Genomic DNA, 50,868 nt, shown 5'->3' with positions numbered 1-50,868 from the left:
AAGGAATACAGCCTTGTTGATAACACTGCCATTATGACGGACTTTAACTACAATACAGTCCATATAGACGMTGGGATAGAGTGCMTCCAGCGGACGGTTTTGCCATTCAGCGACTTGCTCCTTAACAGCATCAGTCACCTTGGAAATAAGCGTTGGAGATACATCAGCATCGTACATTTCTTTGAAAGTAGCCACGATTTCACGGGTAGTCATGCCTTTGGCATAAAGGGATAGAATTTGGCTATCCATTTGCGTGATACGAGTCTGATTCTTTTTAATTAGTTGTGGCTCAAATGTGCCATCACGATCTCGTGGTGTGGTGATCTCAATCTCACCATCATCGCTCAGCACGGTCTTACTGGAATAACCGTTACGAGCATTTGAACCGTTCTTACGAGCATTCTTTTCATGTCCGAGATGTTCGGTAAGTTCGGCATTGAGAGCCGTTTCAACAGTGAGTTTAGTCAACAATCGGGTGAATTGATTGAGATCGTCTTCTGTTTTGATTCCTTTAGCAAATTCTGCTGCAAGGTCTTTTAGTTTTTGTTCGTTCATCATGTTGCCTGACTCCGTTGTGAATATGAACATAGCAAATTCAGGCAATTACACAATTTAATTTACAGTCTCATGACGATCTTTTAACTTAATTAGATTAGAATCTAAATTTAAAAAATTAGAAAAGGCTACTCCTAAATGGATGTAGCCTTTAATGTTTTTAGAACTATACTGTTCATTTTTAACGCCTTTATTGGCTGCTCAATTTTTTCATGCTGACTTAAGCCATATTCCACTTCTAATTGCTGCTATAGACTCAGCTTTAACTCATCTAATATGGAAGAATGAGACACTAGCATTTTTCATGTTCGTGTGAACACAAGCTAAATAAGAAAGTATCTAGCAACTCCGTATAAGCAACATTTCTTTAGTGACCAAACTTCAGAATACTTATACTTTATCAATCATGGTCTAGTTTGAGCGACCAAGCCCAAACACAGGAATACGACCAAATATTCCCTTAACCTTCTTCTAACATATTGCCGAACATATTTTCATATGTGCCGACTCAAGCTTTCGCAGTGAGCAATCTGATAAATCTGATTGTTTTAGGATTCGCTTTAAGCTAGCTATCTCACTTAATACAGTTCTTTTTAATGAAGATCTGTATCACAACTTCCACAGGTAAAACCTGCTTTATATGCGCTACTTGCCATCGCTCCCACACTGTATAAATTGACAGACCTTTAACCAATTCAAGTCCTCTATAAAGTGCTTCCCAAGTTATTTCAAAGTGTCTTAATGTGCAGACCGTTTATCCTCTCGCTTGCATACATACTTCCTGTTTCCCCCGACCGTAGTTCCTTGGTTCTATCGGGATATGATGTATACACAACTTTATAAAGGGTAAAACTCTTACACTCCAATCAGCATCTATCGATTAATGCCGTTACACGTTTAAGCTATCCAGCGACCCATTCAGCTTGCGCCAAATGGTGCCAACTTCTCCACCGTTAGGCTCGAAGTCCTAGTACCTCACGGTACTCTCAGCAGCCATCGTGATTGGAAATGAGCATACTTTTCGCAAGTTGTTCACTTGCCTCGATCAAGCATACACACTCAGCTATTAACGGAGACTATCGCACATCCTATGCTGCTCCTGACTGTATCACCTTGAACAGGGTTTCAATTCAAAACCAAAGTTTTAAATCTAATCTGGCTATTCCTAACCAAATGACCATTTCGGAATAAATTCCTTATAGGCTCCCGTGTCCTTGTCGCCCAACAACTTTATATGCAATGCATATAGGAACTCTTAAATCCAAGTTGAATGAACGGATAGAAGAAGAGCATTGCAGCTCTCCAGCCCCCGTTGCAACGTACCGAGCGAGGTTTCCCCAGCAGTCCGCTACATCGGCAGTACAAGAATGGTTAGTTCAGGTACTCACGGCAATATGTATCAAAGTTTTGAATGGTGGTCTTAAACCCATCCAGAACTTCAATGAAGAAAATTAAGGATGGATGGTCAGTCCACTATTCGATTGATAATTCCATATTAGTACATCTAATTTTAAATATCAATATTATTGATAATAAATTTAAAATGATATAAATTTAGCTTATGAAGGTTGTGTCGTCATTAGGAACTACTTAATTGCCACCTTACAAAGTGAGGTGACCAATCACAAAGCTATGGCTCTGCCATAGTGATTTTGAGCAAAGCTCAAAAGTAAAAAATGACTTAATTTAGACAATTTCTATTGTTGACTGACATAAATTCAGAGACGGGATTCCATAGGGAAAAAGTGGATTGTTGCTTTACAGCAAAACTGTATTGTTGGATAACAAAAGATGATTGATTACAGCCCTCATACCAAATACACGGCACAGAAAATTCAGGACAAAGTAACTCGTGGAGCATACTTTTACTCATCATTTAGTATTGATAATGGTATTGGCTCAACAACCAATATTAAGAAACTCATTGAAAAACTCACGATCAGATATGATCTAAATTTAACTAGTCGTCAGAGAAATTACCGCCTTAAAACAGGAAAACCTATTGCAGACTTAATTGTTCAAGATGTGATGTATGAAAATAGATGGCTTTTTATTTTATTAATCACCACGCCTAACAGCCATAAACACAGTAAACAGCCAATTCGTTCTACTGAACAGCAAAAGCAAATCGGCAAAGATAAAATCTTTGAAATAGAAGAGTTGTCTTTTTCTAGAAAGCATATCATTGCTGAAACCGACTTAATCCACGACTACTTTAAAGACAATGAGGTTTTGAAGTTTGTAATGTCTAAACCTTATCTAGAATTAGATTTTTCAGGATATTCAGCAGAGCTTGTTCGGATGACTCACAAAAAATATAAATCCAACTCCGATAAATTTTATAAAACGCCAAGTAAACCCTTTAGTTGGACTTGGAGATGGAAAAAAGAAGTTATAGCGAAAAAGAAGACAGACTTAGTTAATATTATAAATCGCTATGTTTCACAACCTAACAAGGCTAAACCAATTGAAGATCTTGTTAAATGGCAGTCCTATTTTCAAACCTATGCTGTTTTTAGAGGAATGCGGCAACAGGTTGGACGACTATATACATTAGGGAAATTGTTTTTATATAGTCGTGGCAAACAAAGATGGGATGATCAAAATCTACCAATTTTGAAATTATATTTTGCCCCACGTTATGAAACATATGCGGATGGTTATGAGGAATATTGTTTGAGAAGGGAGATCTACGTTAATTTTGATGTAGAACTCCCTAGGGATTTAGCTTTAAGAAGTAACTGGAGTGAAATAGATATTTATTTATCTAAACAAATTTAACATTTACCTTCTTGTTATGCAGATATAAATCCAACAGCTCTAAAGGGGGGGGTATACTTGCAATCCAATGGAGGAAATTCTTTATCATGAAACTGGACATAATCTGAATTAATTATGACCTTTTTCAAAATAGAGTCTCTCAATGAAAATTTGATCACCTCTTTAAAAATAAAATGTGAGAATTTAGGAATAGGTTTCAATACTGTGGCCATTTTGACTTTCTCAAAATTATGTACTGAACCAGGGAATATCAAAATATTTTTGACAGTATAGTCTGAATACTGGGGGAGTGTTTTTAAAGCCTTTTCATAGAAAAATTGTTTAACTAGATCTCCCCAACCAGGTGTATTTTGAGAATTAGTTGCTTTGTAATATTTTGCATCTAATATAGAAATAGATTTCTCTATTTCATCAATGACAACGATATCTGTCCTCATTCCATCTTTGATAGCATGTTTCATATCTTTAATAGCGGAAATATATCGAGGTTTAGGTAACATGCCATTGAGAGATATTGTATTGTTAAATATTTTTAGTAGCATATGCTCCCAAGCACAATGAAATTTAGTCACTCCAATAATGTTAGTACCTTGTTTTTCGGTATGAAAATTTGATAAAAAATTAATAAGTAATTTGATAACTCTGATTGAACGATCTTTATATTGGTTCTTTAATTCAGACTTAAGTAATTTGATTTGACTGTTAATACTTAATTTTGATTTGTCTGCATGTTTAATGTCATAAGGCAATTTCTTAAATCTATTATCAAAAAAAACATTATCTAAAAAAATTTTTTGTAGAACTCCAGCATGAATTTTTGTAATCTCATAATCAAAATTTATTCTATTTTTTGAGTAAAAATCTATATAAATAGGACAATTATTTTGGTCAGGAAATATTAAACTTTTGTTTAATGTTGCTCTCCAATCGATTTTACCTCTATTTTTTTTTAAAGTATTAATCTCCGAAATAATTAATCCTTTATTAAGATAATCATCAATTATATTTTTTCTTACATTTAATTGATCTAAACCTAGTAAGTCTGATTCTTGAAGCTCATCATCAGGATGAAAAACTTTATTTTTCGTTGAGTTAAAGTATTTATTTAATGAGGAAATCAATAAGTTTGAATAATGATATGGATTAGAATCAATTATTGACCTATCTGAGGAGAGGGGAAAAAATACATACTTTTTACTTTCCAATAATATTAAACCGCAGAAAGACACAAATTCATTATTAGTTGAACTTATCAACTGATTTTCAATTATGAACTTTTGAATTTGAGTAGGGAGTGATTTGACTTCACATCTATCAAAAAGAATTTCTAAATTAGTTAAAGTCATTTTTATATCATTTACCACAAGACTTTAAAAATTCATCATTGAATACAACTTTATCATTTGCTACTTTATAATTGAGTTGTCCAAAAGTCTTAATTTCCTCTATAAAAAAATCTGTTTTTTCATGATGTCGTAGTACATCATCCCATAGATACATAAGAATTTTGTTTTTTAAAGTCTCATTAGCCTTTGGAATAGTATCTATTTCTTCTGTGCTAACAAACCAAGGTCCCAAATGACGATCTTCAGGAATATCCAAATTTGAAAGAATGTTATTAACTTTTAATGCAAAATCTTTCCATGCTATACAGATAGCATCAGTAGCTCTTTGTAGCTCAAAAGAACCTTGAGCATGTGATGGATTGCCATCTTCATCAAATGATTCAAAATCTATAGGTTTATAAATATATTTCCATCTACGTTTGAATGCTGAGTCCATAGGCTCGACAGCTTGGTCACTAGTATTCATAGTTGCGTAAATAGATAAATTTGATGGGATTCTTATCTGATTGTCTATTAAAGGGTTGGTTAAATTTTCTGTTAAAATTTTTATCAAATCTTGATCATTGATTTTTATTGAATATTTACTCACGCCATTTTTTCTATCTAGAAGTTGGAAAATTTCTCCAAATACAGCTGCACTTTTCGCGCGATTAATTTCTTCAATTACAAGATAGTAGTGGTGTGCGGGATCATTTAAAGCTTTGATTAATATTTCAGTAAATGGACCTATTTGAAATTTATATTCAACTCCCGTAAGTCCCATTGTTGGTTTTAAACATCCCACAAAATCTGAAAAATAAGTTTCTGCATGAAAAACTGTTCTGATAGAGTTTTTTTCATCAACTAAATTATTAATTTCATTACTTTTACCTGTGCCTGGAGCACCAAAAAATATAATATTTTCACCTGGGGTAGTATGGGCTGTACCTGATTCACTTAAAACTTTAAGTGTAGAACTTACGCTACTTGAAGAACCTGCACCCATATTGATAGAGGATTTTATTGCATTTAAATCTGCAATAAGGGATTTATCTAAGGTAACTGCATAAATTACTTCTGATAGCTTATCCGAAGTTGAAACAATAAACTGTGTTGCAGTTAGCAAAGTACTTTTAAATAAATCAGTATTACCTCTTTCAAAAGTTTTTCCTGATGCTTTATCTAGTTTTGTGGAAACATTTCCTAAATTCCACCAAGCTCTGTCATAAATAAATTGCTTAAAATTTAAAAAATTAGAATTAGCATTTGTAGGATTTTTAGCTTGTAGAATTGATAGAGCTTCTGTTTCAAACTTAGTTTGTTCAGGTGATTTTACCGTAGGCTCAGATTTCATGGGATATTGTTTTAAAAATTCACTATCCTTAAATTCTGGTATTTTTTTAAGTTCAGCAAGCACTTCACTATATGCGTTAAAAGCTTCTGCCAAAGGATAAAAAGCCAATGCAACCCAAAGCCATTTAGATGGAAAAATTGCAAATTGATCCTGTTTATTTGTATATTCAACAGAATAGTCTGAAATCTTTGTATCAGCCTTTAATTCTTGATCTAAAAGAGGTTTTAATTTATTTATTAAATCCTGACTTAAAAATATATCAGTCTTATTCGGCAGGTTTTTATACGTTTCTCTACAATCTGTTGTAAGTTGATTTAAGTCTTCAAGAATAAAATTAGACATATTTTTTGTAAGTCCTGGTATTAAAACTTTAACAGTGCTAAGATTTCATCCGGGATTAAAGGCGGATAAGTTTTAAATGAAATATGAATCACTTGATATAGCATCTTATATCAGAAATAAACGAATTAACATGGGTTTGTCGCTTACTGAATTCGCTCTATTACTTGATATGAAAGAAAATGGTGAGCGAACTGTTCGTGGATGGGAATCTGGGGAACATAAGCCAACTAAAGCTAAATGGGAAAAGATTCTAGTCCTGCCTGACCACACACCTTTTAAACAAAAAGAAGAGGGTTCGTATAAATTTACTTTTATTGACCTTTTTGCTGGTATTGGTGGTATTCGCTTACCTTTTCAAAAACTAAATGGTAAATGTGTATTTAGCTCAGAATGGGATAAGTTTGCTCAAAAAACTTATGCAGCTAATTATGGTGAGCTTCCTTCAGGTGATATCACTCAAATTTCCGCTAAGGACATTCCTAATCATGATATCTTGATGGGAGGTTTTCCTTGTCAGACATTTTCTCAAGCTGGTAAGAAACAAGGATTCCAAGATACCCGTGGGACAATGTTTTTTGAAATACAGCGTATTCTAGTTGAAAAAAGACCCAAAGCTTTTCTTCTTGAAAATGTTAAACAGCTGCAGGGTCATGATAAAGGACGTACTCTCCAAACAATCTTAGAGATTTTAAGAGGGGAGTTTTCTGAACAAACAGAATTGGATATCAGTTTATCTGAAGAAAACAAAAAGGCTTTATCAGAAAAACTAAACTACTGGGTTGATTTTAAAGTTTTAAGAGCAGCAGATTTTGGTGTACCACAAAATCGGGAAAGAGTTTTCTTGGTAGGCTTTGACCGTGATTATTTTGGGCCAAACTGTGATTTTGATAAATTATTTTCATGGCCTGTTCCACCTAAAACTCCTACCAGACTAGGTGATATTCTTGAAGATCTAAGTAATTTAGCGCCCGAACAAGACTGTTATACTATCTCTGATAGACTCTGGGAAGGTCATCAACGCCGAAAACTAGAACACGGGGTTAAGGGGAATGGGTTCGGTTATACCCTTTATAATCATGATAGTGTTTATGCTAATACCTTAAGTGCCCGTTATTATAAAGATGGTTCTGAAATTCTGATTTCCCAAGAAGAATTAGGCAAGAACCCAAGAAAGTTAACGCCAAGAGAATGTGCCCGATTACAAGGATTCCCAGAAGATTTTATTATTAATGCTGTTTCACAAGTCCAAATTTACAAGCAATTTGGAAACTCGGTTTGTGTAAAAGTAATCGAAGCTCTAGCTAAGCAGATTGTAGAATGTCTGGATCAAGCTGAAAAAACTCTCCTCTAAAAAACAACTCGATCTACTTTAGATCTTTAAAGTATTCATATGGGCATCTTCTTATAGGATTTGCCCATTTTTAATTCCCATGCCAGATCCACCTTATAACGTGGTTTGTGATAAGTGGGGACTGAAATCATTTAAGTTTATGATCTTCCATGCAACTACATTTCTGTTTATCTGGTTATCTATTTGTCTTACAACAGCCTTTGTTGCATAAATATTCAAAAGCTGAGTTTCCCATAATCCATTCAAATTTAAGTAAGGGTGGAGTACGAATATCACTGATATTTGGGGGCTGCTCAGCCACAGAGTTTAATCAGGCTTTGAGCAAAGCCAGTGACCATACGTAAAGAAGGATGGAATAAAGATTTGATCATTAAACAGCATTAAATCGCTATATAGGAATAAGTATGATTTCGTCCGTGCCTGCGTTGTGGTTGTGCATACCATTGGGTCTCAGGATCAAACCAGATTGAAATATTTCCTCGCTTCATTTACCCACTTTTTAGAGCGGCTTGCGAAAAGGTCTTTTTGATTAAATCGCGTTAATTTCGGTAAGAAAGACACACCAGAATACTGAAAATGGTGATAAATTATACTTATTGGTTTAATGATTAATAGGTTTAAGCTCAATATTGTGTTGTATAGATCGGTTGTTTGCTAAAAACACCGAGAAAAACAATCGAAATCGGTGCGTGAGCCTTAATGCTATTCTTCAGGATACTTGATCAGGCAGTAAGGGTGAGTTAAGGCTTGAGTGCTAGGAGATTGATATGAAAGATTTTCTAAAACGTATTTTTGGTCAAGGTAAAAACTTACCACCAAAATTACCGAAACATATGGAAATGAAAAATTTAACAGTGGGTAGTATTCCACCACCAATTCCGTCTAATAAGGGGAGTGGGCTACCAATAAGCAGCCTGCCACCACCTTTTCCAAAAGGTGCTTTTGTTGCAGGAGGTATGGGGTTTGGTGTTTTGCCCCCGCCATTCCCAACTACTGCTGTAGTGGATACTTGGAGCAAAAAACCTGCTTTGGCAAAAAATAGCGATTTTGATGACAATTACCCTTTGGGCTACCAAACTATCGACCCCAACGAAGACCCAACAAACCCATTGCGCCATGCTTTCGATACATGGAGTGATATTTAATTAAAATCATTTAAGTTTAAAGCCTGCAATTTATGTGGGCTTTTTTATGCCTGTTAATAAGGCTGAATAAACTATACATAATTAAAATATTATAAATAACTTAGATTGACTTTGTTGCACAAACACTCAAAAGCTGAGTTTTCCCCAATCCATTCAAATTTAAGTAACAACTTGGATGTGAGGTCTATCTAATTCCGTAAATATATTCAGAGCTGCCACATGCGCATGAATTTGATTAACCTGACTTCGAAAATGTCTTGCCGTCAGCTTATTTCCTCATAATTTGATGCAATGCATCTTGGTTTTCGCCAAACTGCGACGGTGATAACCCGACCATTTTTTCTATAGGATTCTGCCTAAATATTTAACTGTTTGAAGTAACTCATTTCTTTCTATTGAACTGATTTTAGAATCTTTCTAGGGCTTGGCATTCTTTCTGGGTGGAATTACTGCATGTGCTTGACGATCTGAAACCACTTGCTTGCAGCACTTCGTGTCTACGCCCCATCGGTATAGACAGAATCTATTCGCTCATTTGGTGGGATTTGATTCACTAAATCACCTAATACTTGTGAATCACTGACATTATTTGTCGTAAGCTGAGCTGCACGTATTTGCAGTGTTTCAGCATCTATACCAATATGCAGTTTACGCCATTGCCGACGGTATTCAGGCTGATGTTTCTTAGGCTTCCGTTCTCATTCACTTAAAAATTTTAAACCCGTAGAGTCGACGAGTAGATGTAACCCATCACGGCTTTTCTGATAGCTTATCGCAATATCAATATGCTTTTGTCGTCTACACAGGGTGGAGTATGAATATCACTGATATTTGGGGGCTGCTCAGCCACAGAGTTTAATCAGGCTTTGAGCAAAGCCAGTGACCATACGTAAAGAAGGATGGAATAAAGATTTGATCATTAAACAGCATTAAATCGCTATATAGGAATAAGTATGATTTCGTCCGTGCCTGCGTTGTGGTTGTGCATACCATTGGGTCTCAGGATCAAACCAGATTGAAATATTTCCTCGCTTGATTAAAGCTTGGTTATAAGAGGACCAATTGGTTGTACGGTAGATTTTAGGTACAGGCTTCTTCATCTGGAAATTATATTGCTGAAGAGGTCTTCAAGAATAGCTTTGTGCAACAAAGCCCTTTCATAATAGGATTGGATAAATATTTTTGTAACAACAAATAAGTCGACACCAATCGACACCATCTTTATTTAAATATTTGATATTCAATAAATGTGCCCTACGTTGACATCGTAGAGGTCTCCAGTTCGAGTCTGGATATACCTACCAAGATTCAAAAAAGCCCATTCAAAGAATGGGCTTTTTTATGACTTAATTTTAATGTAATAAATTTAATTGTTTCATAAAGTCCAGCCTGCACTCAAAAATACAAAAAAATAGCAGGACTAAACTCTTAAAGCATATAAGGATTATGTCTGGTATTTTTTAGGTCATTTTAAAATCAAGATAAAATATATTTTATAAAAAATCTTTATTTAAACCTGACATATTTTAACTGAACTATTTAAAGTATCTAGTGTTCTGTATTCCGATCTAAAAAAATTTAAAGCATACTCCAAGGATGTTCATCTGGCTTCATTTTAACTCAGGATGCATAAGTGAAATATTCATTTATACAACAGGCTTTCACTGGCCCCGTGGATATCGTTGGGGATATTCATGGCGAGATTGCAGCACTGGAACAACTGATTCATGTATTGGGTTATGACCGGCACGGTCGTCATCCTGAACAGCGTAAACTGATTTTTGTTGGTGATCTGTGTGATCGGGGGCAGGATAGTGTCGCGGTGATCAAGCGGGTCAAACAGCTAGTAGATGAAGGCTATGCACAATGTGTCATTGGCAATCATGAATTGAACCTGTTGACCGATACTTTTCGGGAAGGCAATGGCTGGTTTTTTGGTTCACCGCATCAGGATGATCTGAAACCTTTTGATTCCATACAGGCTTCAGCCACAGACCGTAAGTGGATTCTGGATTTTTTAAATCGCTTGCCGGTGGCGCTCGAGTCTGAGCAGCTGCGTGTGGTACATGCCTGCTGGCATCAGCAATCCATTGATCGATTACGTGATTCTCATTTCAATTCGCTCAGAGAAGCCTATGCTAAATTCGTTGAGCATACAGCGCTGGATTTGCAAGCCTTAGGTATTAATGAATTAATACAGAATGAACAGCAACAATACCAACACCAGTTCAAAGACCCAGCTGCAACTTTACCTTTATTGCAACACCTCGCAGAAAAAGAGCTTCGTGAGCAGATGCATAATCCAATTCGGGTCATCACTTCAGGTGCAGAACAGATCGCGGTGCAACCCATTTACGCCGGTGGCCGATGGCGCATGATCGATCGTTTGCCATGGTGGGACAGCTATACCGATCAAATTCCAGTGATTACTGGGCATTATTGGCGAAACTTTAAAACTACTGAAGAAAAGGCCGGACTATTTAAATCGATCGATGCATTGCAATGGTATGGACAGCAACAAAATGTATTTTGTGTAGACTATTCAGTGGGCAAACGCTATCTCGATCGTCAGCAGGGCGTCGCGTTCAGACATCGACTTGGCGCTTTAAGATTTCCAGACAATATTCTGATCTTTGAAGATGGCACCCATTACCTGGTTCAAGGGACTTAATCAGATAGAGTCTTCAGAAGTTTTGCTCGGCAATTTGTTGGTATAAAATAGCAGCCATTCAGGCTGCTATTTTTAGAAGATTGCAAGTTTATTCTGCTTCGATAATTTCATAATCATGGGTAATTTCAACGCCGCCATCCGAAAGCATTTTGCTGGCAGAGCAATACTTTTCTGCAGAAAGTTCTACGGCTTTTGCCACCTGTTTCTCTTTAATGGCTTTGCCTGTCACGACAAAATGTAAGTGAATTTTCGTGAAAACTGCCGGAATTGTATCCGCACGTTCAGCCTTTAACTCACAACGTACATCGCTAATATCCTGACGGGCTTTCTTCAAAATGGTCACAATATCAAAAGATGCACAGCCACCCAGACCGGTTAAAAGGAGTTCCATTGGACGGGGACCACGGTTTTCACCGCCATATTCCGCTGAACCATCCATAATGATGGTATGACCACTTTGAGTTTTTGCTTCAAAAGCAACATTCTCTAACCAATGAACGCTTGTTTGCATTGCAACTACCTAAAAAAAGCTATAAATTTGTCAAGTAACTGTACACTAACATAAATTGGGTTGATACGGAATTTCAATCCCACTGTGTGACAAGTTCACATTAGGTCTTGTGCGATCTATACATTATCCATATTCGGAACCGTAAGCATGACTTCAAACTTTTCACAATTGAGCACAGATGCGCTTTCTCCGGGGCAATTACCAGAATCCGTGAAAGCACTGTTAAAACGTGCATATATTAATCGTTATCCAAAACGTACTACGATCATTGATGCAGGATCAGAATCTAAATCTTTGTATTTGATTTTGAAGGGGTCTGTATCCATCATTCTTCGTGAAGATGATGATCGTGAGATTGTCGTGGCATATTTAAATCCAGGTGACTTTTTTGGGGAAATGGGTTTATTTGAGGTAAATCCACAACGTACTGCAGAAGTTCGTACACGTGATGTGTGTGAAATTGCTGAAATCACCTATGAAAATTTTCATGAAATCAGCAAGCAATATCCTGATCTGAGCTATGCAGTATTTGCTCAGCTGGTACGCCGTCTGAAAAATACCACACGTAAAGTGACTGATCTGGCATTCATTGATGTTTCAGGCCGTATTGCACGTTGCCTGATCGACTTGTCTTCTCAGCCTGAGGCGATGATTTTACCAAATGGCCGTCAGATTCGTATTACCCGTCAGGAAATTGGCCGTATTGTCGGTTGTTCCCGCGAAATGGTCGGCCGTGTACTGAAGACACTTGAAGAACAGGGCATGATTGAAACCGATGGTAAAGCCATTCTGATTTTCGATGTTTCTCTGGAGGAGCCAGAAACGGTCAGTGCCGGTGAGCTCGAAGACGAATAAGTCAAAAATAAAAAAAGCAAATCTTCTGATTTGCTTTTTTTATCTCTACTTTAAAAGCACAAATCCATTCGAACATAACAATTTGGCACAAGCTTTTTAGAAAAGATAATTTAAGTTCCCTTATCATTCCCATAGGCTATAGCGCATGTGATCGCAATAAACGACCGATAAATTTTAAGGATATTTTTTTATGCAGTTCAGACCATTGGCAGATACAGGCATTCTTTTGCCGGAAATTTGTTTGGGCACCATGACATTTGGTGAGCAAAACACACAGGAAGAGGCTTTTCAGCAACTGGATTATGCTTTGGATCAGGGAATGTATTTCTGGGATACTGCGGAAATGTATCCGGTTCCGCCGAAACCTGAAACCCAGGGTGCAACCGAGCGTATGATTGGTAACTGGATTGCCTCTCGCGGTGGCCGTGACCAACTTTTTCTGGCCTCAAAAATTGCCGGTCCTTCACAAGGCGGCAGTCATATCCGGGATGGCAGAACCCGTTTCGTTGCAGATGAAATTGCATCAGCGATTGACCAGTCCTTGGCACGTCTGCAAACCGATTATATCGATTTATATCAGCTGCACTGGCCGCAACGTCCAACCAATTTCTTTGGCAAGCTGGGCTATGGTAATGTAGAAGCGGCAGAAGATCGTGCAGTAACAGGTCTGGAAGAAACCTTAACCGCTTTACATCAAGAGATTCAAAAAGGCCGCATTCGTTATATCGGCCTGTCCAATGAAACCCCATGGGGCACCATGAAATTTTTACATCTGGCTGAAAAACTTGGTTTATCTAAGTTTGTCAGTGTGCAAAATCCCTATAGCTTATTGAATCGTACTTATGAAATGGGCATGTCAGAAATTGCCAAATACGAAGGTGTAGGCCTGTTGGCTTATTCACCTTTGGCATTCGGTTATCTGACCGGTAAATTCCGTCATGGTGCGCGTCCTGCCAATGCTCGGGTTACTTTATATTCGCGCTTTAGCCGCTATAGCAATCCGGAAAGTGAATGGGCGACCGAACAATATGCACAACTGGCCGAGCAGCATGGTCTGACTTTGACGCAATTGGCTTTGGCCTTTATCAAACAGCAGTTCTTTGTAACCAGTACTATTATTGGGGCCACCAATCTGGATCAGTTAAAAGAAAATATTCAGGCCTTTGAAATCGATTTATCTGAAGACGTACTGAAAGGTATTGAAGCGATTCACTGTCAGCAGCCAAATCCGGCTCCATAATTTTTATCGTTATTTAGACGCACCCTTGATTGAGGGTGTTTTTTTATTGTTGATTACACGCTTATTTTAATGAAAAAGAGTATGGGAAAGGATCGTCAAATCCGCATAATTAAAACATCATCCATAAAAGATGCTCTTATAAAAATGAATCATGAAACTACTTTGTCCCAAACAAAAGTATGAGCGAAAGCCATACGGAAGTTGCTGAACTAATTTTTCTTTATCAGTGATAAGGCCATTAATCACCTCGAGTATTGATTCAAACTGAACAGAAACTCTCTGAAGTTCTTCATTTGGTAGAAGGGTTAGGACAGCATATGTAAGCCAATTTTGTTTTAAATTATCCCGATACAACTAAATAGCTTAATCAAGATGATGAGTTAGCGCTAGTCTTGGGGTCTCATTAAAAATTCTCTTTCGCTTACTTGAAATATGATTTGACTACACCAATATTATAATTGAAATCTGTATATTTTTTGATAATAAGTTTTTGAAAAATATACAAAAATAATTTGAAATCTGATTAATCGCACCCATATATCCATCAAGTAGAAAATTTGTTGTGAGGAATAACAAAAATGCGTTTTGAGAAATTTACCAATCGCCTGCAGCAAACCCTTTCCGATGCACAATCATTGGCCATGACTAAAGACCATAGCTCGATTGATGGGATTCATATTCTGGCCACCTTGATGGATGAAGCATCCAATGTCAGCTTGCTGCAGCAGGCCGGCGCCAATCTGCGTGAATTGCAAACCAAGCTGCAAACGGCCCTAAGTAATGCAGCAACCCTGAGCAATCCCTCCGCGGATATCAATCTCAGCCCTGAAGCGGCAAAAGTATTACATTTGGCAGACAGCTTCGCGCAAAAAGCCGGAGATGAGTTTCTATCTACAGATTGGGTACTGTTGGCGCTGGCAGAAACAGGTAACACAAAAACCTTATTAAACAGTGTTGGCCTAAAGGCAGAAACCTTAGGCCAGATCATTAATCAATTTCGAGGCGATGAAAAAGTCATGAGCAATAATCATGAAGATCAGCGTGATTCACTGAATAAGTACACCATTGATTTAACTGAACGTGCTTTGGCAGGCAAGCTTGATCCTGTGATTGGCCGTGATGATGAAATCCGCCGTACCATTCAGGTTCTGTCACGCCGCACCAAAAATAACCCGGTACTGATTGGTGAGCCGGGTGTGGGTAAAACGGCAATCGTCGAAGGTCTGGCACAGCGGATTATTAATGGTGAAGTACCTGAAGGACTGAAAGGTAAACGTGTTTTATCGCTGGACCTGGGATCTTTACTGGCCGGTGCCAAATACCGTGGTGAGTTTGAAGAACGCTTAAAAGCCGTTCTGAAAGATATTGCCAAACACGAAGGCGAAATCATCTTATTCATCGATGAGCTGCATACCTTGGTGGGTGCCGGTAAGGGTGATGGTGCGATGGACGCCGGTAACATGCTGAAACCGGCGCTGGCACGTGGCGAGCTGCGCTGTGTCGGTGCGACTACGCTGGATGAATATCGTCAGTATATTGAAAAAGATGCAGCGCTCGAGCGTCGTTTCCAGAAAGTCTTGGTGGATGAACCGAGTGTGGAAGACACCATTGCAATTCTGCGTGGTCTGAAAGACCGCTATGCAACGCATCACGGGGTACAGATTCTGGACTCTGCAATTATTGCCGCAGCGAAAATGTCACATCGTTATATCACCGACCGTCAGTTGCCGGATAAAGCCATCGACCTGATTGATGAAGCAGCATCGCGCATCAAAATGGAACTCGACTCCAAACCAGAAGCTCTGGATAAACTGGAACGCCGTCTTATTCAGTTAAAAATGCAGCTGGAAGCGGTGAAAAAAGATGAAGACTCGGGTGCCAAAGCTGAGATTCAATATCTGTCTGACCAGATCGCCACGGTTGAAAAAGAATATCAGGACCTAGAAGAAATCTGGCGTGCCGACAAGGCGCTGGTCGAAGGCAATAAGGATGTACAGATCAAACTGGATCAGGCCCGTATTGCACTGGACAAAGCGCAACGTGAAGGTGATCTGGCTGAAGCTGCACGGTATCAATATGGCGTGATTCCAGAGTTACAAAAACAGCTGGAACGTATTGAAGCAGCTGAAGAAAGTGAGGCACCGAAACTGCTGCGTGACAAAGTCACCGACAATGAAATTGCCGAGGTGGTCAGTGCGGCCACCGGTATTCCTGTGGCGAAAATGTTGCAAGGTGAGCGTGACAAACTGCTGCATATGGAAGACTTTCTGCATAACCGTGTGGTGGGGCAAGAAGAAGCTGTGGTTGCGGTGTCGAATGCGGTACGCCGTTCACGTGCAGGTCTGTCAGACCCGAACCGTCCAAGTGGCTCATTCCTGTTCCTGGGTCCAACGGGTGTAGGTAAAACAGAATTGACCAAAGCATTAGCCAACTTCTTGTTTGATAGTGACGATGCCATGATTCGTATTGATATGTCTGAATTCATGGAAAAACATTCGGTCAGTCGTTTGGTCGGTGCGCCTCCGGGCTATGTGGGTTATGAAGAAGGCGGGGTGCTGACGGAAGCGGTACGTCGTAAACCCTATAGCGTGATCTTGTTCGATGAAGTCGAAAAAGCGCATCCGGATGTGTTTAATATTTTACTACAGGTGCTGGATGATGGTCGTTTGACTGACTCGCAAGGCCGGGTAGTGGACTTTAAAAACAGCGTGATCGTCATGACGTCGAACCTGGGTTCGCAGGATGTACGTGAACTGGGCGCTAATGCAACACGTGATGAAGTTCGTACAGTAGTAATGAATGCGGTCTCGGAACATTTCCGTCCGGAGTTTATTAACCGTATTGATGAACTGGTGGTCTTCCATGCGCTGGAAAAAGACCAGATTCGCGGTATTGCCGATATCCAGTTGAATCGCTTGCGTCAGCGTCTGGCAGAGCGTGATATGCGTCTGTCGGTAGATGATAGTGCTTTCGATCAGTTAATTGATGCCGGTTTCGATCCGCTGTATGGTGCGCGTCCGTTAAAACGTGCGATCCAGCAACGTATTGAAAATGGTCTGGCTCAAAAAATCCTTGCAGGGGAATTCCAGCCGGGTGATACGATTCTGGTCCAGGCCGAAGCGGGTGATTTAATCTTCGAGAAAATGAAACTTAGCTAATATTGCCTGTCCTTTTAATTTTCAGAAAACCTAGCTTCGGCTAGGTTTTTTGATGGCTGACAATTCAGGTCATATCAGTAAAAAAATTGCTTAAAAGTGACAGCTATTTTTAATATTTTGTGATGAATATTATGTTTAAGTGATTTATTTGCAAAACAATTATCTTTATTTTTTAAGATTAACTATAATTTATGTTCAATAAAAATAGATAAATTCTGAGCAAAAACTATGTCGAAAATAGTATGGGGTGGAATTGGTGTCGTGGTGTTGGCGGGGGCTGTGAGCACGGGTAATTTATATGCAGATAAGAGCTTGAAAGCGCATTATCAACAAAATTTAAAACCAGCGCCGAACATTAGTGTGCAATATACTGACTACGCTATGGGGGCTCTACAAGGCACGGCCAAGTGGAGCATGAGCATTATGCCAGACGCGTGTAATGCCAAAGAAAAATTAGTATTTAATGGTCAAGACCAAATTCAGCGTACCTGGAAAGGCTATACCATTCATTCTCAACTCGATTTAGCACAAGGACAGGGCGCATATGCTGAATTTTTTCAGCAACCTTTAAAAGTGACGACGCAAGTCAACTGGTTGGGTGTATCGACCACACAATTACAAACCCCTGTCATCGAAAAAAAAGAAGCAGGTTTATATACCAGAATTGACCCTATACAGATCAAGTTTCAGGCAAAACAGAGTCAGGGACAACATAAAATTTTAAATATGAGTTTTGATGTGCCAGAATTGTCTATTCGTGATCAGTCTGGAAATACACAACTCAAGGGTGTGCATTTTAAAACCAATCAGGCTCTGAATGCGCAGTATTTAGAACCGGGTTATTTCGAGTTCAATATTGTCAAAATGCAGCGCCAGGATGCTAAGGCAGAAGGCTCAGGACAACTGAAAGACCTGAGCTGGCGTATGGATACCCAACTGCATGAGCGTACAGTAGATGTTCAATCAAAATTTAAAATTGCCGAAATGGGCTTAAATAATGTCCCTGCGATGCAAGACTTAGAACTCAATTGGGAGCTCAAAGACTTACAGCGTCAAAAAATGCAGATATTATTTGATATTCTGCAAAAGCAAAATAACTCTTGTCTGGAAGCAGGAAATTTTGAAAAAGATGCGATACAAGCCATGCTGGCGGTGATTAATGATGGCTTCAAGTTTGAATCGAAGCAGAATCAGTTAAAGTTAGGCACAGGCAGTATTCAGGCAGATTTAGTCGGAAAAGTAATGCCAGGCCATCAAACCACCTTGGAAAGCTTGGCAAAAATGTTCCCAAATCTGTTAGAAGTGCAAACCAATATCAGTTTCAATAAACAGGTAGTAAAAACCTTCACTCATCATTATATGCGTGCCGCAGGTAAAAATATGTCCGATCAAGAGCTGGAGCAAATGCTGAGTGCGATGCAAGCTAATCAGCAAATTCAGCGAGATGGTGATGTGTTTAAACTATCCATGCATTATCTGTATGGTGAAAAGAAGTTCTTAACTGCACAATAAGTTGTAAGTCGCTTTTTAACAGCGAATCTAAGAAGAAAAAGCCTGTTCAACTGAACAGGCTTTTGTTTTATCACAATCTAATACCAGTGATTACACTTTAGGATGGCCGATTTTCCAGGCACGGTGAATCTTCTGGTTACGCTTGAAATCAGGCCCAATGGTTTCTTGAGTAATTTCTTCGACATCATAGAACGCCAGAATTTCTTCATCCATCTCGAAACCACGATAGTTGTTCGAGAAGTACAGGGTACCATCGCTGGTTAAACGGTTCATGGCGCGTTTAAGCAAGGATAGATGGTCGCGCTGTACGTCAAACGTCCCGTAGAATTTTTTCGAGTTTGAGAAAGTGGGTGGATCAATAAAGATCAGCTCATATTGCTCATGACCTTCTTTGAGCCATTCAAAACAGTCAGATGCAAAGAACTGATGTTGTTCATCGGCGTGATCTACGGTTAAACCGTTCAGCACGAAGTTTTCCTTCGACCAGTTCAAATAGGTATTGGAAAGATCGACACTGGTGGTACTTGCAGCACCACCCAAGGCAGCATGTAGGCTCGCCGTAGAGGTATAGCTGTAGAGGTTCAGGAAGTGTTTGCCTTTGGCCTCACGGGCAATACGCAAACGCATTTGACGATGATCCAGGAACAGACCGGTATCCAGATAATCGGTCAGGTTAACCAGAATCTTGGCCTTACCTTCCTGTACGATAAAACGCTTCGATGCGGTACTTTGTTTGGTGTACTGGTTTTTACCTTCCTGACGTGCGCGGGTCTTGATAAAGATCGCATCACGGCCCAGACCGGTCACAGCGCGAATGGCTTGCAGTGCCAGGTTAAAGCGTTTCTTGGCTTTTTCAGGGTCAATCGTTTTAGGTGGAGCATATTCTTGCACATGCAGGCGCTCACCATACAGATCCACCGCGACATTAAAGTCTGGTAAATCGGCATCATACAGACGTAAACAGTGTACGCCTTCTTTGACTGCCCATTTTTTCAGGGCTTGCATATTTTTGGTCAGACGGTTGGCAAACTCCATCGCACCTTCGATTGGTTCGAATTGTTGCGGCTGCCAACCTTCCAGAAACGGACGCACCACAGCCGCAGGTTTAACCGTACCAAAGCGGATATAGATCGGCAATTTACCATTCATCAAACGCAGGATTTGCGGATCATTAAAGGCCAGCACGTCAGCCTGTTCGACTTGAGAGGCAATCACCGCCGCTTTTTGATTCGGGAAATTCTTTTGCAGTAAAGCCGATAAACCAAGATATAAAGAACGGTTCTGCGCTTTATCACCGAGACGCTCACCATAAGGCGGGTTGGTTACGAAGAAGACTTTCTTGCCTTCAGCCTGAAAATCCGGCCAGTCATTTAAAGTACGCTCTTCGATCATGATATTGTCGAGAGCAGCTTCAAAACCTGCCGCGATGATATTTTGACGTGTCGCTTTTACAGCTTCCCAGTCTGCATCGAAGGCATAGAATTGCGGTAATGGATTTTTCATTGCCGCTTGGTGGCGTTCAGCTGCTTCAGCTTTAATGCCCATCCAGAGTTCATGGTCATGGCCATTCCAGCCATTAAAACCGAAACGACGCACCAGACCCGGCGCACGGTCGGTCAGGATCATCAGTGATTCAATGATAAAGGTACCTGAACCACACATTGGATCGACAATGATGTCCGGACTAATCTGTTTAAGCTGACCTTTTTGCAAAATTGCAGCAGCCAGATTTTCCTTGATTGGTGCATCGGTCATAAAGTGGCGATAACCACGTTTATGTAATGAGTCGCCGGACAAGTCCAGACAATAGGTATGTTCTTTCTTCCCAGCCAGAATATACATGGTAATTTCTGGCTGTTTGGTATCGATACTTGGGCGTTTACCCACAGCTTCCATGAAGGAATCTACGACACCATCTTTGGCACGCAAAGTTGCGAACTGGGTATTGACCTTGATGTCACGCTCGACATGCAAGCGAATCGCAAAGGTACTTTGTGGTGCAAAAATGAGCGACCAGTCAAAGCTGATTGCACCTTCATATAGCTCTTCTGCCACATCACGGGCATCGTGAGAAAATTCAATTTCATGGGTATGAATTGGCATGAGCACACGTGAAGCCAGACGTGACCACATACAAATCCGATAAGCATTTTCCAGACTGCCTTTAAAGATTAAACGACCGGGAAAACGCTCAATATTCTGAACACCTAAGCCTTGTAGTTCTTCTTCTAATAAGGTTTCCAGACCATCGGCACAGGTGACCCAATAATTGCTTAAACGTGGAGAGGTATTCATATAATAGAGAGACCAAAAAAGATAAATAAAAAACTGCGCCAAGTTTACCGTATTTTTATATTGAAAGCTTTTTAAATTCTCTGAAAGGCCTTGCCGTGTACGCGTGAAAAATAATATTCACATGATAAATTGATGAACTGGTACGCATTTTGCTCTATACACAGCAAATCAGGCAGTCAGTCGGAGGAGAGCGATGGCTGCCTGATTTTTCAATTTTATAATGGGGGTTAAAATGTTAGAGAATCAGTTACGCAACCATGACGTTTTTTCAGTGGCCACTTTAATTTATACACGTTTGAGACGCGTGTCAGGCCGGGTCGTGGATGCGCTTTATCTGGCAGAAAATCTGGACTATGCGCGGCATGTGATTGAGCTGGTAGAACAGACCCAAGATCCAGAGTTGCAGCGTTTAATCGAGCGTTTAAAACAGGTTTGGGATCTGCCTGTGGTTCGGCAGCAACAGTTTGAAAAATCTGCACATCTGCCACAGCAGGAGAAATTGGTCTCGGTTGAACCCGATCAGGACGATATTTACCGTGCACAGGTTGCACATCATTATATCGGTGCGCTGCGATAAAACGATGGGTGTGAATGTGCCAGACTGAAGCACCCATAATTTTGTACTGAAAGTCAGCAGGATGGAAAATGGTTAAATTATCTTATTGAAAAAATACATAGGAATTTCAATTTCTATTTTTATTATCGAGGTGGTTTTTGTACAAGTAGTCACATTGCCAACTACTCAGACTGGCCAATCTCTGTATAATATGTTGACTTAACGCATAAGGAATCTCTCATGCACTTGGCGGCATTGCATACACCGAGCCAGATTCAACTCAATAAAGAAGGTAATCTAAAACACTTCTTGACCATCGAAGGTCTTTCCAAAGAAACCCTGACAAAAATATTGGACACTGCGCAGTCCTTTTTTAATGACCAAAATCAGCTCATTACCAATAATTTGCTGGAAGGCAAAACGGTGATGAACCTGTTTTTCGAGAACTCTACCCGTACCCGCACTACTTTTGAAGCCGCTGCCAAGCGCCTTTCTGCCAACGTTCTGAATATCGATATTGCCCGTTCGAGTACCTCTAAAGGTGAAACCCTGCGTGACACCTTATGGAACCTTGAAGCGATGGCCGCCGATATTTTCGTGGTGCGTCATTCATCTTCAGGTGCGGCGCATTTTATTGCCAAAGATGTCTGTCCGACGGTGGCGATTATTAATGCCGGTGATGGCCGTCATGCCCATCCAACCCAGGCGATGCTGGACATGCTCACCATTCGCCGGGAAACCCATAAAAAATTTGAAGAGATGTCGATTGCCATTATTGGTGATATCAAACATTCACGTGTCGCGCGTTCAGATGTAGCTGCCTTGCAAACCTTAGGCTGCGAAGATATTCGGGTGATTGCACCAAATACCTTGCTGCCATACGGTTTTGAAGAATATGGTGATGGTGTTCGTCTATTTAATAACATGGAAGATGGCATCAAAGATTGCGACGTGATCATTACCCTGCGTATTCAAAATGAGCGGATTGATTCTCCGGCACTGGCATCGCAAGCTGAATTCTACAAGATGTATGGCCTGAACAAAGAACGTTTAGCGATGGCCAAACCGGATTGTATCGTGATGCATCCGGGACCAATGAACCGCGGCGTTGAAATCGACTCAAGTATTGCGGATGGTCCACAATCTGTGATTTTAAAGCAGGTGACCAATGGTATTGCGGTACGTATGGCGGTATTGGCTTTGTCAATGCAGGGCCAGCTTCAGGAACAGGGTTTGATTGCAGCGATTGCGGGTTAAGGAATAAGTCATGACTATTGTAAAAATTGAAAATGTTCGTGTGCTCGATCCAATCCAAAACACTGATTCTGTTCAGACCGTGTATCTGGAAAATGGTAAGTTCGTTGCGGAAACGGCTGCTGTCTCTGAAACCATTGATGGTCAGGGCAAATGGTTGATGCCCACCATGGTCGATCTGTGTGCACGTTTACGTGAACCGGGTCAGCAGCAACATGGCACCTTAAAATCTGAAGGTAAAGCAGCACGTGAAAATGGGATTTTGCACGTGTTTACGCCACCAGATTCAAAGCCGATCGTGCAGGACAATGGCGCACTGATTCATGGTCTGGTTGAAAAAGCCATGCTGGACGGTGGTATCTATCTTGAAGTGATTGGTGCTCAAACCCAAGGCTTGCAAGGCCAGCAACCTGCCAATATGGCCGGCTTGAAAAAAGGCGGATGTACTGCGGTGTCCAATGCCAGTGCGCCTTTTGCCAATGATGACGTGGTATTACGTACACTGGAATATGCTGCAGGTTTAGATCTGACTGTGGTGTTCTATGCAGAAGAGCCGCAAATTGCCAAAGATGGCTGTGTGCATGAAGGCTTTATTGCCTCACGTCAGGGCTTGCCGATGATTCCAGCACTTGCTGAAACCGTGGCAATTGCCAAATACCTGTTAATGATTGAAGTGACCAAAGTTCGTGCGCATTTCGGTTTATTATCTTGTGGTGCGTCAGTAGAGCTAATCCGGATTGCCAAAGAAAAAGGCTTGCCTGTCACCTGTGATGTGGCCATGCACCAATTACATCTGACCGATGCCTTAATTGACGGTTTTAATTCGCTGGCACATGTACGTCCGCCACTGCGTGCTGAACAAGACAAAGAATTGCTACGCCAAGGAGTAAAATCTGGGGTGATTGATGCGATTTGTACCCATCATGAACCGCTGAGCAGCTCTGCGAAAATGGCACCATTTGCTGAAACCCAGCCTGGCTTTAGCGCTTTTGATACTTATGTACCTTTTGGGATTCAACTGGTCAATGAAGGTTTGTTTACACCACTGGAATGGGTAGAAAAAGTGACTTTGGCTCCGGCACGTGTTGCACAAATGGCAGATCGCTGGACAAAAGAGGCGGGTTGGGTGCTGGTAGATCCAGAGCTAGAATGGACGCTGAACAAAGAAAGCATCGTGTCGCAAGGTAAAAATACACCGCTGATCAATCAAAAAGTGCGAGCTAAAGTTTTAAAAACGTTCCTCGCTTAATAGATCCAGCTTTTATAAAAGTCAGCTTCGGCTGGCTTTTTTTGTTTTTGAATTCTGTGTCAGTAAAATGAGTACTCAACAAAAACAGTGAAACTTTATGATATTCATACAATTATTTACATTTTCAAAAAACTGGCATCGTTACACTGATTGAATATTAAACATTAGAAAAATCAAAAGAATGGTGACAATATGAATGTAGATCTGATGGAACGCTTAAAAAGCGATGTTACAGCGATTGTGCTACAAGGCGAAACCGAACATCTATTTGCCAAAGATCAGGCACTGAGTCAGTTCTATCCCATATTCTTAAGTATATTGCGTGCACGTCCTGCATGGATTGAAAGTTTAAGCCAGCAACTCAATCCAAAAATCCATGAACTGTTTAATGGAAATTCGGCACTCAAGCAGCAGTTTCTGGATCAACTTGATCAGAGCGCACCACAAGATCAAATAGAGCAAACCCTGAATCGGGCCATTGTACCGACCCTCAATTTTTTACAGACCGAAGCCGGTGCTTCAAGTCCAGAAGCGATTAGTCATTTGCTGGAAACCCACGCCGAATCGATCCAGCGTGCATTACCTGTTTGGGCCGGATCAATTTTAGCGGCATTAGGTGTTTCTCCATTGGCAGGGCAGCATTTGAATCAGGCGCCTGAACTAGAACCAGAATATACTGTTGTGGTACAGCAACAGAAAAAAAGCGGTTTTTTATGGCCGTTTATTATTTTTCTGATTCTGGCAGCTTTAATCCTGTTTTTTGTTCGTAGCTGTATGCAGGATGATGCTGAGGATTCGGCAAACACCCAAACGACCCGTGAAATTGCCGCAGCCCAACCGGCTTCTTTACAGTTGAGTACCGGCACTAATGGTGAAATTATCAGTTGTCAGTTACAGCTGAATAATCCCCAATATATGCAAATTTTGCAAACTGAGATTAAACAGATCTTTAATTATAATATTGGTTGTGGGGCGCTCAGCAGTGAGGTTTATCATTCGGAATTTATTGATCAGGATAGCATTCCTTCCGTTTTGAAACTGATTCAAGGCATGCCAAATGTCTCACTGGACTGGATTGGTAATCAGGTTGCTATACGTGCAGCGAGTAATGCAGAAGCAGAACGTCTGGCAACACAAATTCGTAATCTGGCCAAAAATGTCACTGTTGTGACTCAACAGCCGGTCAATAGGAGTGAGGCGATTCAGGCTGCCAATAGCGAGGCAGAACAAGCATTGGCGAGTATCAAAACTGATCATGTTCAGGCCTTAGATGTTGCGACCGCACTGAATTTGCAGATTATTAATTTTGATACTGCATCGACTACCGTGCCGGAAGTGAATAAATCGGTACTGGATCAGGCTGCCGCATTATTGCAGCGCGCACCGCATGTTATTCTCAAGGTCAAAGGACATACCGATGCGCAAGGAAGTGAGGCCGAGAATAAAGTGCTGTCTGTGCAACGCGCGCAAGCAATTGTGGGTTATCTGATTGAAAAGGGGGTTGATCCTGCGCAATTGCAAGCTGTAGGCGTGGGAGAGGGCCAGCCTGTTGAACCGAATGCGACACCTGCCGGACAGTTTCAGAACCGCCGCGTAGCTTTTGAAGTGGTTAATACTGAAACAGGTACTATACGTGCAGTGGATAGCGAGGGTGTTGTAGAAAAGAAAGCCAGCTGAAATAATTTTCCAGATGAAAAAGGACGAATGATTCGTCCTTTTTATATGGCTTAAATTAAGAAAAGACCGGTGGACTATAGGTCAAAGTTCGGCCGAGGAACCAGAGTAAAAACAGCACCAGCGGGATATGAAAAACCAGTTGGGTCACGGTAAAACCGATCACATCTTTGGCCTTTAACTTCAGGATGCCCAGCATCGGCAACATAAAGAAAGGATTGATCAGATTGGGCAAGGCTTCGGCAGCATTATAAATCTGCACTGACCAGCCCAGATGCACTTTCAGATCATGCGCAGCCTGCATCACATAGGGCGCTTCGATAATCCATTTCCCTCCGCCAGAAGGAATAAAGAAACCCAGGATTGCCGAATAGAGACCCATCACGATAGCAAAGGTTTCCTGTGAAGCAATCGAAACGAAAAATTCGGCAATATAGTGTGATAGGGACAGATCGGCAGAATTCAGCGCATTGGTCATCATAAAGGCAATGCTGCCATATAAAGGAAACTGGATCAGCACACCCGAAATTGCTGGCACAGCCTTGGAAACGGCATTGAGGAAATTCCGTGGCGTACCATGTAGTGCGACACCCAAAATCAGGAAGATAAAGTTATAGGTATTTAAACTGGAGATGGCCAGAATAGGATTGCTTTCGGAAAATTCGTTAAACATCCATACAGCACCTAGCACCACAATCAGAATACTTAAAATAGGTGAGTTTTCCAGCCAGTCGCCCGGACGTTTTGATGAAGATTCTTCCGGTTTTCCTTCTTCAATCTGAACCGGAAAATGTTCAATGGTTTTAATATGACTGCCTTTCGGCGCTGACCAGTAGGCAATGGCAATCGAGGCAATAATTAGAACCGCCGTCATGATCATGGATTGCGGCAGGAAAATCGTTTCGGTAAATGGAATGACACCGGTCAGATTGTAAATCGGTTCAGGCAGGCTGCTTTTATTGGCCTGTAATTGTGCAGCAGAGGAACTGATGCCGAGTGCCCAGGTGGCCCCCATCCCGATAATCGCTGCTGCGGCTGCAGCGCGGTAATCCATATTGAGTTCTTTACGTTGTGCCAGTGCAATCACGAGTAATGCAGTTAGAACTGTGCTCATGGCCCAGTTAATCAGGGAAATGAGTAGGCTGACTGTCGCGACCAATACAATCGCACCTCGCCCTGAATGGGGCAGACGTGCCATTTTTCGGATCAGAAGCTGCATTGGTTTTGAAACCGAAACCACATAACCGACCACGATCAGCATGCACATCTGCAAGGTAAAGGGAATCAGGCTCCAGAACCCGTCACCAAAGGAAATGGCAACGTCCTGTGCCGGCGCGCCAATTCCGATAGCGGCAATTGCGACAATGATGACACCGAGCAGGGCAAAAATATAAGAATCGGGAAACCATTTTTCTGACCAGTCACTGACGCGCAGGGCGAAGCGTTGTAAGATATTTTGTTCTGTTTGCATGATTAAAATCCATTTATTCTGCATTCATTTTTAAAATTAGAGTTTTCTTTGGTCGAAAAGAAACCCTTAAAATTTTTCATTTTAAGGGCCGGGAAAATCAAGCTGCTATTTTTTGTAAAGCCACACCCGTGACTTTCTGAATCTCCTCAAAACTGACCTCTGGTGCCAGCTCAACAAGTTGAATACCATCTGGAGTGACATCCAGCACACCTAAATCGGTAATGATCCGGTTGACCACAGCCTGTCCGGTAAGGGGCAGACTGCATTGCGCAACAATTTTAGGCGTGCCATCTTTGGCGCAGTGTTCCATCAACACCACGACTTTTTGTACCCCTGCGACCAGATCCATGGCACCGCCCATACCTTTGACTTTTTTGCCCGGAATCATCCAGTTGGCCAGATCGCCAGTTTCGGACACTTCCATGGCACCTAAAATGGCGATATTGACATGACCGCCACGGATCATGGCAAAGGAATCGGCACTGGAAAAGAAAGAAGCGCCCTTACGGGCAGTCACGGTCTGTTTACCAGCATTAATCAGGTCGGCATCGACGGTTTCAGCCGTTGGAAATTCGCCAATACCGAGCAAGCCATTTTCCGATTGCAGCCAGACATTGATATTTTCTGGAATGTAATTAGCAACCAGCGTTGGTAAACCAATTCCCAGGTTAACGTAGAAACCATCTTCCAGCTCTTGTGCAGCGCGCTGCGCCATTTGATTACGTGTCCAAGCCATGATCAAGCCTCCGCCTTTAAGGTCATCTGTTCAATACGTTTTTCCGGTTGAGTATTTAGGACTATCCGGTTCACATAAATACCGGGCAGATGAATGTCATCGGGATCAAGCTCACCAATCTCGACAATTTCTTCTACTTCAGCCACGGTGATTTTGCCAGCCATAGCGCAGACCGGATTAAAGTTTTGTGCAGTTTTACGGAAAATCAGATTACCGGCTTTATCAGCCTTATAGGCTTTGACCAAGGCAACATCGGCAGTCAAGGATTCTTCCAGAATATAAGACTTGCCATTAAACTCACGCACATCCTTGCCTTCAGCAATCACGGTTCCGACACCGGTGGCGGTATAAAAAGCCGGAATACCGGCACCGCCAGCACGTAATTTCTCTGCCAAGGTGCCTTGTGGGGTCAGTTCGACTTCCAGTTCGCCACTCAGGTATTGACGTTCGAATTCTTTATTTTCGCCGACATAAGATGAAATCATTTTTTGAATCTGTTTGGTTTCCAGTAAAACGCCCAAACCAAAACCATCGACTCCGGCATTGTTGGAAATACAGGTCAGATTTTTGGCACCAGTCTGTTTCAATGCGGCAATCAATGCTTCCGGAATACCGCATAAACCAAAACCGCCGACTGCCAGTGTATGTCCATTCTGAACCACGCCGTCTAAAGCGGCCTCTGCACTGTCATAAACTTTATTTGACATTTTTTACCTCGATTTATTCTTTTCTTGCAGATTCCTTTTTGGTCAGGAAACTACTGATGTATATCCTTGAGGACTTGTATCGTGTCCGGGTATTTCTTTTATTGAGTGTCAGGCACAGGCTTTTTGCCAATAGGCATTGGCATAATTGGAGGGATTATTGCGCTGCAATACCTCACTGATATTACGGCTGGCCTGCATCAGGGCATCCAGTTGAATACCGGTTTCAAAGCCCATATTCGAGAGCAGGTAATACAGGTCTTCAGTTGAAACATTGCCTGAAGCACCCTTGGCATAAGGACAGCCACCCAGGCCAGCAATGGAGGAGTCAAATACCCGGATGCCTTGTAACAGCGACTGGTAAATATTGGCGATGGCCATGCCATAGGTATTATGGAAATGACCTGCCAAAACCTTGGTATCGATCTGAGCCAGGCAAGCATCCCAAACTTTTTGCACCCGATCCGGTGTGGCTGTACCAATGGTTTCACCCAATGACACTTCATAGCAGCCTATATCCAGTAGACGCTGCGTGACTTTGACCACCTGTTTCGGATCAATCGCACCTTCATAAGGACAGTCCACCATACAGGACACATAACCGCGTACCCGAATATCATTGGCTTTGGCGGCTGCCATCACATCGGCAAACTTTTCAAAGCTTTCATCAATCGAGCAATTGATATTTTTTCGGGTAAAGCTTTCGGACGCTGCAGTAAAGACCGCAACTTCCTTGCAACCCACCGCCAGCGCTGCTTCAAAGCCCTTCAGGTTTGGGGTGAGTAAACTGAACTGAATATTTGGGTCTTTTGGCAAGCCGGCAAACAGCTGATCGCTGTCTGCCATTTGTGGCACCCATTTGGCTGAAACACAGGAACCGACTTCAATCGCCTGTAAACCGGTTTTCATCAGATCCAGAATCAGATTTTTCCGGTCATCCAGCGTTAATGGCGTTTTTTCATTTTGCAGGCCATCGCGTGGCCCGACTTCTACAATTTTGACAAATTCGGTCATGCAACATCCTCCGTCAGTGGCTGGAACTCAAGCAGTTCATCACCGGCTTTGACCTGATCACCTTTCTGGAAATATGAACTGGCGATGATGCCGTCGTGTGGTGCACGAATCGAATATTCAATTTTCATGGCTTCGAGCGTCATCAAGACATCGTCTTTTTTGACCTTGTCATTGGCAGCGACCAGTACTTGCGTGATCACACCTGGCATTGGTGCAGTGAGGTTGTTTTCTGTCCCTTGATCATCATGCTGATCATAATCCGGCTGGATAGACTCGAATTTATGTGTCTGACCATTCTGGAACAGGGTAATGCCATGTTCAGTCTGGCTAAAGGCCAGTTTTTGCTGTTTGCCTGCCAGTTGCAAAGCTAAAGTATGTGCATCAATCAACTGACCTTGTAGCTGAATCTGCTGACCATTATAAGTGGCGATAAAACCTTGCTCTTGCGTACTGAACTGAACTTTAAGCATAATGCCATTGCGTTGTAATTGCACTGTATATGCATTTTGCTGATTCAGGCGCCAGAAAGCGTGTTGTTGCCAGACTGAGTTATTCGCAACCGGGTTTTGAGCTTGGCGTGATAATAATTCGATGAATGCAGCACTAACGATCAGTTCAGCATTGATCTCAGTCGAAGGTTTTAATAAGAACTCTTCTTCACGTTGAATCAGGCCGGTATCCAGATGGGCATTTTTAAACGAATCACACAGCACCAAACGGTCGAGGAATGCAATATTATTGCCCAAACCATCCACATGGAAATGGCCCAGGGCATGATGCATTTGCGTTAAAGCAGCTTCGCGGTTTTTGCCCCAGACAATCAGTTTGGCAATCATCGGATCATAATAGGTGCTGATTTCATCACCTTCGACAATGCCACTATCCACACGTACACAGTCATTTTGCTCTGGATAGTGTAAATAGCTGATCTGGCCAATCGCAGGAATAAAGCCTTTCTCTGGTTCTTCGGCATAGACACGTGCTTCCAGTGCATGCCCGTGGATCTGTAATTCATGCTGCTGTTTGGGTAAAGGCTCACCAAAAGCTACGCGCAGTTGCCATTCCACCAGATCCTGACCTGTAATCATTTCAGTGACCGGGTGCTCAACCTGCAAACGGGTATTCATTTCCATGAAATAGGCAGTACCATCTTGCTCGACGATAAACTCTACCGTACCGGCACCGACATAATCGACCGCACGTGCGGCATCAATCGCGGCCTGGCGCATCGCTTCAAGTTTGTCTTCTGGCATTTTTGGTGCAGGCGCTTCTTCAAGGACTTTTTGATGACGACGTTGTACCGAGCAATCACGTTCAAATAAATGCACATAATTGCCGTGGGTATCGCCAAAAACCTGTACTTCAATATGACGTGGCTGAATCACATAGCGTTCAATTAGCACATCTTCATTGCCAAAACTGGAACGCGCTTCGCTTTTACATGAAGCCAGCGAACTCAGAAAATCTTCACTGCGCTCGACCAGACGCATGCCTTTACCGCCACCGCCAGCACTGGCTTTGATTAGCACCGGATAGCCGATGCTGTCAGCCTGCTGTTTCAGGAAGTCGGCATCCTGATTGCTACCGTGATAGCCCGGGGTTAAAGGCACACCAGCTTTTTCCATCAACGCTTTAGAGGTGGCTTTGAGACCCATCGCCAAAATGGCATCGACAGGCGGGCCAATAAAGACAATATTATTGTCCTGACAGGCCAGGGCAAACTGGTCATTTTCCGACAAAAAGCCATAACCTGGGTGAATTGCTTGCGCACCAGTGTTTTTGGCCGCCTGAATAATACGTTCGATCTGTAAATAGCTTTGTGCTGCTGGCGATTCACCAATATAGATCGCTTCATCCGCCAGTTTGACATGCTGTGCCTGTGCATCGGCATCGGAGTATACGGCAACGGTGGCAATACCGAGTTTTTTTGCTGTACGAATCACACGGCAGGCAATTTCACCACGGTTGGCAATTAAAATCTTTTCAAACATCGTAGCATCCTTCTTGTTGTTATGCCGTGGTCTTGATCCAGGCCGGGCTTTGTTTGTTTAAAAATGCATTCAGTCCATTTTTCGCCTCATCTCCCTGGCGAATATGGGCAATATGCTGTGCTGTTTTAAGAAGTAAATCTTCGGTCAAAACCTGTTGGTCGACCAGTTGAATCAGTTGTTTTGAGGAATTTTGTGCAGCAGGGCCACCGAGTAACAGGGCTTCCACAATTTCATCAATTTTGCTGTCGAGCTGTTCCGGTGGAGTGACTTCATGCGCCAGTCCAATGGTTTTGGCCTGTTCCGCAGAAATTCGCTCGGCGGTCAGGAAATAACGTGAAGCCTGACGCGCACCAATCGCACGAATCACATACGGGCTGATGGTCGAAGGTGCCAGACCTAGGCGTACTTCAGAGGTGGCAAACTTGGCATCGGTGCTGGCCACGCAAATATCACAAGCTGATGCCAGACCCATACCACCGCCAAAAGCAATGCCATGCACCCGGGCGATGGTTGGCTGCTTTAAAGTCGCTAGGCTTTGCAGCATTTTCGCCAGTTTTAATGCATCTGCTTCGTTGTCTGCTTGAGAAGCCTGACCGGCCTGCTTCATCCAGTTCAGATCGGCACCAGCCGAAAAGCTTTTGCCGCGCCCTGCCAGAATCACCACACGTACATCATCACGGCTATTTAAAGACTGGAAGCAGCGATACAATTCTTCAATGACCTGAGTATTAAAGGCATTGTGCAGTTCAGCGCGATTAATCCAGACTGTTGCCACTTGATTTTGCTGTTCGAGCTGTAAAAATTGATATGTCATTTTTTTCACCTCTTACATGCGGAACACGCCAAACTTGGTCGGCTGGATTGGCGCATTCAGTGCCGCAGCTAAACTAAGACCTAACACTTCACGAGATTGGGCAGGGTCAATGACACCGTCATCCCATAAACGTGCAGAGGCATAATAAGGATGACCTTGGCGTTCGTACTGGTCACGAATTGGCTGTTTAAACTGATCTTCTTCTTCCGCAGACCAGTTAGCGCCTTTGACTTCAATCTGATCACGTTTTAAGGTCGACAATACGCTGGAGGCCTGTTCACCGCCCATCACTGAAATACGTGAGTTTGGCCAAGTCCACATAAAGCGTGGTGAATACGCGCGGCCACACATACCATAGTTGCCGGCACCAAATGAGCCGCCAATCACCATGGTCAGTTTAGGCACATTGGCATTGGCCACAGCCATCACCAGTTTGGCGCCATTTTTGGCAATGCCTTCATTTTCATACTGGCGGCCAACCATAAAGCCAGTGATATTCTGGATAAATAGCAGGGGAATATTGCGCTGACAGCACAGCTCAATAAAATGTGCACCTTTTTGTGCTGACTCGGAAAACAGAATGCCGTTATTGGCAATAATCCCGACTGGCATACCGTATAGGCTGGCAAATCCGGTAATCAAGGTAGTACCAAATCGAGCCTTGAATTCATCAAAACGCGAACCATCGACAATCCGGGCAATCACTTCACGGACATCAAAAGGTTTACGCGAATCTGTTGGCACGATACCGTATAGCTCTGAAGCATCAAACAAAGGCGCTTCCACATGTTCAGGCAACGGATTTGGTTTTTTATTTAAATTGGCCACAATATTGCGGGCAATTTCCAGGGCATGCTGGTCATTTTCAGCCAGATGATCGGCTACACCGGAGAGGCGGGTATGCACATCACCACCACCAAGGTCTTCACTGGAAACAACTTCACCGGTTGCAGCTTTGACCAGTGGCGGGCCACCGAGGAAAATGGTTCCCTGATTGCGTACAATAATAGTTTCATCCGACATGGCAGGCACATAGGCACCACCCGCCGTACAACTGCCCATTACCACGGCAATCTGGGCAATGCCTTGGCTCGACATACGCGCCTGATTATAGAAAATACGTCCGAAGTGATCACGATCCGGGAAGACTTCATCTTGTAGCGGCAAATAGGCACCGCCAGAATCGACCAGATAAATACAGGTCAAATGATTCTGCTCGGCAATTTCCTGAGCACGCAAATGTTTTTTTACGGTCAGTGGATAATAAGTGCCCCCTTTAACAGTCGCATCATTGGCAATGATCATGCAGGTTACGCCATTGACCTGACCAACGCCAGCGACCACGCCCGCAGCAGGCACATCGTCCTGATAGACCTGATAGGCAGCCAGTTGTCCAATTTCAATAAATGCCGTGCCAGGATCAATCAGATGATCAATACGTTCTCTGGCTAGTAATTTACCGCGATCCAAATGTTTTTGACGGGCAGTTTCACCCCCACCCAAGGCAATTTTTTGGACTTTCTGTTTCAGGTCTTCGACCAGATTTTGCATCGCCGTCTGGTTGTTTTTAAATTCGTCGCTGCGAATATTAATTTTGCTCTTTAATTGATTCATGCCGAACATCCTTGTCTATTCTTGTGATTTATTTTTTAGGCAGTTTCATTAAACAGTTCGCGGCCAATCAGCATGCGGCGAATTTCTGAGGTGCCTGCGCCAATTTCATACAGTTTGGCATCGCGCCATAGACGTCCCGCAGCAAACTCGTTGATATAACCGTTGCCACCCAAGGTTTGAATGGTTTCGCCCGCCATCCAGGTGGCTTTTTCAGCTGCATATAAAATCGCACTGGCGGCATCTTTACGCAGGCTACGGCTATGCTCTGCCTTGTCACATTCTGCGCCAACTGCATAGACCAGGGCTTTACAGGCCAGCCAGGTGGAATACATGTCAGCAATTTTGCCCTGCATCAACTGGAATTCACCCAGCGCCTGACCAAACTGTTTACGATCATGAATATACGGAATCACGGTATCCATACAGGCATCCATAATGCCGAGTGGGCCTGCACTTAAAACAGCACGTTCATAGTCCAGACCGCTCATCAGCACTTTGGTGCCATTGCCGACACCGCCGAGCACGTTTTCTTTTGGCACTGCGACATTGTCAAAAAATAGTGGATAAGTGTTTGAGCCACGCATGCCGAGTTTGTCTAGGTGCGTACCGTGACTAAACCCCGGCATATTTTTTTCAACCAGAAAAGCGGTCATGCCTTTGGCACCGGCTTGTAAATCGGTTTTTGCGTAGACCACCAGTACATCGGCATCGCCGCCATTGGTGATCCACATTTTCGAACCATTCAGCAGGTAATGATCACCTTTGTCTTCAGCTTTGAGTTTCATGCTGACCACATCGGATCCGGCATTGGGTTCGGACATGGCCAATGCACCGACATAATCACCAGATACCAGTTTGGGCAGATAGCGCTGTTTCTGTTCTTCACTGCCATTACGCTTAATCTGGTTTACACATAGGTTAGAATGTGCGCCATAGGACAAACCAATCGATGCTGAAGCGCGGGAAATTTCCTGCATGGCAATGATGTGTGCCAGATAACCGAAATTTGAACCGCCATATTCCTCACTGACCGTCAGACCGAGCAGGCCCATCTCGCCAAATTTTTTCCAAAGGTGAGCAGGGAATTCATTGTCACGGTCCACTTGTTGAGCAATTGGAGCAATTTCCTTGGCGCAAAATGCAGCCACTGAATCACGAAGTGCAATAAGTGTTTCGTCCAAACCGAAATCCAAGCTTTGTAAATTCATTGTTCATCCATCCTGTGGTTCTATTTGTTGTATCCAAAAAAGCATTTTTGTTGTGCTTGTTATTTAACATACATCGAAAATTTAAAAAAGTGAATCAATATTCACAAAATGATTTACAATTCATTTTATCTTGTTGAGATTAATTTTATGAGTTATAAAAGATCATCATTGATGCAGGAACGAATGGAGCAAAATCGCTTGGCGATCTTGCAATCTGCTCGTGAGCTGATTACTCAAGGGGGCTTTAAAGAGGCGTCGATTCAGGCGATTGCAGAACGTGCAGGCGTTTCTACAGGCTTGGTATATCGATATTTCGAAAACAAGAATCAGATTTTGATTCAGGTTTTGTCAGAAGCAATTCGGCTTGAGATTGAGATTTTAAATCACATTGCTGCCTCGGATTTATCGCCAAAACAGAAATTGCAAAAATCTGTTACAACTTTTGTGAAGCGAGCCATGAACAGCCCTCAGTTGGCGTATTCGCTGATGTTCGAACCGGTCGATCCGGAAATGGAACATGAGCGTTTTCACAGTAAACAGCTAATCAAGCAAAGCATTAAGGAAATTTTGGCTGAAGGAAAAGTCAATGGCGAGTTTGAATTTGAAGATTTAAATACCGCAGCGCTGGGTGTGGTTGGTTCCATGACCTTTGTGGTAATTGAACCTTTGAATCCATCTCGGAATATCAGGTTTGATCAAAATTATAAGGATCACTTTGTCAAACAGATTGCCGATTTTTGTGTCAACGCAGTACGTCGACAGGAGGGAGTAGCAGGAGCATAAAACACAAAAAAACAGGCAGGAAGACAGGGTTGTCGTGGTCAAAAAACAATTAATAGAGTTGAAAATCAGAATTACAAAGAATCAAGGAGATCGATTCAATGACACAAGTACGGTTAAGCTATGCCTACGGAACAAGCAGCCAACCCTTATTGGGCATGACAATTGGCGAAAAATTTGATCAGGCATGCGAACAGTATGCATATTCTGATGCAATCGTCAGCTTGCACCAGAATGTGCGTCTGAGCTATCAGCAGTTGCAGCAGCAAGTGAATGCTTTTGCCTGTAGTTTGCAGAAACTGGGCCTGGAAAAAGGTGACCGTCTGGCCATCTGGTCGCCGAACTGTGTGGAATGGACCATTACCCAGTTTGCTGCATTTAAGGCCGGGATTATTCTGGTGAATTTGAATCCAGCTTATAAAAGTAATGAACTGGAATATGTCTTAAACAAGGTCTCCTGTAAGGGACTGGTGATTGCAGCGCAGTTTAAAACCACTGACTATCAGGAAATTCTGACTAAAATTGCTCCTGAGCTAATGCAGACTGAAAGTAAATTACTCAATGCAGAGCGTCTGCCGCATTTGAAGCATGTGATTAAAATTGATGAACAGGAACATGCGGGTCTACATCGTTTTCAGGACTTATTGGTGGAACCGAGCGCAAACGCCTTAGAAAAATTGCAGCAAGTTTCGAGTGAATTGCAGTTTGATGAAACCATCAATATTCAGTTCACCTCGGGTACAACGGGGAATCCGAAAGGTACCATGTTGACCCATAACAATATTTTAAATAATGGCTATTTTGTCGGTGAAGCCATTCATTTAAGTCCAGAAGATCGGGTTTGTATTTCGGTACCACTGTTCCACTGCTTTGGTATGGTGATGGGAAATCTGGCCTGTATTACCCATGGTTCAGCCATGATTTATCCATCTGCCGTTTTCAATCCTCTGGAAACCCTCAAAGCCATTCAACAAGAAAAATGTACGGCGGCTTATGGGGTGCCGACCATGTTTATTGCCATTCTTGAGCATGAACAGTTTGATGAATTTGATCTGAGCAGTTTGCGTACCGGTATTATGGCCGGCAGTCCATGTCCACAGGAAATTATGCAGCGTGTGATTGACCGGATGCATATGTCAGACATTACCATCTGTTATGGCATGACTGAAACCGCACCGGTCAGTGCGCAAAGCTCTACCGCAGACTCTATTGAACAGCGTGTTACGACAGTCGGCCGGGTACATCCGCATCTGGAAGTGAAAATTGTCGATGAAGATGGCAAGGTGGTGCCGCGCGGACAACTCGGTGAACTCTGTGTGCGTGGTTATTCGGTGATGCTCGGTTATTGGGAAGATCAGGATAAAACTGCAGAAGTAATTGATAATGCGCGCTGGATGCATACGGGTGATATTGCTGAAATGGATGATGAAGGCTTTGTCAAAATCAAGGGGAGAATCAAGGATGTCGTCATTCGTGGCGGTGAAAACCTGTTCCCCAAAGAAATTGAAGACTTCCTTTATACCCATCCTGCGGTTTCAGATGTTCAGGTGATTGGTGTGCCAGATCATAAGTATGGTGAAGAACTCTGTGCCTGCATCATTTTGCATGAAAACGATCCGTGTACTGAAGAAACTATTCGCCAGTATTGTGCCGAGCATATCTCACACAATAAAGTGCCGCGCTATGTGCGTTTCTTCCATGAGTTCCCGATGACAGCTTCCGGTAAGGCGCAGAAGTTTAAATTGCGTGAATTTATGCGTGAAGAGTTGAACTTAAAGGAAATAGCTTAAGTATTGTTTAGTTTTTGAGATTGGTGAATTCTTCAACTTTTTTATCATTAAAAAAAGTTGAAGAGAAACTATTAAGAAAAAGCGAAAGATCTGCACAGCCTCACTTAGAAAGAAAGATTTTAATTTTAACGTGTAGGCCATGCTTTGACTTTCGATGGGCTAAAAGTAAACAAAAGCCCTTTATTTTGCTGAAGGGACATCCATGTCCCTTCAGCAAAATGGCGACATTCATGTCGCCTGTCATGTGATTAGATTTAGGATAATGGTCGAAAATTTAAAACCTTTAGATGGAATCTTTATCAATATTGTAATAACTGATAAACCTAATGCTCTTTAGTCTGTTGAATGGTGTGAGGTAAAGTGAAAATATGGCAAAAAACTTCCATAGTGAACTCGTCGTCGCTAATTATGATGAGCACATCCGTAAATTGATTCCCGGCTATGAACTGGTACATCAGCAAATTGATGCCATCCTAACCACTCATTTACCCGAAATTGCCCATATATTGGTCGTTGGTTGCGGGACAGGCTATGAGCTATCTTATCTGTTGCAACGCCACCCAAACTGGATATTTACTGCAATTGATCCATCAGCGACTATGCTGGAACAGGCGCAGAAAAATATTGGGTTAGGCCTGGGATCGCAGCGGATTCGTTTTATTCAGACAGATACACAAAGCTTAAATCAAGATAATCAGTTCGATGCGGCTCTAGCAATTTTGGTGGCACATTTTATTCCATCAGAAAATAAAACTGAATTTTTTCAAGATATCTCTGAGAGTCTTAAGACCGATGGAATCCTGTTAACCTATGACTTGATGCAACCTGAAAATGAAACTGAATTAAAAATCTTGCAAAAAATGACACAGCAGACAGGACTCAGTATTCAACAAAGCGAAAAAATGCTTGAACGGTTACAGCAGGATTTTCATTTAATCTCTGGCCAAGATTTAGCAGCGCTTTTAACCAAAGTCGGATTTAAACATAGCAAAATTTACTGTCAAATCATGAATTATTATGGTTTTTTTATAAAGAAATAAGCATAGCTAACTGAAACAGTTAACTAGAAATTTAAATATAAGATTCAAGGAAGTGTAAAAACAATGTCAGCCTACTATCGTTTCATCAACCGCGAACAGCATGCCGATGGCAGCAGCACTGCTTATTATGAATCTAATATTCATGCGCAAGGTGCATGGAATCCGCATGAGCAGCATATGGCGCCCGCGACTGGCATTATTTGTGCAGAATTGGAACAGTTTCAGCCACGTGCAGAGATGCGCATTGGCCGGGTGAGTCTGGATATCTTTGGACTGATTGCTTTTGGTGAATTTTCCATTACTACGCGCATGATTCGTCCGGGTAAAACCATCGAACTCATTGAAGCAGAAATGTGTGCCAACGGGAAAACCTGTATTGTGGCACGTGCCTGGAAAATGATGACTTCGGATACCCGTGCGATCGCCGGTCTGGAAGATTTTCCGGTTCAGCACCCTGAAGACCTGCCGGTGTGGGAAGGGATGCGCTGCTGGCCAGGTGGTTATATTCAAAGTATTAATACCCGTGCCCATGTCGATCATCGTGCGGGCAAAGGTATTGTCTGGTTATCCAATGCCCTGGAAATGGTAGAAGGTCAAACGACCAGCGACTTTAGCCGCTTGATGGGAATGGTGGATACAGCCAACGGTGTGGTGCCGCGTCAGGACCCAAATGCGGGATGGGGCTTTCCAAATTTGGACTTGCAGATTCATTTGCATCGTTTACCTAAAGGCACATGGCTAGGACTAGAAGTGCTACAGCAATATGGTGAAGATGGCATTGGTTTAACCAGTGGAATTTTACATGATCTTCATGGGCCTTTTGGTCGCAGTGAGCAGATTTTAACCTTACGTAAATTTTAAAATCTGATTTACACAAAAGGACGAATTGCTTCGTCCTTTTTTTATTGGCATGCTGTGCGCAATTATTCAGGAAGATCAGCAGATGCGGATTAGTATTATTGGGGCAGGTCGAGTTGCCTTTCATCTTGCCCAAGGCTTAAATGGACAGCATGAGCTTGTACAAATCTATAGCCGCAGTTTTGCCAAGGCAGAGCAGCTGGCATCTAAATTTAAGGCTCAGGCGATCAACGCTCCTGAATTACTGCATTTCGAAATTGATCTTTTAATCATTGCCGTCAGTGACCAATTCATTCGATCTGTCATCGAGCAGGTACATGCCTATCTTCCTGATGTGTTGATCGTACATACTTCTGGCAGTACCCACTTAAACGTTTTGCAGGATGTTCACCCACGTTCAGGCGTATTTTATCCTTTACAGACTTTTAGTCTGGAGCGTGACATCGACTGGTCAAATACGCCTTTATTTATTGAAGCGGATAATGCTGAAGATCAAGAAAAACTGCATGATCTAGCAAATAGCCTAAGCAATAGAGTCTATCACTATAGCTCTGAACAACGCTTAAGTTTGCATCTGGCCGCAGTATTTGCCTGTAATTTCAGTAATTATTGTTATGATATGGCCAAACAGATTGTAGATGCTGAGCAGGTCGATTTCAGTCTGCTGTATCCCTTAATACTAGAAACTGCCCATAAAGCCACAGAAAATGATCCAAGGCAAATGCAGACTGGCCCCGCCATGCGTGGTGATCAAAATATCCTAAATATGCATCAGCAGATGCTGGCGAATCGGCAGCGAGCAGATTTACAAAATGTCTATCAGTTGTTGAGCCAGCAAATTTTAGAACGTCATCAATAATAAATGCGCTGAATTTTTCAATCTGGATAAAAAATGGACATGGCATAAAGATGAAGGGCTGTTTTTCTTTTTAAGTTCGATTAGAGGTACAGTGCTCGTTAGTATATCTTTGATTGAAAGATAAAGTTTTTTTATAAAAAAGCGCTGAGATGTCAGCGCTTTTTTAGACCTAGATTAAGAAATTTTTTTAAAGATAAAGTCATTAATCTTGTGACCGGCTTCAATGCCGCGACGCTCAAACTTGGTTTGTGGACGCCAGTCAGGACGAGGGTAGCTGTTGCCTTTACCTGCGAGGTTTTCCAGACGTGGACGTTCTTCCAGAACTTCAAGCATCCATTCTGCATATGGTTCCCAATCCGTTGCAGCATGGAAGGTGCCGCCCAGCTCCAGCTTTTGCTCAACCAGTGGCATACGTTCATGTGAAACAAAACGACGTTTAAAATGACGTTTTTTCTGCCATGGATCAGGGAAGTAAAGCTGAACCGTATTGATACTATTGTCCGGCATTTCACGCAGCACTTGAATCGCATCAGCATCCAGTACACGTAAGTTGGTTACGCCGGCCATACCTGCTTCATAGATACACTGCGCAATGCCTGGTACATGAACTTCAATCCCGACAAAGTTACGCTCGGGATTGGCCTTGGCCATCAGCACCAGAGAACGGCCCATACCAAAACCGATTTCTACCGTTAAAGGACGCTCAGGATGTTCAAAGTGTTGACGTAAATCGCCCACCGGATATTCCAAAATTAAGTGACCATATTGTTCAAGCGCAGTACGTTGAGAGGTGTTCAGCGGCATTGAGCGGCGCATAAACGTCACGATTTCACGGTGCTCGCTTAAATTGTCCAGCTCCACGACTTGCTGGTCTAATTGATCGTTCGACATAACTTTGGCAAATCTAAAAATTCAGAATGCGGTATTTTAAGTCCTGAGCCGAGCAAGTCAAACTTTTCTCGGTATTTCTCCATAAAAATCGGCAAGATCTTCCAGATAAAATAAAAGAGCCAATTGAAGCTCTTTTATCCATCATTGTTCATCAGCTACTAAAACGGTCAATCAAGGTGCTGCTGGCTTCATTTAAACCAATCACCGTTACATCTATACCTTGGGCTTTGAACTTCTGAATCACGTTATTCAGCATATTCACTGAGGTCACATCCCAAATATGCGCATGGGTCAGATCTAGTTCAACATGTTCAAGCTTTTCTTTAAAATCAAAGAACTGATAGAACTTCTCTGAACTGCTAAAGAAAATCTGTCCAGAAATAAAGTAGCTGCGTGAATGAGCCGAATTCAAATGCGTATAGACATGTACGGTTCTTTCCAGTTTATTGATAAAGAACAGAGCAGAAAGCAGCACGCCAACAAATACACCCAGTGCCAGATTATGGGTGGCTAAAACCACCAGCACCACCGCAATCATAACCACATTAAATTCCAGCGGATGTTTATTGAATTGTTTGACTGAACCCCACTGGAAAGTGGTAAAGGCGACCATCACCATAATCGCCACCAAAGCCGCCATCGGAATATAAGCCAGCCAGTCTTTCAGAAACACAACCAGGCACAGCAAAAATACACCGGCAATCAGCGTTGATAAACGGGTTCGTGCACCGGAAGACACATTAATAATCGATTGACCGATCATGGCACAACCGGCCATGCCACCCATAAAACCACTGACAATATTGGCCATACCCTGACCACGACATTCCTGATGGCGGTCACCTTCAGTTCCGGTGACTTCATCAATTACAGTCGTGGTCATCATGCTTTCCAGCAAACCGACAGTCGCCAGCGTCAATGAATAAGGCAGTACAATTTGTAGGGTTTCCAGGTTGAGCGGAATCTCCGGCAGCAGGAACACTGGTAAGGTGTCCGGAAATTGCCCCAGATCACTCACGGTTCGCATATCTGCACCCAAGAACAGCGCCAGTCCACTCAGCACGATGATGCAAATTAGCGGAGAAGGAATGGCTTTACCAATTTTAGGCAGATAAGGAAATAGATAGATAATCGCCAGACCCATGGCAATAAACAGATAGCCCATCCCATCCATTTTTTGCATCTCGGGAAGCTGTGCGACAAAAATCAGAATTGCCAATGCATTCAAAAATCCATACACCACAGCTTGCGAAACAAAGCGCATCAACTTGGCCACTTTAAAATAACCGGCAATGACCTGAATAATTCCGGTCAGAATAGTCGCTACCAGCAGATATTGCAGTCCATGGTCTTTTACCAGCGTAATCATCAGCAGTGCCATCGCACCCGTAGCCGCTGAGATCATGGCAGGGCGGCCGCCAAAAAAAGCAATCGTCACAGCAATACAAAACGAAGCATAGAGACCGACCTGCGGATCGACGCCAGCAATTGCAGAGAAGGCAATCGACTCGGGAATCAAGGCCAGTCCAACCACCAAACCTGCGAGTACATCAGTCCGAACATTGGAAAACCATTCTTCTTTTTTAAGGCTAATCACGAAATATCATCTAAATTTGGAAAACCTGGGTATCTTAAACAGATGCGGTCAAAAATCTACAGAGATGGGCTTGAAAAAGCCGTTAATTTCCTGAATATTGAATGAGTAAATGTCCTGAGGGGCAGTTACGCTTTTTTGCAATTTACAGGTTTGATCACTTGAAAGTTTGACAGAAGCGATTTAAAACATAGAGAAGTGTATAACAAGGATCAGAAATGAAGCTTTACTATTCGCCGGGTGCATGCTCACTGGCAGCTCATATTATTTTAAATGAAATTAATGTCGATTTTGATTTGGAACGTGTTGACTTAAAAACACATAAAACAGAGAAAGGTACGGATTATTACGAAATTAATCCTAAAGGCTATGTACCAGCCTTAGAAATTAATCCTGGTCTGATCCTGACAGAAAACGTAGCCATTTTACCTTTTCTGGCTCAACACGATCCAAAACAAGATCTGATTCCGCCATCTGGTATGGGACGTGCCAAAGTTCTGGAATGGCTGGGTTATCTCAACTCAGAATTGCATGATGCTTATGCGGTGTTCTTTGGTGGCAAGTTATCCGATGATGAAAAGAAAAAAGCCTATGCAGAAGTCGATCGTCTATTGAGTTATATCGACAAAGCGATTGCTGAATCAGACAATGACTATCTGGTTGATGATAACTTTGGCCCAGCCGATGCTTATCTGTTTGTGTTGACCAATTGGTCGAATCATATTGAGCATGATTTAAGTCCGTATAAGAATATTATTCATATCCGCAATAAAGTCGCAGAGCGTCAGTCTGTACAGATTGCAATGCGAGATGAAGGTCTAATTCCATAAATGAGTATTCATCATCAGGCTTAAAAAAACCGCTTTATTGAAAGCGGTTTTTATTTGTCAGTCTTCATCATTAAAGTGTGAATAGAAATTAACAAAATCAATGTTATTTTAATAGAATCGCTGATGAGACTTGAACGTCGATCATCGCGCTGCAGTTGAGTAGCGCCAGCGTACATCCTTATTTTTATTATCGAGTGTTCATTATTATAAAAGCTCGATCAAATAGCTGAATGATTTAAGCTTAAATTGTGCCCATGAATTTTAGTCAAAAAAATAAGGACTCCTGAGAATCCTTATTTGAAAAATGATCCAAGACTTTAAATATTATTTAAAGAAATAACCAGTTTCCGGCGAGCTGGCATTGGCCATACGTTTACGCGGCATACGGCCGGCCAGAAAAGCTTCACGACCAGCTTCGACTGCTTTACGCATTGCAGAGGCCATGAGTACCGGATTCTGTGCAGCTGCAATCGCTGTATTCATCAGTACACCATCACAGCCCAGTTCCATCGCAATTGCGGCATCACTTGCGGTACCGACACCAGCATCGACCAGTACAGGCACTTTGGCATTTTCTTTAATAATCGACAGGGTATGTGGATTGAGAATTCCCAAGCCCGAACCAATCAGGCTGCCCAAAGGCATAATTGCCACACAGCCCATGCTTTCCAGTTCTTGCGCCACGATTGGATCATCCGAAGTATAGACCATGATCTCAAAGCCATCGTCAATCAAGGTACGTGCAGCTTTCAAGGTTTCAGTCACATTCGGATATAAGGTCTTTTCATCGCCTAAAACTTCAAGCTTGACCAGATTATGGCCATCAAGGAGTTCGCGTGCCAGCATACAGGTGCGAACGGCACTATTGGCATCGAAACAACCTGCGGTATTCGGCAAAATGGTATATTTTTCCGGAGGAATGACTGACAGCAGATTCGGCTGATCTGGATGCTGTCCAATATTGACCCGACGAATCGCGACAGTAACAATCTCTGCGCCACTGGTTTCAATGGCTTGCTGAGTTTCATTTAAATCTTTATATTTGCCTGTGCCTACCAAAAGGCGAGACTGGAATTGGCGTGAACCAATCTGTAATAAATCTTGCATAATCGTCCCGAGTATTAGCCGCCACCGACCGCGTGAATAATTTCTATTTTGTCTGTATCGCAAATCGGCGTATCGCCTAATCTGCTTTTAGGAATAATCATTTCATTGACTTCAACTGCAAAACGCTTACCCTCAAGCGCCATACTCTGAATCAGTTCCAGCAGATTCTTGCAGTGAGTTTCCTGTTGTTCGCCATTGATATAAATCATCATTCTAGCTACCCTCCATGATTAAGTGATTTTCAGACTTATCTGGCGTATTTTAAAGCATTCCAAGCCAGAATTAACCATCCTGCAATCATTAAAGCACCACCAATTGGCGTAATTGCGCCTAATCCACGTGGTAAACCCAAGGCCATGATATACAGTGAACCAGAAAATAATAAAATACCGACCTGAATTAGCCAAAAACTCCATTGAATCGGGAGTGTCGGAATGACTTTCGCGAGCAAGGCCAGAATAAGCAAACCTAAGGCATGATAGAAAAAATAATCCGTTGCCGTTTGCCACCAGCCGAGCTGGGCTTCAGTCGCGCGCGCTTTTAAACCATGTGCACCAAAGGCACCGAGCATCACGGCAAGCGCCAAGTTGAGTGCTGAAATCGCAATCCACATTTGAATTGATCTTCCTGATAAAGTTTGCGCTCAACCTTAGCATAAATTCAAAATTCGGGCATAAAAAAGCCTTCTTTGATGAAGGCTTTTTCAGATTAAATCAATAACAGAATTTGGTGTTAATTGGAGGACATCGCCACTTTAATTTTTTCCATGGCATTTTTTTCGAGTTGGCGAATACGTTCCGCGGAAACGTTATATTCGGCGGCCAGCTCATGCAGGGTTGATTTCTCGTCATCTAGCCAGCGACGCTGCAAGATATTACGTGAACGATCATCGAGCTGATCCATGGCTTCGTGCAGGGCAGAGGTACTTTGTTCCTCATAATCCTCATTTTCAATCAGACGGGCCGGATCATAACGGTTATCTTCAAGATATAAAGCCGGTGCAACATAAGTTGAACCTTCATCATCGTCATCGCCGGAAGCATCAAAAGCAGCATCATATGCCGTCAAGCGGCCTTCCATCTCCAGAACTTGTTCTGGTGTGACATTTAAATCATTGGCAATCGACTGAGCTTCTGCGAGGGTCAACTTTTTCGATGATTTTTTCAGGCTACGCAGATTAAAAAACAGTTTACGTTGCGCTTTGGTGGTGGCGATTTTAACAATACGCCAGTTACGGATCACATATTCATGAATTTCCGCCTTAATCCAGTGCACAGCAAATGACACCAAACGTACGCCCATATTCGGGTCAAAACGTTTTACAGCTTTCATCAGACCCAGGTTGCCTTCCTGAATCAGGTCGCCTTGTGGCAGACCATAACCTGCATAACTGCGTGCAATATGCACCACAAAACGCAAATGTGACATGACCAGCATTTTTGCTGCATCTAAATCTTGGTCATAGTAATAGCGTTCAGCCAACTCTTTTTCTTGTTCGGCCGTTAAAATCGGAATCTGATTGACAGTGCTGATATAAGCACCGAGGTTGACCCCTGGCGCCGATAATGACAGGGGCATCAACTGATTGCGGCTGTCACTCATGTGTTCTCCTTGAAATGCGGGATAACCCTAAACATAGGTTTTATCTTAATCCAATCTCTCCGCAAATAATGGATATTTGGGTAGAGAAATGTAAAAAAGTATACGAAACTAAGATAAACAGTTTAATTGAAAATTTTTAAGATTCAATCAAGTAGTGAAATTCTGAATCAGAAACTTTTTTTGATTCAAGCTTGAGTTGATGAATCTGGCAATAACGGCTGACATCCGTCTGACTATGTGGATCAGAGGATTTGAGCAAGAAAGTTTTCTGATTACCGGCCTTTAGTGCCCGTTTTAACATTAATAGCGGCATCGGGCAGGGTTTTCCCATGGCATCGATAAGACAATATTGCTGTGGATTTTGCGACATTAGGGTTTCATTCATATAGCAAAAAAATGACAATAAATAGTAACAAAGAAGCGTATAGAACCAAACTGCTTTAATAAAAATCAGGATCTAAAAGAAGATATAAAGTCTTTTGACAATTTTCATGAAAAAAATAACTAAATCAAACAGAACATGCTAAAAAAAATCTATTAATTGTGATAAACCCATGTTAAGCTCGTTGCGTATTTGGGACTTTGAATAAACAAAGTGATTGTTTTTCACCCTATTACATAAATGGATGTAACCGGGATTTTGTTGATAGTTTTACAGAATGATTACAAGCTTAAAAATAATATTTTCAAACTTGTTTGCTCTGCTGTTTGCAACACCGGGTGGTCCTTCTTTTAGTTTCAATGAGGATTAACTTATGACAGCTGCTCGCGAACAAGGCGTAGTTAAGTGGTTTAACGATACTAAAGGCTTCGGCTTTATTCAACGTAACGGCGGTGATGACGTATTTGTTCATTTCCGTGCTATCCAAGGTGACGGCCACCGTTCACTTCGTGATGGTCAACGCGTTGAATTCAGTGTTGTTAAAGGCCAAAAAGGCTTTCAAGCTGAAGAAGTTCAACCATTAGACTAATCTTCGGATTAAGCTAAAAAGAAAACGCTCCAATATAACTTGGGGCGTTTTTTGTTTATACTATCCCCATCTTAGTGATTACCCAAGTAGAGCACCGCTTTATGTCATCTGGTTTTGAAACCTTAAATTTACATCCCAATCTAAAAAAAGCGATTGATGCTTTAGGCTTTACCACCATGACGCCTATCCAGCAGAAGGTTTTAAAATTCACGCTGGCAGGACATGATGCCATTGGCCGTGCACAGACAGGTACCGGTAAAACTGCGGCCTTTTTAATTAGTATCATGAATGATCTATTAAATAACCCAATTCAGGAGCAGCGTTATCGTGGTGAACCGCGTGCCCTGATTTTGGCACCGACCCGTGAACTGGCACTGCAAATTGAAAGCGATGCACAGGATCTGGCCAAATATGCCGGTCTCAATGTCGTGACTTTGCTGGGTGGTGTAGATTTTGACAAGCAAAAGAATCAACTAAATAAAGCACCTGTCGATATTATGGTCGCGACACCCGGTCGTTTGATCGATTTTGTCGAGCAAAAAGAAGTCTGGCTGGATCAGATTGAATTTCTGGTCATTGATGAAGCGGATCGTCTACTCGATATGGGCTTTATTCCTTCAGTGAAACGCATTGTGCGTTTTTCGCCGCGTAAGGAGCAACGTCAGACTTTAATGTTCTCTGCAACATTCAGCTATGATGTACTAAATTTGGCCCAGCAATGGTTATTTGAACCGGTAACAGTTGAAATTGAACCGGAAAAGAAAACCAATGCCGATGTCGAGCAACGGGTGTATATGGTGGCTAAGGCCGATAAATATAAACTGTTGCAAGAAATCTTGCGTGATGAGCCGATTGAAAAGGTGATGATTTTCGCCAACCGTCGTGATCAGGTGCGTAAGCTTTATGATCATTTAAAACGTGATGGTTATAAGGTGGTCATGCTGTCTGGTGAGATTGCTCAAGACAAGCGTCTAAAAATGCTAGACCAGTTCAAAAATGGTAAGCACAACATCATGATTGCAACAGATGTTGCGGGTCGTGGTATTCATGTGGATGGTGTTTCACATGTGGTGAACTTCACTTTACCTGAACAGTCAGATGATTATGTACATCGTATTGGACGTACTGGCCGTGCGGGAACACGTGGTGTGAGTATTAGTTTCCTTGCCGAAGATGATGCGTTCTATCTACCAGAAATTGAGAAGGCGATTGGACAGAAATTGCCTTTGACCCGTCTGGAAGGTTATTGCTAATCCAGATTAAAAAAACCGCTCTTGAAGAGCGGTTTTTTTTATGACCATGTGATCTGGACTTATTTGGCCTGACAACGGAAAGTCAAAATGGTTTGATAGTCATCATTCTGGTTTAAACCGGTATTGGTGCCTGCGATATTACCTAAAACAGTCGCTGCTGCCTGAATCATTTGTCCAGTCTGATCATCAACGACACCTTTTAATGCCCCGTTATAACCCGTCTTTTCATCGATAATAATCGCAGTAGCTTTCGAACCACAGGTTTTGCTGGCAGCATTAATGGCATTATTTTTAGCAGTTAGTTGATTTTTACCTAATCCGGTGACCTCAAACTGATTATTTTCTTTCTGAATTGCCAGTGAGGTTGGGTTAGAAGCACAGGCAGTTAAAAGTAGGGCTGAAGCTGCTAATCCGCTGATCGCAATTGTTTTTTTCATGATAAAATCTCGGGTGAAAACAGAATTAAGTTTATTTGAGCATAGCAAAGCGCACAGAGTTTGGAGCTGTTGTATAAGTTTGGAAATTTTTAGTGTGACTCTATGCTAAAAAAGTAATTCAACTGAGCATTTCATTGATTAAAATAAAAATATTGTAATGTTACTTGAGTAATTTTTGCGGCTAAGTCGCGGTGAAGTTTATAGAGTATTACAGCGGGAATATGCTAATCTTGAAAACAGTTTTTAAGTATAGATCTACAAAGCAATGACGGAATCCGTGGTCGACATCGTTCATCAAAATATTCACCAACGTCAATCAATAGGACATTTGCTGGCACCGGCACCGAATGCAGAACAGCTGGAGCTGGCTTTTCAGGCGGCATTGACAGCACCGGATCATCATCGGTTGAAACCCACCACCTTTGTGGTGATACCTGATGCACAGCGTGAAGCATTTGGGGAGCTGTTGTCTCAGGCACTGGTCGATCTGGGTGAAACTGAAACGGCACAGATTGAACGGGTCAAGAATCATCCATTCCGTGCGCCACTATTGGTGTTGGCTTTAACGCGTTTGCAGGATCATCCTAAAGTTCCACATTTTGAACAGATTCTCAGTTCAGGCGCCACCATACAGAATTTTCTGTTATCACTCCAGATTCAGGGTTTCTCGACCATGTGGCGCAGTGGTGCTGTAGTCGAGTCTGGCCTGTTTAAGCAGGCATTAGGAATTTCAAAAGATGATTTGGTCTCGGGTATTATTTATATTGGCACTGCAGCAAAAGCAATTCCAGCACGCGCAGAGATTCAGACCAGTAATTTTGTAAGTTATTGGAATCAGAACGGTTAATTTGCACGGTATAACAGGGTATTAAAAAATAATATGTCAGAATTAAATTTTTCAGCACTGGTCGAGCCGGTTGCAGTCGATCATAAGACCGCTTTAAGAGTCACGGTGTTGGGTGGGGGCAGTTTTGGTACCGCAATGGCCAATACCGCAGTGCGTAATGGTTGTAATACCATGATCTGGATTCGTGATGAAGCTGTTGCGGCAGATATCAATGCCACGCATATCAATAAACGTTATTTGCCCGATTTCCAGCTGGAAGAAAACTTACTGGCTGTGTCGGATCTGGAACTGGCTGTGCGTGATCGTGATATTATTTTAGTCGCGATTCCAAGTCATTCTTTTCGGGATGTCCTGCAACAAATCAAGCCTTTTATCACCTCACAAGCCGTGATTTCACTCACCAAAGGGATTGAAGCCAAAACTTTTAGCTTCATGAGTGATATTATTCGGGAAGTATTGCCAGAAGTGCCTTATGGAGTGCTGTCCGGGCCGAATCTCGCCAAGGAAATTGTGGCAGGTCAGCCGGCAGGAACCGTGATTGCCAGCGAATCTGAGCTGGTACGTTATGCCGTACAGCAAGCCTTACATAGTGCCTTGTTCCGTGTTTTTGCCAGTGATGATGTACATGG

General features: G+C 42.3%; 43 protein-coding genes and 2 pseudogenes. 22 read left to right on the top strand and 23 right to left on the bottom strand.

Going from position 1 to position 50,868, the window contains the following annotated elements; genetic code table 11:
- On the bottom strand, positions 1–555 hold a 555-nt coding region (locus tag CWI32_RS13590), incomplete at its 3' end, for an IS256 family transposase (RefSeq protein ID WP_167381289.1).
- 1,791 nt (positions 556–2,346) lie between these two features.
- Between CWI32_RS13590 and CWI32_RS13580 the strand changes: the two genes are divergently transcribed.
- Positions 2,347–3,336 carry a hypothetical protein gene (locus tag CWI32_RS13580; RefSeq protein WP_100535542.1) on the top strand — a complete coding sequence of 330 codons (990 nt, stop codon included), beginning with the start codon at positions 2,347–2,349 and terminating at the stop codon, positions 3,334–3,336.
- 14 nt (positions 3,337–3,350) lie between these two features.
- Here CWI32_RS13580 and CWI32_RS13575 read toward each other — a convergent pair whose 3' ends face one another.
- Together CWI32_RS13575 and CWI32_RS13570 are read right to left on the bottom strand one after the other, a co-directional pair.
- The gene (locus CWI32_RS13575; RefSeq protein ID WP_100535541.1) at positions 3,351–4,682 is read right to left on the bottom strand and encodes an LlaJI family restriction endonuclease; all 1,332 of its coding nucleotides are present in this window, start codon (positions 4,680–4,682) and stop codon (positions 3,351–3,353) included.
- Positions 4,683–4,689: 7 nt separating this feature from the next.
- A complete protein-coding gene (locus CWI32_RS13570) occupies positions 4,690–6,357 on the bottom strand; it encodes an AAA family ATPase (RefSeq protein WP_100535540.1) in 1,668 nt (555 codons plus the stop codon).
- A gap of 76 nt (positions 6,358–6,433) precedes the next feature.
- Between CWI32_RS13570 and CWI32_RS13565 the strand changes: the two genes are divergently transcribed.
- Positions 6,434–7,708 (top strand): DNA cytosine methyltransferase, encoded by a 1,275-nt coding sequence (locus CWI32_RS13565; protein ID WP_100535539.1) that lies wholly within the window; start codon positions 6,434–6,436, stop codon positions 7,706–7,708.
- Positions 7,709–8,004: 296 nt separating this feature from the next.
- Here CWI32_RS13565 and CWI32_RS13560 read toward each other — a convergent pair.
- Positions 8,005–8,196 (bottom strand): annotated as a pseudogene (locus CWI32_RS13560) (transposase); the annotation flags it as partial.
- 279 nt (positions 8,197–8,475) lie between these two features.
- On the opposite strand from CWI32_RS13560, the gene CWI32_RS13555 reads away from it, so the two are divergent.
- The gene (locus tag CWI32_RS13555; RefSeq protein WP_100535538.1) at positions 8,476–8,853 is read left to right on the top strand and encodes a hypothetical protein; all 378 of its coding nucleotides are present in this window, start codon (positions 8,476–8,478) and stop codon (positions 8,851–8,853) included.
- Positions 8,854–9,012: 159 nt separating this feature from the next.
- Here the strand turns inward: CWI32_RS13555 and CWI32_RS13550 are convergent.
- Positions 9,013–9,953, bottom strand: a pseudogene (locus CWI32_RS13550) (IS5 family transposase).
- Between the two features lie 533 nt (positions 9,954–10,486).
- On the opposite strand from CWI32_RS13550, the gene CWI32_RS13545 reads away from it, so the two are divergent.
- Positions 10,487–11,524, top strand: coding sequence for a metallophosphoesterase (locus CWI32_RS13545; protein WP_100535537.1), 1,038 nt, complete (start codon positions 10,487–10,489; stop codon positions 11,522–11,524).
- An 88-nt stretch (positions 11,525–11,612) separates the two neighbouring features.
- On the opposite strand, the gene CWI32_RS13540 is transcribed toward CWI32_RS13545, so the two are convergent.
- The gene (locus CWI32_RS13540; protein ID WP_005171632.1) at positions 11,613–12,035 is read right to left on the bottom strand and encodes an OsmC family protein; all 423 of its coding nucleotides are present in this window, start codon (positions 12,033–12,035) and stop codon (positions 11,613–11,615) included.
- Positions 12,036–12,182: 147 nt separating this feature from the next.
- Here CWI32_RS13540 and crp point away from each other — a divergent pair, with 147 nt between their 5' ends.
- The 4 genes from crp to CWI32_RS13520 all read left to right on the top strand — a co-directional run bounded on the left by crp (position 12,183) and on the right by CWI32_RS13520 (position 18,800).
- The gene (crp, locus tag CWI32_RS13535; RefSeq protein ID WP_005171629.1) at positions 12,183–12,890 is read left to right on the top strand and encodes a cAMP-activated global transcriptional regulator CRP; all 708 of its coding nucleotides are present in this window, start codon (positions 12,183–12,185) and stop codon (positions 12,888–12,890) included.
- A gap of 190 nt (positions 12,891–13,080) precedes the next feature.
- Complete coding sequence (locus CWI32_RS13530) at positions 13,081–14,130, top strand: NADP(H)-dependent aldo-keto reductase (protein WP_100535536.1); 1,050 nt, start codon at positions 13,081–13,083, stop codon at positions 14,128–14,130.
- Positions 14,131–14,708: 578 nt separating this feature from the next.
- Positions 14,709–17,288: an ATP-dependent chaperone ClpB gene (gene clpB, locus CWI32_RS13525; RefSeq protein WP_100535535.1), complete on the top strand. Its 2,580-nt coding sequence runs from the start codon at positions 14,709–14,711 to the stop codon at positions 17,286–17,288.
- A 228-nt stretch (positions 17,289–17,516) separates the two neighbouring features.
- On the top strand, positions 17,517–18,800 hold the full coding sequence (locus tag CWI32_RS13520; RefSeq protein WP_100535534.1) for a DUF945 family protein: 1,284 nt from the start codon (positions 17,517–17,519) through the stop codon (positions 18,798–18,800).
- Positions 18,801–18,890: 90 nt separating this feature from the next.
- Here the strand turns inward: CWI32_RS13520 and rlmKL are convergent, their stop codons facing one another.
- Positions 18,891–21,095 carry a bifunctional 23S rRNA (guanine(2069)-N(7))-methyltransferase RlmK/23S rRNA (guanine(2445)-N(2))-methyltransferase RlmL gene (gene rlmKL / locus CWI32_RS13515; protein WP_100535533.1) on the bottom strand — a complete coding sequence of 735 codons (2,205 nt, stop codon included), beginning with the start codon at positions 21,093–21,095 and terminating at the stop codon, positions 18,891–18,893.
- 232 nt (positions 21,096–21,327) lie between these two features.
- Here rlmKL and CWI32_RS13510 point away from each other — a divergent pair, with 232 nt between their 5' ends.
- The 4 genes from CWI32_RS13510 to CWI32_RS13495 all read left to right on the top strand — a co-directional run bounded on the left by CWI32_RS13510 (position 21,328) and on the right by CWI32_RS13495 (position 25,831).
- The gene (locus CWI32_RS13510) at positions 21,328–21,672 is read left to right on the top strand and encodes a hypothetical protein (protein WP_100535532.1); all 345 of its coding nucleotides are present in this window, start codon (positions 21,328–21,330) and stop codon (positions 21,670–21,672) included.
- A gap of 219 nt (positions 21,673–21,891) precedes the next feature.
- Positions 21,892–22,908 carry an aspartate carbamoyltransferase catalytic subunit gene (locus CWI32_RS13505; RefSeq protein WP_100535531.1) on the top strand — a complete coding sequence of 339 codons (1,017 nt, stop codon included), beginning with the start codon at positions 21,892–21,894 and terminating at the stop codon, positions 22,906–22,908.
- A gap of 10 nt (positions 22,909–22,918) precedes the next feature.
- Positions 22,919–24,154 (top strand): dihydroorotase, encoded by a 1,236-nt coding sequence (locus tag CWI32_RS13500; RefSeq protein WP_100535530.1) that lies wholly within the window; start codon positions 22,919–22,921, stop codon positions 24,152–24,154.
- A gap of 192 nt (positions 24,155–24,346) precedes the next feature.
- The gene (locus CWI32_RS13495) at positions 24,347–25,831 is read left to right on the top strand and encodes an OmpA family protein (protein WP_100535529.1); all 1,485 of its coding nucleotides are present in this window, start codon (positions 24,347–24,349) and stop codon (positions 25,829–25,831) included.
- Positions 25,832–25,886: 55 nt separating this feature from the next.
- Here CWI32_RS13495 and CWI32_RS13490 read toward each other — a convergent pair whose 3' ends face one another.
- The 8 genes from CWI32_RS13490 to CWI32_RS13455 all read right to left on the bottom strand — a co-directional run bounded on the left by CWI32_RS13490 (position 25,887) and on the right by CWI32_RS13455 (position 35,380).
- The gene (locus CWI32_RS13490) at positions 25,887–27,299 is read right to left on the bottom strand and encodes a short-chain fatty acid transporter (protein ID WP_005171604.1); all 1,413 of its coding nucleotides are present in this window, start codon (positions 27,297–27,299) and stop codon (positions 25,887–25,889) included.
- A gap of 97 nt (positions 27,300–27,396) precedes the next feature.
- Entirely contained in the window at positions 27,397–28,035 is a 639-nt protein-coding gene (locus CWI32_RS13485) for a CoA transferase subunit B (RefSeq protein WP_005096536.1), read from the bottom strand.
- A 2-nt stretch (positions 28,036–28,037) separates the two neighbouring features.
- Complete coding sequence (locus CWI32_RS13480) at positions 28,038–28,742, bottom strand: CoA transferase subunit A (RefSeq protein WP_100535528.1); 705 nt, start codon at positions 28,740–28,742, stop codon at positions 28,038–28,040.
- Between the two features lie 108 nt (positions 28,743–28,850).
- Entirely contained in the window at positions 28,851–29,753 is a 903-nt protein-coding gene (locus CWI32_RS13475) for a hydroxymethylglutaryl-CoA lyase (RefSeq protein WP_100535527.1), read from the bottom strand.
- Positions 29,750–31,744, bottom strand: a complete 1,995-nt coding sequence (locus CWI32_RS13470) for an acetyl/propionyl/methylcrotonyl-CoA carboxylase subunit alpha (protein ID WP_005096540.1) — start codon at positions 31,742–31,744, stop codon at positions 29,750–29,752. Before CWI32_RS13470 ends, CWI32_RS13475 begins: the two co-directional genes overlap by 4 nt.
- Positions 31,745–31,763: 19 nt before the next feature.
- Positions 31,764–32,558: an enoyl-CoA hydratase/isomerase family protein gene (locus tag CWI32_RS13465; RefSeq protein WP_074382975.1), complete on the bottom strand. Its 795-nt coding sequence runs from the start codon at positions 32,556–32,558 to the stop codon at positions 31,764–31,766.
- A gap of 12 nt (positions 32,559–32,570) precedes the next feature.
- Positions 32,571–34,172 (bottom strand): carboxyl transferase domain-containing protein, encoded by a 1,602-nt coding sequence (locus CWI32_RS13460; RefSeq protein WP_100535526.1) that lies wholly within the window; start codon positions 34,170–34,172, stop codon positions 32,571–32,573.
- Between the two features lie 35 nt (positions 34,173–34,207).
- Positions 34,208–35,380, bottom strand: coding sequence for an isovaleryl-CoA dehydrogenase (locus CWI32_RS13455; RefSeq protein WP_005096545.1), 1,173 nt, complete (start codon positions 35,378–35,380; stop codon positions 34,208–34,210).
- Between the two features lie 147 nt (positions 35,381–35,527).
- Between CWI32_RS13455 and CWI32_RS13450 the strand changes: the two genes are divergently transcribed.
- From CWI32_RS13450 to CWI32_RS13430, 5 genes are all read left to right on the top strand, one after another.
- Positions 35,528–36,163 carry a TetR/AcrR family transcriptional regulator gene (locus CWI32_RS13450; protein WP_035337915.1) on the top strand — a complete coding sequence of 212 codons (636 nt, stop codon included), beginning with the start codon at positions 35,528–35,530 and terminating at the stop codon, positions 36,161–36,163.
- A 98-nt stretch (positions 36,164–36,261) separates the two neighbouring features.
- Positions 36,262–37,950 carry an AMP-binding protein gene (locus CWI32_RS13445; protein WP_100535525.1) on the top strand — a complete coding sequence of 563 codons (1,689 nt, stop codon included), beginning with the start codon at positions 36,262–36,264 and terminating at the stop codon, positions 37,948–37,950.
- A 368-nt stretch (positions 37,951–38,318) separates the two neighbouring features.
- Complete coding sequence (locus CWI32_RS13440) at positions 38,319–38,990, top strand: class I SAM-dependent methyltransferase (RefSeq protein WP_100535524.1); 672 nt, start codon at positions 38,319–38,321, stop codon at positions 38,988–38,990.
- A gap of 63 nt (positions 38,991–39,053) precedes the next feature.
- Positions 39,054–39,851 (top strand): thioesterase family protein, encoded by a 798-nt coding sequence (locus CWI32_RS13435; protein WP_005096553.1) that lies wholly within the window; start codon positions 39,054–39,056, stop codon positions 39,849–39,851.
- Between the two features lie 82 nt (positions 39,852–39,933).
- The gene (locus CWI32_RS13430) at positions 39,934–40,707 is read left to right on the top strand and encodes a Rossmann-like and DUF2520 domain-containing protein (RefSeq protein WP_100535543.1); all 774 of its coding nucleotides are present in this window, start codon (positions 39,934–39,936) and stop codon (positions 40,705–40,707) included.
- A gap of 174 nt (positions 40,708–40,881) precedes the next feature.
- Here CWI32_RS13430 and trmB read toward each other — a convergent pair whose 3' ends face one another.
- Entirely contained in the window at positions 40,882–41,598 is a 717-nt protein-coding gene (gene trmB, locus CWI32_RS13425) for a tRNA (guanosine(46)-N7)-methyltransferase TrmB (RefSeq protein WP_005096556.1), read from the bottom strand.
- 151 nt (positions 41,599–41,749) lie between these two features.
- A complete protein-coding gene (locus CWI32_RS13420) occupies positions 41,750–43,195 on the bottom strand; it encodes a SulP family inorganic anion transporter (protein ID WP_100535523.1) in 1,446 nt (481 codons plus the stop codon).
- Between the two features lie 215 nt (positions 43,196–43,410).
- On the opposite strand from CWI32_RS13420, the gene CWI32_RS13415 reads away from it, so the two are divergent.
- Positions 43,411–44,022 carry a glutathione binding-like protein gene (locus CWI32_RS13415; protein WP_005171574.1) on the top strand — a complete coding sequence of 204 codons (612 nt, stop codon included), beginning with the start codon at positions 43,411–43,413 and terminating at the stop codon, positions 44,020–44,022.
- 324 nt (positions 44,023–44,346) lie between these two features.
- On the opposite strand, the gene CWI32_RS13410 is transcribed toward CWI32_RS13415, so the two are convergent.
- The 5 genes from CWI32_RS13410 to CWI32_RS13390 form a co-directional block, all read right to left on the bottom strand.
- A complete protein-coding gene (locus tag CWI32_RS13410; RefSeq protein WP_074382971.1) occupies positions 44,347–45,129 on the bottom strand; it encodes a thiazole synthase in 783 nt (260 codons plus the stop codon).
- Between the two features lie 14 nt (positions 45,130–45,143).
- The gene (thiS, locus tag CWI32_RS13405; RefSeq protein WP_004280105.1) at positions 45,144–45,341 is read right to left on the bottom strand and encodes a sulfur carrier protein ThiS; all 198 of its coding nucleotides are present in this window, start codon (positions 45,339–45,341) and stop codon (positions 45,144–45,146) included.
- Between the two features lie 35 nt (positions 45,342–45,376).
- Entirely contained in the window at positions 45,377–45,742 is a 366-nt protein-coding gene (locus CWI32_RS13400) for a DUF423 domain-containing protein (protein ID WP_005096565.1), read from the bottom strand.
- 119 nt (positions 45,743–45,861) lie between these two features.
- A complete protein-coding gene (gene rpoH, locus CWI32_RS13395) occupies positions 45,862–46,731 on the bottom strand; it encodes an RNA polymerase sigma factor RpoH (RefSeq protein ID WP_005096567.1) in 870 nt (289 codons plus the stop codon).
- Between the two features lie 136 nt (positions 46,732–46,867).
- A complete protein-coding gene (locus CWI32_RS13390) occupies positions 46,868–47,101 on the bottom strand; it encodes a sulfurtransferase TusA family protein (protein WP_180049988.1) in 234 nt (77 codons plus the stop codon).
- Positions 47,102–47,486: 385 nt separating this feature from the next.
- Between CWI32_RS13390 and CWI32_RS13385 the strand changes: the two genes are divergently transcribed.
- Positions 47,487–47,702: a cold-shock protein gene (locus tag CWI32_RS13385; RefSeq protein ID WP_004280099.1), complete on the top strand. Its 216-nt coding sequence runs from the start codon at positions 47,487–47,489 to the stop codon at positions 47,700–47,702.
- A gap of 101 nt (positions 47,703–47,803) precedes the next feature.
- Complete coding sequence (rhlB, locus tag CWI32_RS13380; protein WP_005096570.1) at positions 47,804–48,955, top strand: ATP-dependent RNA helicase RhlB; 1,152 nt, start codon at positions 47,804–47,806, stop codon at positions 48,953–48,955.
- Positions 48,956–49,014: 59 nt separating this feature from the next.
- Here rhlB and CWI32_RS13375 read toward each other — a convergent pair whose 3' ends face one another.
- Entirely contained in the window at positions 49,015–49,392 is a 378-nt protein-coding gene (locus tag CWI32_RS13375; protein ID WP_005171568.1) for a hypothetical protein, read from the bottom strand.
- Positions 49,393–49,657: 265 nt separating this feature from the next.
- On the opposite strand from CWI32_RS13375, the gene CWI32_RS13370 reads away from it, so the two are divergent.
- On the top strand, positions 49,658–50,239 hold the full coding sequence (locus CWI32_RS13370) for a nitroreductase family protein (protein WP_100535521.1): 582 nt from the start codon (positions 49,658–49,660) through the stop codon (positions 50,237–50,239).
- A gap of 33 nt (positions 50,240–50,272) precedes the next feature.
- Positions 50,273–50,868: NAD(P)-binding domain-containing protein (locus tag CWI32_RS13365; protein WP_167381288.1), on the top strand; the 596-nt coding region annotated here is incomplete at its 3' end.

The sequence above is a fragment of the Acinetobacter pseudolwoffii genome (assembly GCF_002803605.1).
GTDB lineage: Bacteria > Pseudomonadota > Gammaproteobacteria > Pseudomonadales > Moraxellaceae > Acinetobacter > Acinetobacter pseudolwoffii.
This window is presented reverse-complemented; position numbering and strand designations above follow the sequence as displayed.

Coding starts and splice junctions, on each gene's coding strand:
- CWI32_RS13580 (WP_100535542.1), top strand. CDS start 2,347: ATGATTGATTACAGCCCTCATACCAAATACACGGCACAGAAAATTCAG.
- CWI32_RS13375 (WP_005171568.1), bottom strand. CDS start 49,392: ATGAAAAAAACAATTGCGATCAGCGGATTAGCAGCTTCAGCCCTACTT.
- CWI32_RS13510 (WP_100535532.1), top strand. CDS start 21,328: ATGTTAGAGAATCAGTTACGCAACCATGACGTTTTTTCAGTGGCCACT.
- CWI32_RS13450 (WP_035337915.1), top strand. CDS start 35,528: ATGAGTTATAAAAGATCATCATTGATGCAGGAACGAATGGAGCAAAAT.
- CWI32_RS13555 (WP_100535538.1), top strand. CDS start 8,476: ATGAAAGATTTTCTAAAACGTATTTTTGGTCAAGGTAAAAACTTACCA.
- CWI32_RS13430 (WP_100535543.1), top strand. CDS start 39,934: ATGCGGATTAGTATTATTGGGGCAGGTCGAGTTGCCTTTCATCTTGCC.
- CWI32_RS13390 (WP_180049988.1), bottom strand. CDS start 47,101: ATGTCGCAAAATCCACAGCAATATTGTCTTATCGATGCCATGGGAAAA.
- clpB (WP_100535535.1), top strand. CDS start 14,709: ATGCGTTTTGAGAAATTTACCAATCGCCTGCAGCAAACCCTTTCCGAT.
- crp (WP_005171629.1), top strand. CDS start 12,183: ATGACTTCAAACTTTTCACAATTGAGCACAGATGCGCTTTCTCCGGGG.
- CWI32_RS13495 (WP_100535529.1), top strand. CDS start 24,347: ATGAATGTAGATCTGATGGAACGCTTAAAAAGCGATGTTACAGCGATT.
- CWI32_RS13500 (WP_100535530.1), top strand. CDS start 22,919: ATGACTATTGTAAAAATTGAAAATGTTCGTGTGCTCGATCCAATCCAA.
- trmB (WP_005096556.1), bottom strand. CDS start 41,598: ATGTCGAACGATCAATTAGACCAGCAAGTCGTGGAGCTGGACAATTTA.
- CWI32_RS13490 (WP_005171604.1), bottom strand. CDS start 27,299: ATGCAAACAGAACAAAATATCTTACAACGCTTCGCCCTGCGCGTCAGT.
- CWI32_RS13475 (WP_100535527.1), bottom strand. CDS start 29,753: ATGACCGAATTTGTCAAAATTGTAGAAGTCGGGCCACGCGATGGCCTG.
- CWI32_RS13505 (WP_100535531.1), top strand. CDS start 21,892: ATGCACTTGGCGGCATTGCATACACCGAGCCAGATTCAACTCAATAAA.
- CWI32_RS13575 (WP_100535541.1), bottom strand. CDS start 4,682: ATGACTTTAACTAATTTAGAAATTCTTTTTGATAGATGTGAAGTCAAA.
- CWI32_RS13400 (WP_005096565.1), bottom strand. CDS start 45,742: ATGTGGATTGCGATTTCAGCACTCAACTTGGCGCTTGCCGTGATGCTC.
- CWI32_RS13540 (WP_005171632.1), bottom strand. CDS start 12,035: ATGCAAACAAGCGTTCATTGGTTAGAGAATGTTGCTTTTGAAGCAAAA.
- CWI32_RS13565 (WP_100535539.1), top strand. CDS start 6,434: ATGAAATATGAATCACTTGATATAGCATCTTATATCAGAAATAAACGA.
- CWI32_RS13530 (WP_100535536.1), top strand. CDS start 13,081: ATGCAGTTCAGACCATTGGCAGATACAGGCATTCTTTTGCCGGAAATT.
- thiS (WP_004280105.1), bottom strand. CDS start 45,341: ATGATGATTTATATCAATGGCGAACAACAGGAAACTCACTGCAAGAAT.
- CWI32_RS13415 (WP_005171574.1), top strand. CDS start 43,411: ATGAAGCTTTACTATTCGCCGGGTGCATGCTCACTGGCAGCTCATATT.
- rlmKL (WP_100535533.1), bottom strand. CDS start 21,095: ATGAATACCTCTCCACGTTTAAGCAATTATTGGGTCACCTGTGCCGAT.
- CWI32_RS13410 (WP_074382971.1), bottom strand. CDS start 45,129: ATGCAAGATTTATTACAGATTGGTTCACGCCAATTCCAGTCTCGCCTT.
- CWI32_RS13460 (WP_100535526.1), bottom strand. CDS start 34,172: ATGAATCAATTAAAGAGCAAAATTAATATTCGCAGCGACGAATTTAAA.
- CWI32_RS13570 (WP_100535540.1), bottom strand. CDS start 6,357: ATGTCTAATTTTATTCTTGAAGACTTAAATCAACTTACAACAGATTGT.
- CWI32_RS13485 (WP_005096536.1), bottom strand. CDS start 28,035: ATGGCTTGGACACGTAATCAAATGGCGCAGCGCGCTGCACAAGAGCTG.
- CWI32_RS13465 (WP_074382975.1), bottom strand. CDS start 32,558: ATGACATATCAATTTTTACAGCTCGAACAGCAAAATCAAGTGGCAACA.
- rhlB (WP_005096570.1), top strand. CDS start 47,804: ATGTCATCTGGTTTTGAAACCTTAAATTTACATCCCAATCTAAAAAAA.
- CWI32_RS13470 (WP_005096540.1), bottom strand. CDS start 31,744: ATGTTTGAAAAGATTTTAATTGCCAACCGTGGTGAAATTGCCTGCCGT.
- CWI32_RS13370 (WP_100535521.1), top strand. CDS start 49,658: ATGACGGAATCCGTGGTCGACATCGTTCATCAAAATATTCACCAACGT.
- CWI32_RS13480 (WP_100535528.1), bottom strand. CDS start 28,742: ATGTCAAATAAAGTTTATGACAGTGCAGAGGCCGCTTTAGACGGCGTG.
- rpoH (WP_005096567.1), bottom strand. CDS start 46,731: ATGAGTGACAGCCGCAATCAGTTGATGCCCCTGTCATTATCGGCGCCA.
- CWI32_RS13455 (WP_005096545.1), bottom strand. CDS start 35,380: ATGAATTTACAAAGCTTGGATTTCGGTTTGGACGAAACACTTATTGCA.
- CWI32_RS13520 (WP_100535534.1), top strand. CDS start 17,517: ATGTCGAAAATAGTATGGGGTGGAATTGGTGTCGTGGTGTTGGCGGGG.
- CWI32_RS13445 (WP_100535525.1), top strand. CDS start 36,262: ATGACACAAGTACGGTTAAGCTATGCCTACGGAACAAGCAGCCAACCC.
- CWI32_RS13385 (WP_004280099.1), top strand. CDS start 47,487: ATGACAGCTGCTCGCGAACAAGGCGTAGTTAAGTGGTTTAACGATACT.
- CWI32_RS13440 (WP_100535524.1), top strand. CDS start 38,319: ATGGCAAAAAACTTCCATAGTGAACTCGTCGTCGCTAATTATGATGAG.
- CWI32_RS13435 (WP_005096553.1), top strand. CDS start 39,054: ATGTCAGCCTACTATCGTTTCATCAACCGCGAACAGCATGCCGATGGC.